Annotated in this window: 57 protein-coding genes and 1 riboswitch (1 of these 58 cut by a window edge); of the genes, 22 read left to right on the forward strand and 35 right to left on the reverse strand. The window is 69.8% G+C overall.

Annotated features, from left to right (window positions below; genetic code table 11):
* Positions 1-184 (forward strand): transposase (locus G537_RS38150; RefSeq protein ID WP_034851857.1); only part of this gene is annotated, 184 nt, incomplete at its 5' end.
* Positions 185-714: 530 nt separating this feature from the next.
* On the opposite strand, the gene G537_RS0115360 is transcribed toward G537_RS38150, so the two are convergent.
* Entirely contained in the window at positions 715-1,230 is a 516-nt protein-coding gene (locus G537_RS0115360) for a hypothetical protein (protein WP_155888624.1), read from the reverse strand.
* Between the two features lie 234 nt (positions 1,231-1,464).
* Positions 1,465-2,100, reverse strand: coding sequence for an exopolysaccharide biosynthesis protein (locus G537_RS0115365; RefSeq protein ID WP_081688830.1), 636 nt, complete (start codon positions 2,098-2,100; stop codon positions 1,465-1,467).
* Between the two features lie 371 nt (positions 2,101-2,471).
* Between G537_RS0115365 and G537_RS45415 the strand changes: the two genes are divergently transcribed.
* Positions 2,472-2,597, forward strand: a complete 126-nt coding sequence (locus G537_RS45415; RefSeq protein ID WP_281171486.1) for a hypothetical protein — start codon at positions 2,472-2,474, stop codon at positions 2,595-2,597.
* Positions 2,598-2,673: 76 nt separating this feature from the next.
* Here the strand turns inward: G537_RS45415 and G537_RS0115375 are convergent, their stop codons facing one another.
* Entirely contained in the window at positions 2,674-2,982 is a 309-nt protein-coding gene (locus G537_RS0115375) for a hypothetical protein (RefSeq protein ID WP_026870881.1), read from the reverse strand.
* A gap of 59 nt (positions 2,983-3,041) precedes the next feature.
* Here G537_RS0115375 and G537_RS43660 point away from each other — a divergent pair, with 59 nt between their 5' ends.
* A complete protein-coding gene (locus G537_RS43660; RefSeq protein WP_155888625.1) occupies positions 3,042-3,242 on the forward strand; it encodes a hypothetical protein in 201 nt (66 codons plus the stop codon).
* Positions 3,243-3,342: 100 nt separating this feature from the next.
* On the opposite strand, the gene G537_RS44480 is transcribed toward G537_RS43660, so the two are convergent.
* Both G537_RS44480 and G537_RS0115385 read right to left on the reverse strand, forming a co-directional pair.
* A complete protein-coding gene (locus G537_RS44480) occupies positions 3,343-3,483 on the reverse strand; it encodes a hypothetical protein (RefSeq protein ID WP_169516728.1) in 141 nt (46 codons plus the stop codon).
* A gap of 68 nt (positions 3,484-3,551) precedes the next feature.
* Positions 3,552-3,764 (reverse strand): cold-shock protein, encoded by a 213-nt coding sequence (locus tag G537_RS0115385; protein ID WP_026870882.1) that lies wholly within the window; start codon positions 3,762-3,764, stop codon positions 3,552-3,554.
* Between the two features lie 144 nt (positions 3,765-3,908).
* Here G537_RS0115385 and G537_RS43665 point away from each other — a divergent pair, with 144 nt between their 5' ends.
* The 3 genes from G537_RS43665 to G537_RS44675 all read left to right on the forward strand — a co-directional run bounded on the left by G537_RS43665 (position 3,909) and on the right by G537_RS44675 (position 5,307).
* On the forward strand, positions 3,909-4,118 hold the full coding sequence (locus G537_RS43665; RefSeq protein WP_155888626.1) for a hypothetical protein: 210 nt from the start codon (positions 3,909-3,911) through the stop codon (positions 4,116-4,118).
* A 162-nt stretch (positions 4,119-4,280) separates the two neighbouring features.
* Positions 4,281-4,709, forward strand: coding sequence for a tetratricopeptide repeat protein (locus G537_RS0115390; protein WP_026870883.1), 429 nt, complete (start codon positions 4,281-4,283; stop codon positions 4,707-4,709).
* A gap of 118 nt (positions 4,710-4,827) precedes the next feature.
* Positions 4,828-5,307: a hypothetical protein gene (locus G537_RS44675; RefSeq protein WP_064742146.1), complete on the forward strand. Its 480-nt coding sequence runs from the start codon at positions 4,828-4,830 to the stop codon at positions 5,305-5,307.
* A gap of 99 nt (positions 5,308-5,406) precedes the next feature.
* On the opposite strand, the gene G537_RS0115405 is transcribed toward G537_RS44675, so the two are convergent.
* Positions 5,407-6,111: a TOPRIM nucleotidyl transferase/hydrolase domain-containing protein gene (locus tag G537_RS0115405; protein WP_211230393.1), complete on the reverse strand. Its 705-nt coding sequence runs from the start codon at positions 6,109-6,111 to the stop codon at positions 5,407-5,409.
* Between the two features lie 356 nt (positions 6,112-6,467).
* On the opposite strand from G537_RS0115405, the gene G537_RS0115415 reads away from it, so the two are divergent.
* A complete protein-coding gene (locus G537_RS0115415; protein ID WP_034851859.1) occupies positions 6,468-7,106 on the forward strand; it encodes a class I SAM-dependent methyltransferase in 639 nt (212 codons plus the stop codon).
* A 132-nt stretch (positions 7,107-7,238) separates the two neighbouring features.
* On the opposite strand, the gene G537_RS0115420 is transcribed toward G537_RS0115415, so the two are convergent.
* Positions 7,239-7,751 carry a hypothetical protein gene (locus G537_RS0115420; RefSeq protein WP_155888627.1) on the reverse strand — a complete coding sequence of 171 codons (513 nt, stop codon included), beginning with the start codon at positions 7,749-7,751 and terminating at the stop codon, positions 7,239-7,241.
* A 237-nt stretch (positions 7,752-7,988) separates the two neighbouring features.
* Here G537_RS0115420 and proC point away from each other — a divergent pair, with 237 nt between their 5' ends.
* From proC to G537_RS0115460, 8 genes are all read left to right on the forward strand, one after another.
* Positions 7,989-8,813, forward strand: a complete 825-nt coding sequence (gene proC, locus G537_RS0115425) for a pyrroline-5-carboxylate reductase (protein WP_026870887.1) — start codon at positions 7,989-7,991, stop codon at positions 8,811-8,813.
* Positions 8,813-9,307 (forward strand): YbaK/EbsC family protein, encoded by a 495-nt coding sequence (locus tag G537_RS0115430; RefSeq protein ID WP_026870888.1) that lies wholly within the window; start codon positions 8,813-8,815, stop codon positions 9,305-9,307. The genes proC and G537_RS0115430 overlap by 1 nt, the downstream gene beginning before the upstream one ends.
* A gap of 7 nt (positions 9,308-9,314) precedes the next feature.
* Positions 9,315-9,674 carry a VOC family protein gene (locus G537_RS0115435; RefSeq protein WP_026870889.1) on the forward strand — a complete coding sequence of 120 codons (360 nt, stop codon included), beginning with the start codon at positions 9,315-9,317 and terminating at the stop codon, positions 9,672-9,674.
* A 230-nt stretch (positions 9,675-9,904) separates the two neighbouring features.
* Entirely contained in the window at positions 9,905-10,963 is a 1,059-nt protein-coding gene (locus G537_RS0115440) for an aspartate-semialdehyde dehydrogenase (RefSeq protein ID WP_051248448.1), read from the forward strand.
* Between the two features lie 162 nt (positions 10,964-11,125).
* The gene (locus tag G537_RS38160; protein WP_051248449.1) at positions 11,126-11,767 is read left to right on the forward strand and encodes a TetR/AcrR family transcriptional regulator; all 642 of its coding nucleotides are present in this window, start codon (positions 11,126-11,128) and stop codon (positions 11,765-11,767) included.
* A gap of 90 nt (positions 11,768-11,857) precedes the next feature.
* Positions 11,858-12,289: a phasin family protein gene (locus tag G537_RS0115450; protein ID WP_026870891.1), complete on the forward strand. Its 432-nt coding sequence runs from the start codon at positions 11,858-11,860 to the stop codon at positions 12,287-12,289.
* A gap of 95 nt (positions 12,290-12,384) precedes the next feature.
* Positions 12,385-12,720: a tRNA-binding protein gene (locus G537_RS0115455; RefSeq protein WP_026870892.1), complete on the forward strand. Its 336-nt coding sequence runs from the start codon at positions 12,385-12,387 to the stop codon at positions 12,718-12,720.
* 62 nt (positions 12,721-12,782) lie between these two features.
* Positions 12,783-12,866, forward strand: a riboswitch (ZMP/ZTP riboswitch).
* Positions 12,867-12,918: 52 nt separating this feature from the next.
* Entirely contained in the window at positions 12,919-14,196 is a 1,278-nt protein-coding gene (locus G537_RS0115460; protein WP_051248450.1) for a serine hydroxymethyltransferase, read from the forward strand.
* A gap of 15 nt (positions 14,197-14,211) precedes the next feature.
* Here G537_RS0115460 and G537_RS0115465 read toward each other — a convergent pair whose 3' ends face one another.
* From G537_RS0115465 to G537_RS0115485, 5 genes are all read right to left on the reverse strand, one after another.
* A complete protein-coding gene (locus tag G537_RS0115465) occupies positions 14,212-15,225 on the reverse strand; it encodes a carbohydrate kinase family protein (protein ID WP_026870894.1) in 1,014 nt (337 codons plus the stop codon).
* 1 nt (position 15,226) lies between these two features.
* Positions 15,227-16,249, reverse strand: coding sequence for a beta/alpha barrel domain-containing protein (locus G537_RS0115470; RefSeq protein WP_026870895.1), 1,023 nt, complete (start codon positions 16,247-16,249; stop codon positions 15,227-15,229).
* 46 nt (positions 16,250-16,295) lie between these two features.
* Entirely contained in the window at positions 16,296-17,084 is a 789-nt protein-coding gene (locus tag G537_RS38165) for an ATP-binding cassette domain-containing protein (protein ID WP_081688831.1), read from the reverse strand.
* Positions 17,081-18,070, reverse strand: a complete 990-nt coding sequence (locus G537_RS0115480; protein WP_051248451.1) for an ABC transporter permease — start codon at positions 18,068-18,070, stop codon at positions 17,081-17,083. Before G537_RS0115480 ends, G537_RS38165 begins: the two co-directional genes overlap by 4 nt.
* 209 nt (positions 18,071-18,279) lie before the next feature.
* Positions 18,280-19,287 carry a substrate-binding domain-containing protein gene (locus G537_RS0115485; RefSeq protein WP_026870897.1) on the reverse strand — a complete coding sequence of 336 codons (1,008 nt, stop codon included), beginning with the start codon at positions 19,285-19,287 and terminating at the stop codon, positions 18,280-18,282.
* Between the two features lie 156 nt (positions 19,288-19,443).
* Here G537_RS0115485 and G537_RS0115490 point away from each other — a divergent pair, with 156 nt between their 5' ends.
* Positions 19,444-20,652: an ROK family transcriptional regulator gene (locus tag G537_RS0115490; RefSeq protein ID WP_051248452.1), complete on the forward strand. Its 1,209-nt coding sequence runs from the start codon at positions 19,444-19,446 to the stop codon at positions 20,650-20,652.
* Positions 20,653-20,657: 5 nt separating this feature from the next.
* Here the strand turns inward: G537_RS0115490 and G537_RS38170 are convergent, their stop codons facing one another.
* From G537_RS38170 to G537_RS0115535, 9 genes are all read right to left on the reverse strand, one after another.
* Positions 20,658-22,145 carry a S8 family serine peptidase gene (locus G537_RS38170; RefSeq protein WP_051248453.1) on the reverse strand — a complete coding sequence of 496 codons (1,488 nt, stop codon included), beginning with the start codon at positions 22,143-22,145 and terminating at the stop codon, positions 20,658-20,660.
* Positions 22,146-22,408: 263 nt separating this feature from the next.
* On the reverse strand, positions 22,409-22,633 hold the full coding sequence (locus G537_RS43670; protein ID WP_051248454.1) for a hypothetical protein: 225 nt from the start codon (positions 22,631-22,633) through the stop codon (positions 22,409-22,411).
* Positions 22,634-22,869: 236 nt separating this feature from the next.
* Positions 22,870-23,583 carry a DUF6065 family protein gene (locus G537_RS0115505; protein ID WP_026870899.1) on the reverse strand — a complete coding sequence of 238 codons (714 nt, stop codon included), beginning with the start codon at positions 23,581-23,583 and terminating at the stop codon, positions 22,870-22,872.
* Positions 23,584-23,666: 83 nt separating this feature from the next.
* Complete coding sequence (locus G537_RS0115510; RefSeq protein ID WP_026870900.1) at positions 23,667-24,452, reverse strand: anti-sigma factor family protein; 786 nt, start codon at positions 24,450-24,452, stop codon at positions 23,667-23,669.
* The gene (locus G537_RS0115515; RefSeq protein ID WP_026870901.1) at positions 24,433-24,987 is read right to left on the reverse strand and encodes an RNA polymerase sigma factor; all 555 of its coding nucleotides are present in this window, start codon (positions 24,985-24,987) and stop codon (positions 24,433-24,435) included. The genes G537_RS0115510 and G537_RS0115515 overlap by 20 nt, the downstream gene beginning before the upstream one ends.
* 90 nt (positions 24,988-25,077) lie before the next feature.
* Entirely contained in the window at positions 25,078-25,464 is a 387-nt protein-coding gene (locus G537_RS0115520) for a VOC family protein (RefSeq protein ID WP_026870902.1), read from the reverse strand.
* Between the two features lie 17 nt (positions 25,465-25,481).
* Positions 25,482-26,843, reverse strand: coding sequence for an ATP-binding protein (locus G537_RS0115525; protein ID WP_081688833.1), 1,362 nt, complete (start codon positions 26,841-26,843; stop codon positions 25,482-25,484).
* Positions 26,840-27,538 carry a response regulator gene (locus tag G537_RS0115530; RefSeq protein ID WP_034851865.1) on the reverse strand — a complete coding sequence of 233 codons (699 nt, stop codon included), beginning with the start codon at positions 27,536-27,538 and terminating at the stop codon, positions 26,840-26,842. Before G537_RS0115530 ends, G537_RS0115525 begins: the two co-directional genes overlap by 4 nt.
* 6 nt (positions 27,539-27,544) lie before the next feature.
* Complete coding sequence (locus G537_RS0115535) at positions 27,545-28,066, reverse strand: MarR family winged helix-turn-helix transcriptional regulator (RefSeq protein ID WP_026870905.1); 522 nt, start codon at positions 28,064-28,066, stop codon at positions 27,545-27,547.
* Positions 28,067-28,143: 77 nt separating this feature from the next.
* On the opposite strand from G537_RS0115535, the gene G537_RS0115540 reads away from it, so the two are divergent.
* On the forward strand, positions 28,144-29,037 hold the full coding sequence (locus tag G537_RS0115540) for a branched-chain amino acid aminotransferase (protein WP_026870906.1): 894 nt from the start codon (positions 28,144-28,146) through the stop codon (positions 29,035-29,037).
* A gap of 48 nt (positions 29,038-29,085) precedes the next feature.
* Here the strand turns inward: G537_RS0115540 and G537_RS0115545 are convergent, their stop codons facing one another.
* Positions 29,086-31,251, reverse strand: a complete 2,166-nt coding sequence (locus tag G537_RS0115545) for a TonB-dependent siderophore receptor (RefSeq protein ID WP_026870907.1) — start codon at positions 31,249-31,251, stop codon at positions 29,086-29,088.
* A gap of 126 nt (positions 31,252-31,377) precedes the next feature.
* On the opposite strand from G537_RS0115545, the gene G537_RS38180 reads away from it, so the two are divergent.
* Positions 31,378-32,523 carry an ABC transporter substrate-binding protein gene (locus tag G537_RS38180; RefSeq protein ID WP_034851868.1) on the forward strand — a complete coding sequence of 382 codons (1,146 nt, stop codon included), beginning with the start codon at positions 31,378-31,380 and terminating at the stop codon, positions 32,521-32,523.
* Here G537_RS38180 and G537_RS0115555 read toward each other — a convergent pair.
* The 9 genes from G537_RS0115555 to uvrB all read right to left on the reverse strand — a co-directional run bounded on the left by G537_RS0115555 (position 32,520) and on the right by uvrB (position 42,821).
* Positions 32,520-33,926, reverse strand: coding sequence for an MFS transporter (locus G537_RS0115555; protein WP_051248456.1), 1,407 nt, complete (start codon positions 33,924-33,926; stop codon positions 32,520-32,522). The two genes, G537_RS38180 and G537_RS0115555, sit on opposite strands and share 4 nt — an antisense overlap.
* Positions 33,927-34,028: 102 nt before the next feature.
* Positions 34,029-34,478, reverse strand: coding sequence for a molybdopterin synthase catalytic subunit MoaE (gene moaE, locus G537_RS0115560; protein ID WP_026870909.1), 450 nt, complete (start codon positions 34,476-34,478; stop codon positions 34,029-34,031).
* Between the two features lies 1 nt (position 34,479).
* Positions 34,480-34,731, reverse strand: coding sequence for a molybdopterin converting factor subunit 1 (gene moaD, locus G537_RS0115565; RefSeq protein WP_026870910.1), 252 nt, complete (start codon positions 34,729-34,731; stop codon positions 34,480-34,482).
* A gap of 169 nt (positions 34,732-34,900) precedes the next feature.
* Complete coding sequence (locus G537_RS0115570; RefSeq protein WP_026870911.1) at positions 34,901-36,157, reverse strand: molybdopterin molybdotransferase MoeA; 1,257 nt, start codon at positions 36,155-36,157, stop codon at positions 34,901-34,903.
* 3 nt (positions 36,158-36,160) lie between these two features.
* The gene (mobB, locus tag G537_RS38185) at positions 36,161-36,673 is read right to left on the reverse strand and encodes a molybdopterin-guanine dinucleotide biosynthesis protein B (RefSeq protein ID WP_034851870.1); all 513 of its coding nucleotides are present in this window, start codon (positions 36,671-36,673) and stop codon (positions 36,161-36,163) included.
* 6 nt (positions 36,674-36,679) lie between these two features.
* Positions 36,680-37,288, reverse strand: coding sequence for a CDP-diacylglycerol--glycerol-3-phosphate 3-phosphatidyltransferase (gene pgsA / locus G537_RS0115580; RefSeq protein WP_026870912.1), 609 nt, complete (start codon positions 37,286-37,288; stop codon positions 36,680-36,682).
* Positions 37,289-37,364: 76 nt separating this feature from the next.
* Positions 37,365-39,296, reverse strand: coding sequence for an excinuclease ABC subunit UvrC (gene uvrC / locus G537_RS0115585; protein ID WP_081688834.1), 1,932 nt, complete (start codon positions 39,294-39,296; stop codon positions 37,365-37,367).
* 497 nt (positions 39,297-39,793) lie between these two features.
* Positions 39,794-40,594, reverse strand: coding sequence for an SDR family oxidoreductase (locus tag G537_RS0115590; protein WP_034851872.1), 801 nt, complete (start codon positions 40,592-40,594; stop codon positions 39,794-39,796).
* Between the two features lie 4 nt (positions 40,595-40,598).
* On the reverse strand, positions 40,599-42,821 hold the full coding sequence (gene uvrB, locus G537_RS0115595) for an excinuclease ABC subunit UvrB (protein WP_026870915.1): 2,223 nt from the start codon (positions 42,819-42,821) through the stop codon (positions 40,599-40,601).
* A 201-nt stretch (positions 42,822-43,022) separates the two neighbouring features.
* On the opposite strand from uvrB, the gene G537_RS38190 reads away from it, so the two are divergent.
* A complete protein-coding gene (locus G537_RS38190) occupies positions 43,023-44,579 on the forward strand; it encodes an MFS transporter (protein WP_051248457.1) in 1,557 nt (518 codons plus the stop codon).
* Here the strand turns inward: G537_RS38190 and dusB are convergent.
* Positions 44,576-45,592, reverse strand: coding sequence for a tRNA dihydrouridine synthase DusB (gene dusB, locus G537_RS0115605; RefSeq protein ID WP_026870916.1), 1,017 nt, complete (start codon positions 45,590-45,592; stop codon positions 44,576-44,578). The two genes, G537_RS38190 and dusB, sit on opposite strands and share 4 nt — an antisense overlap.
* Positions 45,593-45,721: 129 nt before the next feature.
* On the opposite strand from dusB, the gene G537_RS0115610 reads away from it, so the two are divergent.
* Positions 45,722-46,081: a YciI family protein gene (locus G537_RS0115610; RefSeq protein ID WP_026870917.1), complete on the forward strand. Its 360-nt coding sequence runs from the start codon at positions 45,722-45,724 to the stop codon at positions 46,079-46,081.
* Positions 46,078-47,322: an RNA polymerase sigma factor gene (locus tag G537_RS0115615; protein ID WP_026870918.1), complete on the forward strand. Its 1,245-nt coding sequence runs from the start codon at positions 46,078-46,080 to the stop codon at positions 47,320-47,322. Before G537_RS0115610 ends, G537_RS0115615 begins: the two co-directional genes overlap by 4 nt.
* A 133-nt stretch (positions 47,323-47,455) precedes the next feature.
* Here the strand turns inward: G537_RS0115615 and G537_RS38195 are convergent, their stop codons facing one another.
* The 3 genes from G537_RS38195 to G537_RS0115630 form a co-directional block, all read right to left on the reverse strand.
* A complete protein-coding gene (locus G537_RS38195) occupies positions 47,456-50,296 on the reverse strand; it encodes an endonuclease/exonuclease/phosphatase family protein (RefSeq protein WP_051248458.1) in 2,841 nt (946 codons plus the stop codon).
* A 352-nt stretch (positions 50,297-50,648) separates the two neighbouring features.
* Positions 50,649-51,671: a BMP family lipoprotein gene (locus G537_RS0115625; protein ID WP_026870919.1), complete on the reverse strand. Its 1,023-nt coding sequence runs from the start codon at positions 51,669-51,671 to the stop codon at positions 50,649-50,651.
* Positions 51,672-51,847: 176 nt separating this feature from the next.
* Positions 51,848-52,621 carry a LamB/YcsF family protein gene (locus G537_RS0115630; RefSeq protein WP_026870920.1) on the reverse strand — a complete coding sequence of 258 codons (774 nt, stop codon included), beginning with the start codon at positions 52,619-52,621 and terminating at the stop codon, positions 51,848-51,850.
* Between the two features lie 327 nt (positions 52,622-52,948).
* Between G537_RS0115630 and G537_RS0115635 the strand changes: the two genes are divergently transcribed.
* Positions 52,949-54,574 carry the beginning of a hypothetical protein gene (locus G537_RS0115635; protein WP_155888628.1) on the forward strand. It continues 1,707 nt past the right edge of the window, so the window shows 1,626 of its 3,333 coding nt (coding positions 1-1,626); its start codon is at positions 52,949-52,951; the stop codon falls past the right edge of the window.

Consider the following 54,574-nt stretch of genomic DNA (forward strand, 5'->3'; position numbering starts at 1 on the left):
CCGCCGACAGACGGCCGAGCACCCGTTCGGCACCCTCAAAGCCTGGATGGGCGCCACCCATTTCCTGACCCGAGGATTACAGCGGGTCAGCACCGAGATGAGCCTCCAGGTCCTCGCCTACAACTTCAAGCGCGTGATCTCGATCCTCGGCGTCGGCGGCCTGCTCCAGGCGATCCGGGCCTGATATCCGATCTGCCCAATCTGCTTTGCCGGTAGCACGCCGACACCCCCACCTGCCCTCACCAAACACGCGTTTCCACACAGCCTCGGTCGGGATCGGACGGCCGGGCCTCGCCCGCCTCGCCATCGCTCTGCGCCACATCCATGGAACATATCATGAACATGCGTTCCGAGTTAAGTAAGAGGCGGAATGGGCCTGGTCGGCAAGAAGGCGATGGAATTGCCTCGTCGCATCGGTCGGCCGTTGCCGGGTCTCTCGTGATCGGGAGCGCCTCTGCGAGACGGAGCAGGTGATCTAGTGGACGCTCGACAGCTGGCGACGACCAATTCCGGCATTCGTTGGCTGCAGGCGACGGCCAGCTCCACAACCGGACACCTCGTCGAGCGGAACCGACCCGCTGGTGACATCCGCTTGGCGAGCTTATGCCCATGAGCTCAGCCTTCGATCGCCACACCGCTTGCCGAGACGCTCCGCCACCTCTTCGACCGGCAGCGATGCTTCCGGCCGGGACGGCGCAGCCAGGCAGCCCAGTGTCACAAGAAGCCAGCCACCCTCAGAATCAGGATAACTGCCACTGCGGCAAGCACCAGCACGGCCAGAGCCCCCTCGTTCCATCGGCCGGAGGAAGGTCGCGTCTCCGGTCGCGCAGCACCCGATGGCATTGGCCCCGTGCTCGGCAAGAGTGAAGCCAGACGCGTTGCGATGGCCATGATCTCGGCACCCGACCGCTCGGCCCGTGTCGTGCCGGTAATGATCTCCGCCAGCTCCAGCACAGCAACATCTCGTGGCTGTTTGGCCAGCCGGCTCGCCATCGTCCAGGGATCGCCGCCGAGGCGCCCGAGCATCGAGACCACGCTCAAAGGCATGCCGTTGGATTCCGTCCCGACGTCGGCGAACAGAAACGCATTCAGATTGGATTTTTGCAGGCGAAAGACGTCCGTATCAGGCATTTCCCAGCCACACGTCATGTTAATCATATGTGATAGCGGTAATCCAAAAATCAAGGTCCAGAAAAATACAAACGGGATCAAAACAGTAAATTCATTCAATCATATCAAGGAGAAGTGCAAATCCACCGGCTATCGACAACGTGAGGAGGTAAACGAAGTGGCATTGGAATTGCACGTTTGGATATCCTGAGCAAAATCAATCCCGGACAGTCGATTGGATATAGCCACCGAATCGTTTGTCGGCCATATGTCGGTCCAAAAAGAATGTCTTGCCCGGATTTCCAGATTTGCGCCGAAACTCGACCCGAGATGCTGTGGCTGCCGGATCCGCCATTATAGAAAGCCCTGCACCCAGCCGAGCTCGCCCATCGTCTGCCAGACCGCGCCGGCGGCGACGGCGAGCAGCAAGCCGGAAGCCGCGAGCGCGATGCAGAGCATGATCCCGTCCTCCTCCAGATAGGCGATGGCGAGCAGAGCGATCGTCAGGGCAGGCGGGATGTTGCTCAACGGGATCGGAGCCAGCAGCAGGACGCCCAGCAGCAGCACCACCAGGCCGACCCCGCGTTTCGTCGCCTCGAACGGCGTCGGCCAGCGCGGATGGATGAAGCCCTCGATCGTGCGCAGGATCGGCACGGCGCGGCCGAAGGTCCGCGCCAGCCCCTCGGTTTGCACGCTCCGTTCGGCGACACGCCGGGGGAAGACGGGGCCGGCATGGCCCAGCATCATCTGCACTGCCAGGATGGCGAGCAGCGGAGCGACGACGGCGGATGCACCCGGCATCGCCCCGAGCAGCGCCAGCAACAACATGACCAGGCCGAAGGAGCGGTCGCCCAGCCTGTCCACCAGCCAGCCTAAGGTCACGCGCTTGGGATCCGCGTCTCGCAGCAGACTGTCGAGAAGAGCAGAGGTCGGAACCCGGGCCGTCATCTCGCCGGCAGGATAGCCGACAGGCTCCACGCCGGGCGACATTCCCGGTTCGACACCGCCAGTGACCGGCCGGTGCGGCGGCTTCGCGGTTCCGAGCCTAATCATAAGCGGCTACTACAGCCAGAGCATCATGCCGGATCAACGATCATCCGATCGGAGGACGCCGGCGGCTCATGGCCTGCCCGGCGTGACAGCTCGCTCTCCGGCACTATCCGCTCCTCGCTCCCGAGCACGCTGCGAATCCGGTAGAGCGGACCGGCAGAGCCGCTGGGATAGCATGCGAGCACCTTGAACGCCCCGCGTCCGGGTTGCCCGGACAGAGACCGGCGTGAGACGTGCACGGTGCTGTCGACCGCGAATTTGTAGTCTTTCATGAGCGATGTTCCTGATCTTCCAAGGGGCGCCGGCGGTGAATGAGCGTCGACAATGCGGAGGCGATCGGGCGCAAGCCGGCCCGTCTGACAATCACGACCGAGCCGGTGGTGATCGCCCGGCCGAACAGCGTCCCGCCCGGGCCTGTAAAATCCGCGCTTTTCTGATGGCGCAAACCAGCAGACACCCTGTCCTCCAGGGTGGCGGCACGGACCGATCCCTTACGGCAGTATCGAGCCGGCCTCAGGGCAAGACCCCGATGAACACCCGGCGATAACTGCCGATCAGATCCCCGGCGGAGGTCGCCGCGGCCCGGCTGAGCTGCTCCGCTCCGGCATCGCGTTCTCGCTCGACGAGCCGCACCAGTTCCTGAAACCGGCGATGCGCAATCGTCGCCGAGTCGATTCCGGCCCCATCCTGCGGCACAAAGCCGGGCTCCGGCAGCTCGCGGGCCAGAACCCGCAGCAGGTCGAGCAGCTTGGCCCCTGTGTCGACGCGGTGCCAACGGCCTTCGTCCCAGACCGATATCGTCGGCCTGATCTCCATCTGCATCATGCGTCTCCGTGTCGATCGGTGCGGGCGGTCACGGCCGGGCCGAAGATGCCGAGCTCATGCTGGAACGAAACGACGTCGAACCGGCCGGCATTGAGGGCATCGGCCGCCCGGGCGTGGTCCTCGATCCGATCGTCGGCGATCTCGATGCGGGCGGCAGCCGGGTCGTGACGGGCATGGGCATGGCTGGTGATCGCCGATGCGAGCGTCCGCCACGCCTCCGACGCTCCGACCGCGGCGCGGGAGCGAATTGCCGATGAAGGCCACGCGGCACGGCAGCACCTCCATCGGGACGGCCGCCCGCCGTCGCCGTGCGGCGACAGACGGCCGGTGCAGGAAAGAATGGTCGACGCGCCGGGCTCAGTTCTTCTTCTTGCTATGGCCGGCGCCCGGGGCCGCCAGCCGGCTCAGCAGGCTCATGGTCGCACCGTGAACCACCGGCTTCGCCGGCTGCTTGGGCTTCCGGATTTCCCGATTGCTGCGTTTCTGCCCTTTGGCCATGAAATCTCCTCTGCATGCGGTCTGTGATGATTGGATGATTGAATGCACCTGCGATCGCGCCGGTGCGATCAGTCCACGACTTTGAGATTGTCCGCGGACGACTTCCCGCTCCTCCGATCGGCGACGAGGTCGAAGCCCAACCTCTGGCCCTGGCTCAGCTGGCCGAGGCCGGAGCGTTCGACGGCACTGATATGGACGAAGGCATCTCTGCTCCCGTCATCCTGCGTGATGAAGCCGAAGCCTCTCTGGGCGTCGAACCACTTGACGGTCCCCGTTGCCATGAATGCTCCTTTCGCAAGCATTGGATCGGGCGGCCCGCGACGCTCGCAGACCGCCGAATTCGTATGCAGATGAGAGAATCCAGACTTCCGCCGTGCCCGTTTAGCATAGAGCCGAAGCTGTATATCCGGATTGATCTGACAATCATGGACCGGATCCGTCGCGATAAAAAGGAAAAATACGATGACCATCTTCTAAAAAATAATGCACCGAGATCAATGCCGAATGCGCGAAATTTTTCAGATGCATACATGCAGATATTGGGAAAAGCGAAGGCTAATTTTCGCCTGATCCATGAGTTTTTTATCGCAATCCCTGCTGGGCGTCACCATATGAGCCACGCTGATGTGCAGTGAGCCCGCTCGGAGTGGAGCCGCCGGAGTGCGACGCACCGGGACCTGAATCATTCGTTCCACCAGGCTCCTCCGGCGTTCCCTTTGTTCCGGTGCCGTGACCGAGAGCTGCCGCGCGCGGTGTAGGACGCCAGCACAAGGAGATCATCATTGAAGATCGACAGTATGAGACGGCTGCAGCGGGATGCCGAGCTCGGCGATGCCGTGGCGCAGTTCAATCTCGGTATCGTCTACGGCAATCCGAGCGGTGAAGGCGGCTCTGCCATCGAGAGGCGGATGGAGGCCATCCGGTGGCTGTTGCGCTCGGCGAACCAAGGCCTGCCGCGGGCGCAGAGCCGGCTGGCCGAAATCTATATCGAAGGCCCGGACGCGTCGAAGAATGCGGTCAAGGCGTGCGCTTGGTTTCTCCTGGCGGCGACGGGGGAGTCCGGCGCCCGGGGTCAGGCCGCCCGATCGGGCTACGAGCGTGCCGCCGCGCATCTGACCGCCACGCAGATCGCGCAGGCGCATCGCCGGGCATCGCGCTGGAAGCCGAAGATCGAGGCGGAGGAGGCCAAGCCGGAGGTGCCGGATCTCGCGGCGGTGCCGCAATGAAGGCCTGGTTCGTCCCGCCCGTCGTGATTCCGATCGGCCTCGTGGTGCTGATCGTCGTCTACGCCGCAGTCCGGGCCTTCGCCTAGCCGTCGGTCCGGGCGAGGAGAAGGAGCCGCGAATGACCACGCGGACCAGCAGCAGAACCGTGACCTTCGTTCGTCCGTTCACCCTGAGCGGCATCGACGAGCCACAGCCGCCTGGAACCTATACGGTGGAGACGGACGAGGAGCAGCTCGATGGTTCGTCGCCGCCCGTCTACCGGAGGGTCGCGACGATGATCCGCCTGCCCGGCCGTCCCGGAAGCGGCGAGCTGGTCCAGGTCGTCACCGTGGATCCAGAGGAGCTTTCCGCAGCTTTGCTGCAGGATGGCGCGCCGGCGCAAGACCCTTCGCGCGACGCGCCCACGGATCCCGACTCCGGAGGGAAAGCCCTCTCCGGGATCCGGCCAGAAGAATCCCCCGGACGGCCTGCGTCGCACCCGCTCGATCGGCTGCTCGAAGGTTGGCGATACTGGACGGCGACCAATCCCCGGGCGCCGGCCTGGATCGTCGCGATCGTCGCCGGCGTCCTGTTCGCCACCTTTGTCGTGGCCTGGTGATCAGGCGGGTGCAGGGGGCGATCGGACGCGAGCCGCCGCTGGCAGCTCTCGATCGCCCATGCAACTGCACCTGTTGTGGACCTTCGCTGCGATCCCCGACTAGGCCCGGCTCAGGACGGCCCGGAGCGGTCGCGGCTGGCGGTCGAGGTCCAGCGCGAGAACGAAGCGGTTCGCGTAGCGCAGCTTCCGGCGTGCGCCTGCGCCCAGGAACCTGCGGACCTGATCGACGAAGCCGGCGTCCCGCCATGCGGCCTGCTTCTGAAGCGTGCGGAACGAAGCGAGGTCTCCTTCTTCCGCCAGTATCGCTTCGATGGCGTCGGGGCCGACCGCACGAATGAGCTCGTCTTCCAGGTCGCGGTCGCAGACGAAGAATCCTTCGTCTTCGAGCGCACCGCGCGTATCGGGGCGCGCGTAGCCGGCCCGCGCCAATTCACGGCAGAAGTGCCGCTCTTCGGCAGCATCACACAATCCGCTGACGCGCAGCCCGGCGCCAGCCGGCCCGAAACGGGCAAGGAACCTCGACACCGACCGGGCGCCGCCGATCGGCACCACGACCACGCCCTCCTTCGCCAGGTCTCGTGCCTGAAGGCTTGCCAGGGTCTCGACCGCGATCTGATCGCTGATGCCCTCGACCAGCACGACGGAGCGAGCGTGCCGGGCGCGTTCCAGCGCGGCTGCGGTCGCCCGAAGCGGAGCGTCAGCCCCGCTCGCATATCCCGGGACGGAAAGCTCCCGGCGTCGGAATTCGGCGAGGCGGCCCCGCGTCGGCGCCATATCTGCGACCCTGTTGGCCAACCCCACCATCCATGCCTTCTGACAGGCCCGGCGATCGTATACATCTCGAGGACACCCTGGCTATGGACGAGGGAGGCGACGTGGTCCTCTGGTGGCCAGTCCGGCCGGGCTTGCAGCAGCCTGCGCAGCTGGCTTTCGTGAACGCGTCTTGATGCTCATGCCGGCGTGCTCGTGATCAGACTCTTTCCTCCGAAAGAACCGTCATTGCGAGGAGGCGAAGCCGACGAAGCAATCCAGGAGCCACGCCAAACCGCCCTGGATTGCTTCGCTGCGCTCGCAATGACGATCCTTTGATAGGCTCGCTGGTATCAGACATCTGAAACTTCGGATGTCTGGGCGTATACCGGGACACGGGGGGGACCGCCATGTTGCGCATCGCGAACGACGCGCGCTTCTGGGATCGGGGCGCGAGCAGATACGCCGCCGGTCCGATCGCAGACAGGGATGGCTACGAGCGCACGCTGGAGCGCACACGGCACTATCTCAAAGCCGGCGATACGGTCTTCGAATTCGGGTGTGGCACGGGGACGACGGCGCTCAGGCTCGCGTCTTCCGTCGGGCGGATCGTGGCGACCGACATCTCGGGCGAGATGATCGCGATCGCCCGCAAGAGGGCCGAAGCCGAAGGCTGCGCCAATGCCGGCTTCGAGGTCGCGACGCCCGATGCGATGTCGTGCCCGGACGGGATGTTCGACGCCGCTCTCGGCTTCAACGTCCTGCATCTGGTGGCGGCGCGGGAGGCGGCTCTGAGGGGCGTCCACCGGCTGCTGAAGCCGGGTGGGATCTTCGTGTCCAAGACGCCATGTCTCGGCGAGGCCAACCCGCTGATGCGCGTCGCCCTGCCTTTGATGCAGCTCGTCGGCAAGGCGCCCTATGTGAGCTTTTTCGATGCAGAGGATTTGGAGCGCGAGATCGCGGCGGTGGGGTTCGAGATCATCGAGCGCGGGCGCCACGCCTCGCGCGGCAAGGATGTGCGGCCGTTCCTCGTGGCAAGGAAGCGGTGACGCCGGACGCGGCGATGGAGGCGCTGGGGAGAGAGCCGCCGTGCCGTGACAAGGCAGCGGAACCGGCCCGTCCCGCTTATCGGACATGCGATCAGAGCGGGTCATACCAAGGGATAGGTCGGGCGCAGGCGGTCACCTGCCAGCGGTGACGCTCTGGGCCAGCAGCTGGTTCCGGATCTCGACATGCGGGTATCCGACCACGGTGACGCGGCGGCCGCTGGCGACGCTGCCGGGCTGGTCGGGCGGCACCACCACGGTCCAGGCCTCGGTCGGGGTCTGCAGGCGGAACGAGGTCACGCCGCTGCGGCGGGAGACGCCGTCGATCCGGCCGGTCACGGTGATCGGCGTGTTCGTCGCATAGTTGCGCGGATCGGTCGGGGCCGTGCCGCCGGCCGTGGCCGAGATGGCGGGATGACGCGGAGCGGGCGCGACCGGCGACCGGCGCGGCTGGTCGACCCGGGTGCCCGGCGGCACCGGATAGGGCATCGCCTTCTCCGGCACGGTGGCGGGGGGCGGCGCGGCAGGGGCGACAGGGGCGGCAGGGGCGGCAGGGGTCTGGATCACGGTGGTCTGGGCCCAGGCCGGCGATGCGGCCACCAGGCCGGCGAGGAGTGCGGCGGCGGCCGCACGGGTGGTGGTGACCATGGCTTCGCTCTCCATCTTCGGCGCCGGGGCGGCGACGCTTCCGGCCGCATGCGCCCGGCAGAGGAACTGTGAGCTTCAATCTTGGTCAAAACCAGGGTGTCCGCACCTTAAGAAACGGAGAGCATCCGTCCAGGATTCGCGGTGTCCGGTGCGCGCGCCGGGAGGCATGCGCAGGCCCGGTCCGCGAAGGACCTTGCGCCCGCCCAGGACGGCGCCATGATGGCGCGTCTCGACGGAATGGGGAGCGACAGGGTGTCCGATCTCTTGCTGGTCGGCTGCGGCCGGATGGGAAGCGCGCTGGTCAAGGGCTGGCTGGCGGGCAAGGCCGCCGACCGGATCTGGGCGGTCGAGCCGGCGGATCTCGGCCTCGCCGATCCGCGGCTGCACCATGTGCGCGACGCCGCCGGGCTGCCGGCCGACCTGGCGCCGGAGGTGGTGGTGCTGGCGGTGAAGCCGCAGATGATGCCCGAGGCACTGCCTGTCTATCGACGCTTCGCAAGCCGTCGACCAACGGGGCCCGGCACGCTGTTCCTGTCGATCGCCGCCGGCCGCACCCTGGCCTGGCTGGAGCAAGGGCTGGGGGCGGAGGCCGCGATCGTCCGCGCCATGCCGAACACGCCGGCCGCGATCGGCCAGGGCATCTCCGTCCTGGTGGCGAACGCCGCGGTCACGCCGGACCAGCGCCGGCGCGCCGAGACGCTGATGCAGGCCGCGGGACAGACCGCCTGGATCGAGGACGACGAGTTGATGAACGCGGTCACCGCCGTCTCCGGCAGCGGCCCGGCCTATGTCTTCCACCTGATCGAGACCCTCGCCGAGGCCGGACGCGCCGCCGGGTTGCCGGCCGAGCTCGCCATGACGCTGGCGCGGCAGACCGTGGTCGGCGCCGGGGCCCTGGCCGGGGCCGCGAGAGAGAGCGCGGCCGAGCTGCGCATCGCCGTGACCAGCCCGAAGGGCACCACCGAGGCGGCGCTCAACGTGCTGATGGCGCCGGACGGGCTGCAGCCGCTGATGACCCGGGCGGTCGCCGCTGCAACGCAGCGCGGCCGGGAACTGGCCTGATGGCGAGCAGCGGTGAACGGGTGGCCGCGGCGCTGGCGGCGGCGGGGCATGCGCCCGAGATCCGGGTGTTCGACGCATCGACCCGAACCTCGGCCGACGCCGCGGCGGCGATCGGCTGCGAGGTGGCGCAGATCGCCAAGTCGCTGGTGTTCCGCGCTCGCGGCAGCAACCGCCCCGTATTGGTGATCGCCAGCGGCGTCAACCGGGTCGACGAGGCGGCGGTGGCCGCGGCCCTGGCCGACCGCATCGACGGCGCCCGGATCGAGCGGGCGGATGCCGGCTTCGTGCGCGACGCCACCGGCTTCGCCATCGGCGGGGTCGCCCCGGTCGGCCACGCCACGCCGCCGCATGTGGTGATCGACCGCGACCTGTTGGCCCTGCCGAAGATCTGGGCCGCGGCCGGGACGCCGAACTCGGTCTTCGCGCTGACCCCGGGCCAGCTGGTGGCGCTGACCGGCGGGGTGGTCGCGGACATCGCCAGGCGCGCACCATGATCGGCCATTGTCCTTCGGCGTGTTCGACCTCGACCGCGCCATCCGCTTCTACGACGCGGTGCTGGCCCCGGTCGGCATGGTGAGGGTGTGGGCCCAGGACACCGCCGCCGGCTACGGGCCGCCCGGCGGCAACGACAAGCTGGCGCTGATGCGGCAGCCGCAGCCGGTGGTGCCGCCGGGGCCCGGCTTCCACCTGGCCTTCAATGCCCCGACGCGCGAGGCCGTCGACCGGTTCCACGCCGCCGCTCTGGCTCAGGGCGGGCGTGACGCCGGCGCGCCCGGGCTGCGGCCGCATTACGGGCCCGGCTACTACGCCGCCTTCGTCTACGACCCGGACGGCCACAAGCTCGAGGCCGTCTGCCAGTAGGCGGGGCGAAGCGCGACGGCGGCCGTTGACTCGCTCCGCCGCGGAACGCTACGACAGGCGCATGGCGACGACGATCACCCTGAAGCGCACCACCAAGACGACCGCTGCGGCGGGCGTTCTCTGGCGCGCGCGGTGACTGCCGCGACATAGCAACCAGAGGCCCCGCCGAGGACGGACGGGGCCTGCAGGTTCAGCCATCGTCCCTCCCGGCCAGCAGGAAGGACGACACCATGCTCTCATCCCCCGATCCGCAAGAGGCACCGCACGGCCGGCGCGCGCCCGATCCCGTGATCGCGATCGTCGGCGCCACCGGCGCCGTCGGCATCGAGCTGCTGCGCTGCCTGGAGGCGCGGCGCTTCCCGGCGGCGGAGGTGAGGCTGCTGGCCTCGGCTCGCTCGGCCGGCGGCCGGATCCCGTTCCGCGGCCGGGATCTCGCTGTGGAGGAGCTCACGGAAGCCAGCTTCACCGGCGTCGACATCGCGCTGTTCTCGGCCGGCGCCGGCATCTCCCGGCGCTATGCCGAGGCCGCGGTGGCGGCCGGGGCCGTGGTCGTCGACAACTCCTCGGCCTTCCGCATGCAGCCCGAGGTGCCGCTGGTGGTGCCGGAGGTGAACGCCGCGGCGCTGGCGGGCCATTCCGGAATCATCGCCAACCCGAACTGTGTCGCCGCCATCATGACGGTGGCGCTGGCGCCGCTCCATCGGGCGCATCCCCTGCGGCGGGTCACGGCGGCGACCTACCAGGCCGCCTCGGGCGCCGGCGCCGCGGCGATGGAGGAGCTGCGGTCGGCGACGGCCGCCCATCTGCAGGGCCGGCCCTTCGAGCCCAAGGTGCTGCCGCACCCCTACGCCTTCAACCTGTTCAGCCACAACGCCGATGTCGACCCGGCCAGCGGCTACAATGGCGAGGAGCTGAAGGCGATCGCCGAGACGCGGCGCATCCTCGACGCGCCGGATCTCCCGATCGGCATCACCTGCATCCGGGTGCCGGTGCTGCGGGCCCATTCGATCGCGCTGTCGGTCGAGCTCGACGCCGTCGTGACGCCGGAGGAGGCGCGGGACCTGCTGGCGTTCGCGCCCGGCCTGCGCCTGGTCGACGACCGCGCCGCCAACCATTTCCCGATGCCGTCCGAGGCCAGCGGCCGCGACGAGGTGCTGGTGGGCCGCATCCGGACGGATCTCGGCGACCCCACCGGCCGCTCGCTGGCCCTGTTCGTCTCGGGCGACCAGCTGCTCAAGGGCGCGGCGCTCAACGCCGTCCAGATCCTGGAGCATCTGCGGCGGGCGTGACGGCCGCCGGGGCGGACGGCGGTGCCCCGGGGGCGCGATCCGGGCACGCCGTCGCCCCGGGCTCGCATTGCGCCGGAATTGGGCTAGATTGGAACCGACTGCATCTGCTCCGTGCGGGGCTGGACATCCGGGGCCGAGGGCCGATCGCGGAGGGCGGGGACCATGCCGAAGAAGACCGATATCGCGAACCACATCGTCACCACCGCGATCGACCTGGCGGCGGAGAGGGGCTGGCGCACGCTGAGCCTGGCGGACATCGCCCAGGCGGCGCGGGTGCCGATGTCGGCGCTGTACCGCCACTGCCCGACCAAGGCGGAGCTCCTGGCCGGGTTCAGCCGGATGATCGACCAGGCGGTGCTGTCCGAAGGCCTGCCCGGCGAGGAGGAGAGCCCGCGCGACCGGCTGTTCGACCTGCTGATGCGCCGCTTCGACGTGCTGACGGCCCATCGCGCCGGGGTCAAGGCGATCCTGCGCGACCTGCGGCGCGACCCGCTGGCGAGCCTGCTGCAGGCGCGGCAGCTGGAGCTGTCGATGCGCTGGACGCTGCAATCCGCCGGCATCTCGACCTCGGGGCTGCTCGGCCGGGCGCGGGTGCAGGCCCTGTGCCTGCTGTACGGGCTGGTGCTGCGGGTGTGGGAGCAGGACGATTCGCCGGATCTCGACCGCACCATGAAGGCGCTGGACCAGCGGCTGCGCCAGGCCGAGCAGTGGGAGAACACCTTCGGCCGCGGCCGCGCGACCCGCCGGGCGGAGCCGCCGGCGGCGCCGGAGACGATGGAAGGGCCCGAGCCGACCCTGCACTGACGACGCTTTTGTTGCAGTGCACAAATATGTTTTGCGACGCGGTGCGGGCCGTGTAAGGTGCTGCTTTCTTGTGCACATTGGGAGTAGGCCATGAGCAAGGTGCCGCCGGTCTGGGACGTCGACTTCACCAAGGTGCTGAGCGAGTTCAAGCTGCCGGGCGTCGACCTCGACGCAGTGCTGCAGGCCCAGCGCAAGAACATCGAAGCGCTGACCGCCGCCAACCGGACCGCGGTCGAGGGGCTGCAGGCCTTCGCCCGCCGCCAGGGCGAGATCCTGCGCCAGAACATGGCCGAGCTGCAGAGCCAGTTCTCCAACGCCGTCGCCGCGGGCGCGCCGGAGGAGAAGCTGGCGAAGCAGACCGAGCTGGCCAAGGCGGCCTTCGAGAAGGCGATCGCCGACATGAAGGAGCTGGCCGAGCTGCTCGCCAAGTCGAACACGGAGGCGGCCGAGATCGTCAGCAAGCGCGTCAGCGCCAGCTTCGACGAGCTCAAGACCGTCCTGAAGACCCCCGCGAAGCGCTGATCCCGGCGTAGACGCGAAGGCGCTTCCGGCGGCCTTCGACGGCTTGCCTTCCGGCAGCCGGCGCGGCAGTGTGCGCCGGCTTCGCGGAGGGCAGAATGACGATCAGCTACGACGATTTCGCCAAGGTCGACATCCGGGTCGGCACCATCGTGGCGGTCGAGCCCTATCCCGAGGCGCGCAAGCCGGCCTACAAGCTGACCGTCGATCTGGGGCCGGAGATCGGCCAGAAGCGCAGCTCGGCCCAACTGGTGGCGCTGTACACGCCGGAGACGCTGCTGGGCCGCCAGGTCGCGGCGGTGGTGAACTTCCCGCCGAAGCAGATCGGCCGCTTCATCTCCGAGATCCTGGTGCTCGGTTTCCCCGACGCCGACGGCAACGTCGTGCTGGCCGCGATCGAGCGGCCGGTGCCGAACGGCGGAAGGCTGTACTAGGCCTCCGCGGTTGACGCGGCGGCGCGACCCGCCGATCATCATCGCGATCGCAAGATCGGCCATACCCTCCACGTGACTGGCGAGACGGGGAGCACCCCGAGGGAGCGTGGAGGACCGTTTCGATGCCGCTCGCCTGGGCAGCCTTCCTTGGAAGCTGGTCAGGCGATCTTTGTTCTGAGCATCGAAACGGAGACTTCTATGGACTATCAGCACCAGCCCGATCCGGCCCCGGCCGATCCCGATCCGCGCGCTCGCCTCGCCGCCGCCGATCCCGAGGCCGCCGCGATCCTGGAGTGCGAGGAGCGCCGGCAGCAGCAGGGCCTGACCCTGATCGCGTCGGAGAACCACGCCTTCCCCGAGCTGCGGCCGCTGCTCGGCTCGGTCTTCGCCGACAAATACGCCGAAGGCCAGCCGCGCCGCCGCTACTACGGCGGCAACCTCCATGCCGACGAGATCGAGGAGCTGGCCCAGGGCCGGGCCAAGGCGCTGTTCGGGGCGGAGCACGCCAATGTCCAGCCGCTGTCAGGGTCGCCGATGAACCAGGCGGTGTATTTCGGCCTGCTGCAGCCGGGCGACACCATCCTGGCGATGGACCTGTCGCATGGCGGCCACCTGACCCATGGCGCGCCGGTCTCGGCCATGGGCCGGATCTTCCGCTTCGTCCGCTACGGCACGCTTCCGGGCGGCGGCTTCGATTTCGACGCGATCCGCGAGACCGCGCGGCGCGAGCGGCCGAAGCTGCTGATCACCGGCTTCTCCTCCTACCCGCGCGACATCGACTACGCCGCCTTCAAGGCGATCGCGGACGAGGTCGGGGCCATCACCATGGCCGATGTCTCGCATATCGGCGGGCTGATCGCCGGCCAGGCGCTGCCGAACCCGCTGGCGGCCGGCTTCGACGTCGTCACCACCACCACGCACAAGACGCTGCGCGGGCCGCGCGGCGGGCTGATCCTGTGCCGCGAGCCGTTCCGCAAGGCGATCGACCAGGCGGTGTTCCCCGGGCTGCAGGGTGGCCCGCATATGGACCAGGTGGCGGCCCTTGCCACGGCGCTGCACTTGGCGGCGCAGGAGGAGTTCCGGGCCTATGCAAGGCGGGTGCTCGACAACGCCAGGGCGTTGGCCGCGGCGCTGCAGGGCCGGGGGGCACAGCTGGTGACCGGCGGCACCGACAACCACCTGATGGTGGTCGACGTCGCCGCCAGCTTCGGCGTCGACGGCGCCGAGGCGCAGCAGCGGCTGGACCGGGTCGGGCTGGTCTCGAACAAGCAGGTGGTGCCGGACGACACCCGTCCGCCGCTGCGCCCGTCCGGCCTCAGGCTCGGCACGCCGGCCGTCACCACCCGCGGCATGCGCGAGGGGCAGATGACGGCGCTGGCCGACCTGATCGTCGACGCGGTCACCGGCGCACGGCCGGAGCCGGCGCTGGCGAACGCGGTGCGGGACTTCGCGAGGCGGTTCCCGATCCCGGGCTGAGCGGGGAGGGCGGGGTCAAGCCGTCGACCTGAACCCCGCCTTCTCGCCATAGGCGAAGCACTCCTCCGCCGAGGGGATGGCGCGCGAGGTGCTGTAGGAGCCGAGGCTGAGCGCCGCGACGCAGACGCCGAGGCGCAGCCCTTTCTCCACCGGCCAGCCCTCGTGCAGCCCCAGCATCACGCCGGAGGCGAGGGCGTCGCCGGCGCCGTTGGTGCTCTTGATCCTCTCCGGCGGCACCCAGGCGGCGCCCTGGCGCCACAGGCGGCCGTCGCGGTCGGCGGCGACCACGCCCTCCGGGAAGTGCACGACGGCCAGGCTGGACACGCCCATCCGGATCAGCGCCGCGGCCGCCGCCTCGACCAGCGCCCAGTCCGGCCGGCCGTCGCGGTGGGTCTCGACGCCGGTCAGCGCCGTCGCCTCCGACTCGTTGATGATGATGCTGTCGAGCAGCGGCAGGCAGGGCAGGGCGAGGTCGCGCAGCCGCTCCCCCGCCACCCCGACCAGCTCCAGATTGGTGCGGTGTCCGGTGGCCCTGGCGCGGGCCAGCACCTCGGAGAAGCCGTTGCCGTTGCCCTGCGGCGCGTCCATCCGGGCGTGCACCCCGGGCGAGCCGACATGGAAGATCTTCGCGGTCGACCCGGCCAGGTCGAAATGCCCGGTCGAGAGCTGGGCGTTGACCCCCTCCTGGTGGAAGAAGGTCCGCCGCCCGCCTTCGGCCACGATCATCACGTCGGTGTAGGAGGTGCGGCCGCCCGGCACCACCGCGATCCGCCCGGCGCCGATGCCGAGCTCGCGGCAGGTGTCGAGCGCGATCCGCCCGTAGGCATCGTCGCCGACGATCCCGATCACCTCGATCGGGAAGGGGGCGCCGAGGCGGGCCAGGTCGATCGCCATGTTCAAGCCGGGGCCGCCGCAATCCGGCATCTCCTCCAGGATCCGGGCGACGTGCTCCTGCGGCGGGAAGCGGTCGATGACCTTGTTGACGTCGATGCAGATGGTGCCGCCGCAGATGATGCCGGAGCGCTCCATCTCAGCCCTGCTTCAGCACGGCTTCGGTGGTCTGCACGTCGTCGGCCAGCGGGCGCAGCGGGGTGATGCCCTGCTTCTGCAGCTCGCCGTGATAGGCCTTCACCGCCTCCTCCGGCGCGATCGTGCCGTCCGCCACCTGGCGCATGAAGCTCACCATCGCCAGCGGCGATTCCGCCAGGTTGATCTTGCGGCCGAACAGGGCGACGCGGGCGCCGTACTTCTCGGCCTGGTGCAGCAGCTCGAAGCAGTCGCGGGTGGTGCCGGCGCCGCCGCCGAGCACGCCGACGATCAGGCTGGGGTCGAAGCTCGCCAGCTCCTCCAGCGCCTTCGGGCCGTTGTAGGGGATCTTCAGGAACTGCGGCCGGTCGGCCTTCATCACCCCGGCCAGGCAGCGCAGGATGCAGTCGTTGACGTAATGCGGCTGCACCGCCGGGTCGATGCCGGTGGCGACGTTCGGGTTGAACACCTCGAGGAAGTACTTGAAGCCGTTCGCGGCCGCGTCGGCGCGGAATTCGGCGAAGGCCTCCAGCGACCGGATGTCGGCCTCGAGGTCGTTGTTGAAGGTGACGGAATAGAGGCCGAGATCGGTGCCGGTCACCGGCGCCTTCGGGTCCGGCGCCGTGCCGCCATGCATCACCCGCGGCAGCGAGGCCGAGCGGAAGGGCCGCGACGGCTTCTGCGTATAGCCGCCGCCGCGCACGGCCCAGACGTCGCTGGTGTCGTTGGCGCGGATCGCCGGCTTGACCCGCCTGCCCTTGAAGGTGCCGCTCTCGACCAGCCGCTCCAGGTTCGAGGCCGAGACCAGCATGATGTCGACGATGTCCTGCTCCACCACCTGGCGGATGGTGTCGAGGAATTCGTCGCGGCTGCGATAGCGGGTCCAGCTGCCGTCCGGCGCGCGCTTCGGGCCGGTCGAGGTCAGGCTCGGCCCCATGTCGCCGTCCTTGGCGTCGGCGATGATGAAGTCGCTGCGCTTGTACTGTCCGGCGCGGATGCGGGCCAGCTTCTCGTCCAGGCGGGTCATGCTCGATCTCTCGTCTTTCGGTCGGTTGGGTTCAGGAAGGAAAGGGTCATGCGGCCGTCTCGCCGTTCGGGGCCGGCTGGTCGCCCGGCATCGCCCCGGTCATGATCGCCACCACCTCGGCCATGGTGTGGCGCTGCGGCGTGGTCAGGGCCACGCGGCGGCCGAGGCGCATGACATGGATGCGGTCGGCCACCTCGAACACGTTCGGCATGTTGTGGCTGATCAGCACCACCGGCAAGCCGCGGTCGCGGATGCCGCGGATCAGGTCCAGCACCTGGCCGGTCTCGCGCACGCCCAGCGCCGCCGTCGGCTCGTCCATGATCACCAGCTTGCGGGCGAAGACCGCGGCCCGGGCCACGGCGACGCCCTGGCGCTGGCCCCCGGACAGGCTCTCGACCGCATGGGTGATCGAGGGCAGGCGGAAGCGCAGCTCGTCCATGTGGCGCTGCGCCTCGCGGCGCATCCGCGGCTTGTCGAGCAGCCGCAGCCAGCGGCCGAGCGGCCCGGGCCGCCGCAGCTCGCGCCCGAGGAACAGGTTGGTGGCGATGTCCAGCGCCGGCGCCACCGCCAGATCCTGGTACACCGTCTCGATGCCCCGGCGACGGGCGTCGAGCGGTCCGTGGAACCGCACCGGCTGCCCGTCCAGCAGCACCTCGCCCTCGTCGGGGGTGATGGCGCCGGACAGCACCTTGATCAGCGTCGACTTGCCGGCGCCGTTGTCGCCGACCACCGCCAGCACTTCGCCGTCGCGCAGCTCGAAATCGACGCCGCCCAGCGCGGTGACATGGCCGTAGCGCTTGACCACGCCGCGGGCCTCCAGGACGGGCGCGGTCATACCCGCCTCCATCGCGACAGCTGGTCCAACGCGACGGCGGTGATCACCAGGACGCCGGTGACCAGGTCCTGCCACAGCGGGTCGATGCCGATCAGGGTCAGGCCGTTGCGCAGCACGCCGACGATCAGGACGCCGATCAGCGTGCCGATCAGGCTGCCGCGGCCGCCGAACAGGCTGGTGCCGCCGATCACGACGGCGGTGATGCTGTCGAGATTGGCGGTCTGCATCGCATTCGGGTCGGCGTTCGGGATCCGCCCCAGCGCCAGCCAGGCGCCGATGCCGTAGAGGAAGGCCGCGAACAGATAGACCGACAGCAGCCGCCGCTGCACCGGGATGCCGACCAGCCGCGCCGCCTCCGGGTTGTTGCCGATGGCATAGATGTGCTTGCCCCAGGCGGTCTGGTTCAGCAGGTACCAGACCAGCGCGTAGAGCCCGAGCATGATGATCATGCCGTAGGTGATCACGGCGCCGCACAGGCGCAGCGTGTTGCCGGACCAGCCCAGGAGATCGTCCAGCACCGGGAAGGCGCCGCCGCCGGAGAACAGCCGGGTGGCGGCGGTGACGATGCCGAGCATGCCGAGGGTGACGATGAAGGGCGGCAGCTTCAGCCGGCTGACCAGGGTGCCGGTGATCAGCCCGATCAGGCTGCACAGCCCGATCGCCAGCAGCAGCGCGGGCAGGGCGGCATAGCCCTCGTCGACCAGCTTGCCGGCGACGATGGTGCCCAGCACGGCGATCGCGCCGGTCGCGAGGTCGATGCCGGCGGTCAGGATCACCAGGGTCTGGCCGATCGCCAGCGTGCCGATGATCACCGATTGCTGCACGATCAGCGACAGGTTGCCGGGGGTCAGGAAACGCTCGCTCATCGCCGTGAACACGGCGCCGAAGACCACGAGCACGATCAGCGGGCCGAGCGGCGGGGTGGTCAGCACCCGCGCCGCCCGAGCAATCCAGGACGAGGGGGGCCAGGACGAGGAAGGGGCCATCGCTCTCTCGTTCGGGAGGTTCAGCCCGGATCGGAGAGACCGCTCCCCCTCACCCGAAATCGCTCGCGCGATTTCGACCTCTCCCCGCGGGAGAGGTGAATTTCCCCTCTCCTCGGGGAGAGGGAGGGGCCCGACGCCGAAGGCGGCGGGAGGGTGAGGGGGGAGCGGCGCCACCGATCAGAGCATCCGTTCAGTCTCTGCCGCGGCGGTCAGCCCCAGCAGTTCTTCTCTCCGAATTCGAGATCTTTCGAGTCCAGCCCCGGCAGCGGCTTGCCGGTGATCAGGAAGGAGCCGGTGTTGACGAAGCCGCTCGGCTTCTTGCCGGTCTTCGCGTATTCCGCCACGGCGTCGACGCCCATCTGCGCCATCTTGTAGGGGAACTGCATCACGGTCGCGGCGACGCGCCCGTCCTTGACGTATTTGACGCCCAGACAGCCGCCGTCGATCGAGGTCAGGACGATGTCGTCCTCCTTGCCGGCCGCGCGGATCGCGGCATAGGCGCCCTGGGCCGCCGGCTCGTTGATCGTGTAGACGACGTTGATGTCGGGATGGGCGGAGAGCAGGTTCTCCATCGCCGTCTGGCCCTTGTCCTGGGCGCCGTTGGTGTTCTGCTTGCCGACGATGGCGGCGTCGCCCTCGGCGATGCCGAAGCCCTTGAGGAAGCCGTCATGGCGGAAGGTATCGACCGTGCCGCCCGGCGTGCCGTCCAGCATCGCCAGCTTCGGCGCCTTGTCGCCCAGCGCCTTGCGGGCGTACTGGCCCTGCTGCACCCCGGCCTCGAAATTGTCGGTGGCGAAGGTGGCGTCGACCGCGTCCGGTGGATCGGTCGCGGTGTCCAGCGCGATCACCAGGATGCCGGCGTCGCGGGCCTTCTTGACCGCGCCGAGCACGCCGGTCGAGTTGTTCGGGGTGATCAGGATGCCCTTGGCGCCGGCGCTGATCAGATCCTCGATCGCCGCCACCTGGCCCTCATTGTCGCCGTCGAACTTGCCGGCCCGGGCGATCAGCTTCAGCCCCTTGGCCTGGGCTTCCGCCTCGGCCGCCTGGCGCATCTTGACGAAGAAGGGATTGACCTCGGTCTTGGTGACCAGGCCGACGATGGCCTCCTGCGCCATCGCCGCCGTGCCGGTGAGGGCGAGCGCGACCGCGCCGGCGGCGAGCAGGCCGGCGAGGCGGCGGGGGGTCGGAGCAAGCGCAGACCTCTGCGATCGGATCATCGCGGTTTCCTCCTGTTTGCGGGCGGGCGCTTCTGCGGCGCCGGCCCTGCGCATTGGCCGGACGATCGACCGGCGCCGGCCACGATAGATCGGGCTTTTGATCGGAGTCAATCCGATCACCTGGATCTTTTGCCTAAAAAAGAGCAATACTGGGCAATGGCAGTTCCAGACCCAGAAATCCACGCCCTCGGCACCGCCGGCGCCGGCCACGTGCTGTCGCTGATCCTGTCCGGCCAGGCGCGGTCGCGGGCCGACCTCGCCCGCATCTCCGACCTGTCCCGCGCCACCATCGCCCAGCGCCTCGGCGTGCTGTTCGAGGCCGGGCTGCTGCAGGAGACGGAGGAGACCCAGGCCAGCGGCGGCCGCCCGGCCCGCGTGCTGAAGCTGAACGAGCGCTTCGGCGTGGTGCTGGCGGCGGATGTGGGCGAGAGCCGCATCCGGGTCGCGGCGACCGATCTCGGGCCCACCGTGCTCGCCGAACGGCTCGGGGAGATCGATGTCGGCAGCGGGCCGGTGCCGATCCTGTCCTGGATCGCGCAGCAGTTCCGTGACCTCCTGGCCGAGCTCGGCCGGCCTGCCTCGGAGGTGCTGGGCATCGGGCTGTGCCTGCCGGCCCCGGTCGATCACGCCGCCGGGCGGGTGGTCGGGCCTTCGGTGATGACCGGTTGGGACGATTTCGACATTCCCGGCTGGTTCGCCGGCGACTACACGGCGCCGGTCCTGGCCGAGAACGACGTCCGGCTGCGCACCCTGACCGAGCATCGCCGGTACTGGCCGGAGGAGCGGCAGCTGGTCTTCATCAAGGCCGGCACCGGCATCGGCAGCGGCATCATCACCGAGGGCCGGATGCATCGCGGCGCCCGCGGGGCCGCAGGCGATATCGGCCACATCCAGCTGCGCGACGCCGAGGCGCCGCTGTGCCGCTGCGGCAAGCTGGGCTGCGTCGAGGCCTATGCCGCCGGCTGGGCGATCGCCCGCGACCTGCGGGCCCAGGGCTTCGAGGCGCGGGACGCGCGCGACGTGATGGATCTGGTCGCCCGCAACCGGCCGGAGGCGATCAGCCTGGTGCGTCAGGCCGGCCGGGTGCTGGGCGAGGTGGCGGCCGACGTGGTCAGCGTGCTGAACCCCAGCGTCATCGTGGTCGGCGGCACCCTGTCCCAGGCAGGCGAGCATCTGCTGGCCGGTGTCCGGGAGTTCGTCTATCAGCGCTGCCTGCCGCTGGCGACGCGCGACCTGACCATCGTCGCGGCCCGCGGAGGCGAGATGGCGGGGCTGCTGGGCGCGGCCCGGCTGGTGGTCGACACGAGGCTGCAGCCGCAGGCGGTCGACCGCCTGATCGCGGGGCTGCGGCCTCCGGCCGGCTGATCAGGTCAGGGGGATGTCGACAGGCTGATGCCACCGCCCTCGATCGGGACATCCAGAGATGCTGGAGATGCCGTGCCCGCCGCCGGGTCGAGCCGGTCGAGGCGGAGGAGGCCCCAGCCGAAGATCGAATCGCGGCCGGGGTCGCCGAGATCCTCCACCGCGGCGGCCAGCACCTGCTTGATTTCGGGGCGCGTCATCTCCGGCGACCGTGCCCTGAGATAGGCGATGGCGGCGGTGACGAAGGGGGCGGCGAAGGAGGTTCCGGTCCTGGCGCGCCCGCCGCTGACGGAGGCCGCCGTCCAGACGTCGACGCCGGGGGCGGCGAAATCGATATGGCCGCCGCGGCCGGCCCGCCGATACGGCCGATACCGGCGATCGACCGCAGTCGCGACGGTCACGTCGGGATAGGCGGCCGGGTAGGTGGGAGCGGCATTGGGCCCGTTGTTGCCGGCGGCGGCCACCATCATGACGTCCTTGCCGGCGACGGCGGCGACGGCGCGCCTGAGCACGCTGTTATCCGGGCCGGCCAGGCTGAGATTGATGACGTCGACATCTTTCGCCGCCACGATGTTCAGGGCGCGCACGAGATCGTAGGCGTTGCTGCGGTCGTCCTCGCCGGCGCGGTGGAACGCGTCGACGGCGATCAGCTCCGCATCGGGCAGCAGCCCGGGCGTCCGGCTGCCCCTCGCCCCGACCAGAAGCGCCGCGACGGCCGTGCCATGGATCTTGGAGGAGGGATCGCGGGGTTCGTCGGAAAGCTCGACGAGATCGATCTTCTGGCCCTTCAACGCCTCATGCGCGAGGTTGATGCCGGTATCGACCAAGCCGATGCGTGCGGTCGCGGCCGACGGCACGCCGTCCCTTGGCCAGCCGATGAGCGACCGTGCCAGGCAGGGCCGGTCGGCGCATGCGGACTCCTCGTTCGGGCGATAGTAGTGATTGAAATCGGCGGTGACCCCGGGTCTCGCCTCGATCAGCCGCCGGCGAGCCTCGGCCAGCGTCCAGCCACGCGGAACGCGCAGCCGCGCCAGCCGGCCGCCCAGGAGATCGGCCTGCGCATCGGCGATGATCACGAAGCCGAGACCCTCGGCCGCGGCCATATCCGCCGCGCTGCCAGCCGCAACCAGCTCGGCGGGCGCATAGGCAGGGACCCGCTGCGGGGCCACCCGCCTGGCCTGTCGGCGCACCGGCGGCGGGTCGTCGCGACCGAACAGGTCGTCGAAGATCGAAAACCCGTCGTCGTCGCCGGAACCGTCGCCGCCATCCCGTCCCCCGCCGCGGTCGCCGCCGGATCCGCCGCCGGATCCGCCGCCGGAGCGCCCGCCGCCATCGTCACCGCCGCCGCCATCGTCGTCGCCGCCGCCATCGTCGTCATCGGCGAGCGCCGTCGAGGCGAGGTGAAGTCCGCCGCCGGCGAACGGCAGGCCGGCAATCGCGCTCCCACCCAGGAGAAGCAGGACGCCCAGGACGAAACGGCGAAGACATGAAGCCACGGCGCTGTGTCTCCTGATCGGTCGGGCCGCGCAGCCGACGTCCGCAGAACGGGTCGCGCGCAATCCTATTCCAAACCGCGGATCGGGGCGCCGGGTTTCCTGATCGCGGAATATTCGGTTCGGCCGCCCGTTCCCCCTCCCGGACCGAAGCCCGGTCCGATCTGGAAAGGAGCGAAGATCATGACCCGATACGGGAAGCTGATGTCAGCCCTGGTCGCCGGCGTGGCGGCGCTTGCCGGCACCACGGCCGAGGCGAGGGAGCATCAGGCGGCGCCCCTGGATATCGAGCGTGCGTCGCCCGTCATGACGAGCCGGAGCGACGGTGCGATCATCGTCGCCGGCAACAGCTCGTCCAATTCGAGCTCCAACTCCTCGAACAATTCGAGCTCGAACTCGTCGTCGAACTCGAGCTCCAACTCGTCCAGCAATTCGAGCTCGAACTCATCGAATAACTCGAGCTCCAACTCGTCCTCGAACAGCTCGTCCAATTCGAGCGGCGGGGACCGGCGCTGGTCCTGGCGCTGAGCGCCGATAAAACTGCGGGGGCCCTCAGGGCCCCCGCATCGTTTGGTCGGGATGGAGTTCCTGCACCGTCGGCCAGAAATATAAACCCGTCATTGCGAGCCCGAAGGGGCGTGGCAATCCAGGAGGGCGGTGCCGCTGGATCGCCACGTCGCTTCGCGCCTCGCGATGACGATGGGGGCGACCTTCAGGGCCGTCGGCATTATCGGGCGGCACGCGCCCATTTGCGATACCAGCCTTCGCCGGCGATCGTGTTCCGGTGGACGGTTTCGCGCTCTCTCGTCTCGCCGGCCGTCTCGGCCCGAATCTCCGCCTTGACCGCCGCCTCGTCGCGGCGGAACGGGATGACCTGGACCAGCGGCGTGCCCTTCTCGACCACGTAGAGACCGTCGGGCGCGGTCGCGAAGAACGGGAAGTGGATGTGGGCCGTATAGGTGTCGGTGTCGACGAGGCCGGCGACGCATTCGAAGGGCTGCGGGGGCCGGTTGAGCGGCGGCAGGAACAGGCAGCTCCAGCCGGGCGGCGTGCGGATCGACCAGTAGTTGTGAAACTTGCACGGCGGGCGGGGCTCCTTCGGGTTGCCCGCGACCTGATGGGCGCCGTGATTGCTCACCATCACCCGGTCGAACTCCCATCCCGCCTCGACGGTGCGGCCGCCGTCCCGGATGTCGAGGCGCACGGTCGCCGCCAGCGGCAGGATCCAGCCCGTCGCCATGGCGTCGAAGAACGGCATGCAGCGCTTCACCGTCAGCCCGTTGTTGCCGACGGTGAGGTGCTCCCTGTCGACCGGCGGGAGCTTGCGGAACCAGTCGGGGAGGACGGATTTGGCCGGCCTCGGCTCGGCGATCACGCCGTGATCCTGCGGCTGGCAGACGAAGGTGATGGCCGGCGCGGGCCGGCGGATGAGCGACAGCATCGGGTCCCTCCGGATTCACGTCCCCGGTTAACGGGACCGGCCGAGCCTTATTCCGGACCTCCGTGATCCCCTGTCCGCACGGGCTATCGCCCCAGCGCCGCGGCCTCGTCCTCGCGGGACAGCGGCTCCTGCGCGCCGATGGCGGCGAGATAGGCGTCGAGGGCTTCCATCGACGACGCCGGCGCATAGCCGCCCTCGCCGGCCGGGGCGGCCACGGCGAAGCGCACCGACCAGGCGCCGTCGGACCGGCACGCCACGGAGATCACGGTGGCGCCGCCCGCGCCGTCCACCTCGAATTCCCGGCACAAGGCGCCATTTGCATCGCGGAACGAGGCGATGGCACGAAGCCTGTCGCCGGTGCCGGCCAGAACGGCATCCTCGCCGGACGCCACCCGCCCGAGCGCCTCGGAAATCGCGGGGCTGCCCAGACCCGCCACCTCCAGCCCCTGCGGCGTGCCGCGGCCGCCGGTCCCGACGAGATAGCCGCCGAGGCCGAACACGATCGCGGCGAGCGACGCGGCCAACGGCATGGCCCAGGGCCGGTGCCTGAGCGACGCCGCCCGGCGGCCGGTCGCCCTCGGGGGGACGGTGACGCGCATCACGTCGTCGCCATCCGGCGGCGTGCTCCTCGGCCTTGCCTCGTCGGCCATCCGCCGCACGGAGCGGCTGAGGGCTTCGGGCACCGGCTCCTCGAGCAGCGGCGCCAAGGCCTCCTTGGCCCGTCCCCTGGTTTCCAGGAACAGGGCGACCCGGCCGGCGAGCTCGTCGTCCGTTTCGATGGCCTTCTCGACGGCCGCGGCGGTCTCGTCGTCGAGCTCGCCATCGGCGAAGGCCATGAGGGTCTGGTCGTCAAACGCGCGTGCGGTCATTCGTTCTCGCCTTCGTGATCTCTGAACGTGACGAGCCCGGAGTCATTCCGGCCGCCTCGGCGAGATTCTTCCTGGCACGCGCCAGCCGGCTCATCACCGTTCCGATCGGTATGTCGAGAATGTCGGCTGCCTCCCTGTAGGACAGGTCCTCGACACAGACCAGCAGCAGCACTTCGCGCTGTTCGTCGGGCAGGTCCATGATCGCCTGGCCGACGCTGTTCAGCGTCAGGCGCGCCTCGGTCTCCCGTTCGCCCGAGACTCCGGCGATGTCCCGGCGCTGGTCGATGTCCTCCTGCGGCCCCGCCGTGTTCCGCTTCCGGATCTGGTCGATCCACAGGTTGCGCAGGATCCGGAACATCCATGCATGAAGGCTGGTGCCGGGCTCGAAGCGATCGGCATTGGCCAGCGCGCGCTCGCAGGCCGCCTGCACCAGATCGTCCGCGCCGTCGCGCGACCGGCAAAGGGAGATCGCGAAACGGCGAAGGTTCGGGAGGAGCGCGACGAGCTGGTCTCCAAACTGATCCGTTTCGGTCACGTGGGGCTTCCCGAGAGTGCGGAGAAGGCGATCGAAGCGTATCCGGCGCCGCACAGGATGCTATAGGCCCCGGCCGGATCGTCCAAGCCGTCAGGCTTCAGTCCGTCTCTCGACGACGCAGAACTGGTTGCCCTCCGGGTCCAGCATCACCGTGTACTCGTCCGCTTCGCGCTGGACCTTCGCGCCCAGGGCCAGCAGGCGGCGCACCTCGGCGGTGCGATCCGCTGCGGCGATGTCGAGATGGACGCGGTTGTTGGTGTAGTCGCGCCCCGGAACCTGCTGGAAGCACAGGCTCGGCCCCGGCCCGTCGACCAAGACGGTGGGGTCGGTCTCCGGCGTGTGGCCGAGCGCGGCGAGCCGCTCGATCTCCGCCTGGTCGTAGGCGCGCACGGCATAGCCGTCGAGCGCCGCGGCCCAGAACCGCGCCAGGGCCGGCGCCGACCGGCAGTCGAATACGATCTCCCGCAGCCGGCCCATCGGACATCCTCCAAGGTTCAGAGCGGCAGCCGCACCGTGCAGCGCAGCCCGCCCATCGGCGAGGTCGACAGCAGAAGGTCGCCGCCATGGCTGCGCGCCACGTCGCGGGCGATGGCGAGGCCGAGGCCGGTGCCGCCGGTCTCCTGGTTGCGCGATTCGTCCAGCCGGACAAAGGGTTTCATCGCCTCCTCGCGCTGGGCGGGCGGGATGCCGGGCCCGTCGTCGTCCACCACCAGCGAGATGGTCTTGTCGTCGCGGACGGCAGACAGCGAGACGTGCCGGGCATGGCGCCGGGCATTGGACAGCAGGTTCATCAGGCAGCGCCGCATCGCCTCGCGCCGCAGCGGCAGCACGTGGCTCTCCGGCGTGTCGAAGGCGATGTCGGCGCCCTCCCGCCGGGCGGCCACCACCACCTCCTCGAGGAAGGCGGCGAGATCGGTCGGCGTCGCCTCCTCGGTGCCTTCGCCGCGGGCGAAGGCGAGATAGGCGTCGATCATCTGCCGCATCTCGTCGACATCGGCGCGCAGCTCGTCGATGTCCGGGCCGTCGCCGAGCATGGCGAGCTGCAGCTTCATCCGGGTCAGCGGCGTGCGCAGGTCGTGGCTGACGCCGGCCAGCATCTCGGTGCGCTGCTGGATCTGCCGGCGGATGCGGTCGCGCATGTCGATGAAGGCCTCGGACGCCTGGCGGATCTCCTCCGCCCCGTGCGGGCGGAACCCCGGCATGTCGCGGCCCTTGCCGAAGCGCTCGGCGGCGATGGCGAGCCGCCGGATCGGGCGCAGCTGGTTGCGCATGAAGATGATGGCGACGATAGACAGGATCACCGTCGATCCCAGCATCGACAGGTAGAACAGGTTGGTGGTGAAGCTGGACAGCCGCTTGGACGGCACCTCCACCGTCAGCACGCCGTCCGACAGCTGCATCCGGACGATCTGCCGCTCATCGTCCGGGGCCGCCTGGATGGTGAAGTCGTAGGGCTGCGACGCGCGGATGGCCCGCGCCAGGGCGCGCTGCCCTTCGTCCAGGGCATCGCTGCTGGTCGAGCCCAATTCGACGCCGGCATCGAAGGTGTAGACCAGCCCGGTGTTCCGCTGGGCCCGCTGGAACACGGCGCCGCGGGCGACGGGCGACAGGCCGTCGGCGATCTCGTCGATGGTCAGGCCGATCTCGCCGGAGACGGTGCGGGCCATCGTCGTGGTGATCACGTCGATGTGGCGGCCGAAGAAGACGTAGGTGGAGATCGCCTGGGCCAGGATCATCGGGGTGACGATGATCACCAGCGTCCGCCCGAACAGGGTCCGCGGCAGGAACTTCTTGATCCGCGCCCGCAGCCGGAGGGGTGTGGACAGCCGGGGCAGGGCGGGGGCTCGGAGCATCATCCGTCGGGTCTCAGAACGTAACCTTCGCCGCGCACGGTGTGGAGATAGCGGGGCAGGCGCGGATCCGGCTCGATCTTACGCCGAAGCCGCGTCACCTGCACGTCGACCGCCCGGACGCCGCCGTCGATAGTGCCGGATTCGGTCAGCGCCTCGCGCGACACGGTCTCGCCGGCGTGCTGCGCCAGGATCCGCAGCAGGTTCTCCTCGCCGGTGGTCAGGCGGATCCGCTCGCCGTCCTGCAGCAGCTCGCCGCGCTCGATGTCGAAGGTGAAGGCGCCGAGCCGGATGGTGCCGGCGGCCCGCGGCGGCGGGGGCGCCAGGCGGCGCAGGATGCTGTTGATCCGCAGCACCAGCTCGCGCGGTTCGAACGGCTTCGGCAGATAGTCGTCGGCGCCGCTCTCCAGCCCGGCGATCCGGTCCTCCGGCTCGCCCCGGGCGGTCAGCAGCAGGATCGGCGTGCTCATGCGCTGGCGCAGATCGGCGGTGAGCTGCAGCCCGCTCTCGCCCGGCATCATCACATCCAGCACGATGAGGTCGAAGGCGATCGCCGCCAGCTTCTCCCGCGCATCCGCCGCATCGACCGCGGCGGTCACCAGGAAGCCGTTCTCCATGAGGTAGCGCCGCAGCAGCTCGCGCACCCTGCGGTCGTCCTCGACGACCAGGATATGGGCGGGCTCGTCGGAGATGGTCGTCATGGTCGGCTACCGGCTGGCGACGCGGGGGGCGGGCGCCGGGGCCTCCGGCTCCTCCGCCGCGGCCGCCGGTTCGCTCAGGGCGATCAGCCCTTCCAGCACCTTGCGGAAGCCGTCCACCGCCTCCGCCCCAGCGTTGCGGTAGGCCTGGCCGATCAGCCGACGCTGGCTCTCGAACAGCTGCCGCTCCAGCGCGGCGCCCTGCTCGGTCAGGGTCAGGAGGCGCTGGCGCCGGTCGCGCTGGCCCTGCCGCTGCTCGACATAGCCGCGCTCGACCAGGTCGTTCAGGACCCGGCCCAGGCTCTGCTTGGTGATGCGCAGGATCGCCAGCAGCGCACTGACCGTGATCTCCGGATGCCGTCCGATGAAATAAAGCGCACGGTGATGGGCCCGTCCGAGACCCAGGGTTGCGAGCAGCGCATCGGGCTCGGCAGTGAAGCCGCGATAGGCGTAGAATAGCAGTTCGATGCCTTGTCGGATCTCCTCCTCGCGGAGGAAGAGCGGGTTCACGGGTGATTTTATGTCAGCCATGTTGACTTGTTTTGGCCCCGAATGTTACCGCTCGCGGTCCGATGGCGACAGAAATGACAATCCGGGAAAGGCCCATCATGTCGACGACTCCCTTCCATGACCGCGACGGCTGGATATGGATGGACGGCAAGCTGGTCGAATGGCGTAGCGCCAACATCCACGTCCTGACTCACGGCCTACACTACGCCAGTTCTGTATTCGAAGGGGAGCGGGCTTACAACGGCCGCATCTTCAAGGGCACGGAGCATTCCAAGCGGCTGGAGTTCTCGGCCACCACGCTGGGCATGAAGCTGCCCTACAGCGTGGCCGAGCTCGACGCGGCGAAGAAGCTGACCCTCGAGAAGAACGGCCTGACCGACGCCTATATCCGCCCGGTCGCCTGGCGCGGGTCGGAGATGATGGGCGTCTCGGCCCAGGCCAACACCATCCATGTCGCCATCGCGGTGTGGGAGTGGCCGAGCTACTTCTCGCCCGAGGCCAAGATGAAGGGCATCCGCCTGACCCTGTCCGACTGGCGCCGCCCGGCGCCGGACACGGCGCCGGTGCATGCCAAGGCCGCCGGCCTCTACATGATCTGCACCCTGGCCAAGCACAAGGCCGAGGCGGCGGGCTATCAGGACGCGCTGATGTACGACTATCGCGGCTTCGTCGCGGAGGCGACCGGCGCCAACGTCTTCCTGGCCATCGACGGCAAGCTGCACACGCCGACCGCCGACTGCTTCCTGAACGGCATCACCCGGCAGACCGCCATCGAGCTGGCGCGCCGCAACGGCATCGAGGTGATCGAGCGGCACATCAAGCCGGAGGAGCTGGCGCAGGCGACCGAGGTGTTCCTGACCGGCACCGCGGCCGAGATCACGCCGGTCGGCGAGATCGGGGAGCACCGCTTCACCCCGGCGCAGATCTGCAAGACCATGATGGACGCCTACAGCGCCGAGGTGCGGAAGGCGCCGGCCGCGGCAGCAGCTTAAGGCTGACGGAATGCCGAAGGGCGCGGCCATCCGGCCGCGCCCTTTTTGCTACCACCGGTAGCGGATGCTGCCGATCACCGTCTGGCCCAGCCCCTCATAGCAGTAGCCCTGGGCGCAGGTGGTGTAGTCGCGGTCGAACAGGTTGGTGGCGTTGACCGCCAGTTGCACCCCGTCCAGCCGCGGCTCGACCGCGCCGAGATCGTAGCGGATCGCCGCGTCGAACAGGGTCACCGCATCGTTCTTGCCGGTGGTGTTGTCGTCGTCGCGGTAGCTCGACCCGATGTAGCGCACCCCGGCGCCCAGGCTGAGCCCCGGCACGATCCGGTCCGGCACCCGGTAGTCGGCCCAGGCGGAGACGATGTGGTTCGGGATGCCCGACGGGTTCTTGCCCTCGGTCGCCTCGGTGCCCTTGGTCACCTCCGGATCGAGATAGGTGTAGGCCAGCTGCAGGCTGAGCCCGTCGCCGAGATCGGCGAGGCCCTCCAGCTCGATGCCGCGCACCCGCACCTCGCCGCGGGCGGCCCGGAAGTTGATGTGGGCCGAGTCCGCGATCAGCCCGTTCTCCTGCGTCATCTGGAACACCGAGGCGGTGATCAGGCTGTTCAGCCCGTCGGGCTGGTACTTGACGCCGGCCTCGATCTGCTCCCCGGTCGTCGGCTTAAACAGGCGGCCCTGCCAGTCCGTCCCGGTGTTCGGGGTGAAGGAGGTGGCGTAGGAGACATAGGGCGCGAGGCCGAAATCGGTGAGGTAGCTCAGGCCGACGCGGCCGGTGAAGGCGCTGTCGGAGGCGTCCTGCTCGGTGCCGGCGATGCGCTCCTCGCTCGTGGTCTCGAGCCAGTCGTGCCGGCCGCTCAGCGTCAGCAGCCACCCGCCGAAGCGGATCTGGTCCTGCAGATAGACGCCGATCTGCTGCTGCTGCTGCAGGGTGCGGGCATAGACCGGCGGCTGGTCGATGTGCTGCTTGCCGTAGTTCCGGGTGATCAGGTCGAGATCCGGCGCCGGCCCGTCGCCGGCGATGTTGGTGGTGTCGAGGAAGGTGTAGTCGAGCCCGGCCAGCAGCGTGTGCTGCACCGGCCCGGTGTCGAAGCGCAGCTGCGCCTGGTTGTCGACCGCCACCGTGTCCAGGCTCTCGCGGTCCTGCCCCGCCCGGCGGAAGACGGTGTTGCCGTCGTCGGACAGGCCGGCGATGTAGACGTAGCGGGTGTTGGAATCGACATGGGCGTAGCGGAAGTTCTGCCGCAGCGTCAGCGCGTCGTCGACGCGATGCTCGATCTGGTAGCCGGCCCGCACACTCTCCATGTCGAGGTCGTTCCAGGCCGGATCCGCGGTGCGGATGTCGAGCAGGCCCGTGGCCGGCGAGTAGTAGTTGAACAGGCTGCCGCCGGTCTTGTCCTTCTGGTACGCGCCGAGGAAGGTGACCGTCGTGTCCTCGCTCGGCCGCCAGGTGAAGGCGGGCGCGATATAGGCGCGATCGTCCGGCACCGCCGGCATCTGGGTGTCGCTGTCGCGGAACAGCCCGGTCAGGCGCCAGGAAAAGCGGTTCTCCTCGTCCAGCGGCCCGCCCAGGTCGAACTGGCCCTGATAGCGGTCGTGGTTGCCGAACTGCAGCTCGACCTCGCGCAGCGGCTCGTCCGGCGGCCGCTTGGTGATCAGATCGACCAGGCCGGCCGGCGAGGACAGGCCGTAATTGGCCGAGGCGGGGCCGCGCAGCACGTTGATCCCGGCCAGGCCGTAGGGCTCGGTGCGGATGCCGGCGAAGACCTGGCCGGTCGGCTGCCGCAGCCCGTCGCGGAAGATGCCGAAATAGGCCGCGTCGAAGCCGCGGATCCAGAACTGGTCGAGCCGGGGCGAGAAGCCGTAGAGGCCGGTCAGGATGCCGGGGGTGTAGACCAGAGCCTCCTGCAGGTTCTGGACGTTGCGCGCGTCCATCTGCCCGCGGGTGACGACGGAGACCGACTGCGGCGTCTCGATCAGCGGCGTGTCGGTCTTGGTCGCACTGGCGCTGGTGGTGGCGGTGAAGCCCCGCACCTCGGTGGTCGGCGTCTCCGCGCCGCCCTGCACCACGATCGGGGCGAGGGTCACCCCCGCGTCATCGGCCGGAGTCGACCCCGTCTCCTGTGCCGCGGCCTGGGCCAGGATCGGTGTCAGCGCGAGCGCCGTGGTGGCGAGCAGCCCGAGCAGAAGGCAGGTGCGGGGGCTTGGTCGATGTCGCATCGGTCAGGTCGGCTCCGGTCGCGGGGAGAGGCCCGGCGCGGAACCGCCGGACTCGAACGGCCGGCTAATTGACATCAATTCTCATTCTCGTCTAGGTCGTTTTGGGAACGTGACCAGGACGATCTGATGACTCGATGCAAGGCGCTGGCCTGCGCCCTTCTTCTGCTGGCGGGACTGCTGACCGGGCTGCCGGCCCGGGCGGAATGGCCCGTGACCGTGACCGACGCCGCGGGTCGGCAGGTGACGGTGCCGCATCAGCCGCGGGCGGTGCTGCTGGGCGCCGGCGTCAACCTGGTCGCGCTGTCGCTGATCGAGCCCGATCCGGTCTCGCTCCTGGCCGGGTGGGCTGACGACATGCGGCAATACGACCCCGGCCTCTACGCCGCCTTCCTGGCGAAGTTCCCCCGCCTGGCCGAGGTGCCGACCGTGGGCGGCGGCACGGACGAGAGCTTCTCGCTGGAGAAGGCGCTGACGGTCGGGGCGGACCTCGCCATCTTCGGCGCTTGGCAGGCGGAGACGGAGCAGGGGCGGCAGATTCTGGACCGGCTGACCGCGGCCGGGGTGCCGGCGGTGGTGGTCGATTTCAACCACCGGCCGCTGGCGAACACGGCGCCGGGGATCCGGCTGCTCGGCCGCGTCCTCGGCCGCGAGGACCGCGCCAATGCCTTCGCCGATTTCTACGAGGCCCGGGTCGACCGCATCCGCCGGCGCATGGCGGAGCATCCGGAGCCGGGCCCGACCGTGCTGATGCACGCCTATCCGCAGCCGGAGGCCTGCTGCTGGGCGATCGGCGAGACCGGGCTGGGCGAGCTGATCTCGCTGGTCGGCGGCAGGAACATCGCCGCGGACCGGTTCCCCGATGCGGGGGGCGGGGTGCTGAGCCTGGAATACGTGATCGGCCAGGACCCGCAGGTCTATATCGCCACCGGCCTGCCGGAGGCGGAAAGCGGGCAGGGCTTCTCGGTCGGCCCCGGCGTCCCCGCCGAGACCGCCCGGCGGAGCCTCGCCAAGGTGCTGGCCGCGCCGGGTTTCTCCGGCCTCGCGGCGGCCCGCGACGGCCGGGTCCACGGGCTGTGGAACTTCTTCAACGCCGTGCCGCTGAACATCGTGGCGGTGGAGGCGGTGGCGCGCTGGGTGCGGCCGGAGATCTTCGGCGATCTCGACCCCGGCGCCACCCTGGCCGAGATCGACAGCCGCTTCGCCGCCATGCCGTTCGAAGGCGCCCTGTGGATCAGCCAGAACGCGGCCGATGACGGGACGGCGCCGCGCTAGCCGGACCGGCGAGCCTCGACCGTCAGCCGCCAGGCCGCCCAGGCGCCGAACAGAGCCAGCGGCAGGGCGGTGACGAACACCCACAGCGCCACCGACCGGGCGGTCTCGACCGTGAGGCCGGAGCCGAAGCCGACGAGGTTGGCGGTGGCGCCGGCGATGGCGGCGCCCACCGCCCCGCCGGTCTGGCGCACGGCGATCAGCGCCGAGCTGCCGATCGCCTTGTCGTCATCGGCCAGGACGCCGATCAGCCGCCGGTTCAAGAGGCTGGAGGAGAAGCCGAAGCCCGCGCCCATCAGCAGGGCCGCGGCGACGATCCAGGGCAGCGGGGCGTCGCGCATGACGAGGACCAGCAGCACCGCCCCGGCCAGGATGCAGCCGGCACCGCGGAGCAGCCAGCGCAGCTCTCCGACGCCGGTCGCGCTGGCGACGACGAAGGCGCCGAGGGTCCAAGCCAGGGCCATCCCCGCCACCACATAGCCGGCCCAGAGCGGCGACAGGCCGTGCAGCGTCTGCAGGATGGCGGGGCCGTAGACGTTCAGGCCCATCGAGGTGGCCATCAGGGCGAAGATCGCGGCGTAGGCGGTGCCGCAGACCGTGCCCAGGTCTCCCGCCCGGCGCGGCAGCAGCCGCACCCGGGCCCGGGCGTCGATCCGCAGCACCAGCACCAGGACACCCAGGCCGGCGGCCACCAGCGCCAGGGCGAGGACGGGGTTCGGGCTGACATCCGCCATGGCGATGGCGCCGACGCCGAGCGCCAGACCGCCGATCTGCGGCCAGGGCACGCCGGGCTGGCCGCCGCTGCGGACCGTGCCCTTCAGCAGCCAGGGCGAGGCCGCGGCGAACAGCAGCGACTGCGCCGTGAACAGCCAGAACACGGCGCGCCAGTCGCCCGCCTGAGCGAACAGCCCGCCGATCAGCGGCCCCAGGATCGTGGCGATGCCCCAGATGCCGGAGGCCACGGCGAACATCCGGGCCAGGTGCCGCTCGGGGAAGAGCAGGGCGATCGCGACCATGGAGAAGCCGGCGACCCAGCCGCTGCCGACGCCCTGCAGCACGCGGCCCACCAGGAACAGGCCGATGGTCGGGGCGGCGGCGCTGAGCACGCAGCCCAGGGCGAAGGCCAGGCCGGCGATGGCCGAGGCCCAGCGCAGCCCGAACCGTTCCGACAGCCGTCCGGCGCTGGCGCCGGCCAGGATGGCGCCGACCAGGAAGCCGGCCGTGGCCCAGCTGAAATAGGCGTAGCCGCCGAGATCGGCGCCGACGCTGGGCATGATGGTGGCGGTGACCAGGGCGTCGGCCGCGTTCAGCCAGATGCCGAGGCAGACCATCGCGAAGCACGGCAGCCGCCCTTCGGCGAGCAGATCCGCCCAGCCGGTCGCCGGTTCCGCCGGTGCCTGCATCATGCCGCGCTTCCCCCTTTGCTGCCGGGCTACACCGCCGGCGGCACGATGAGAAGCGTCGAATTGGCAGGACTGCAGTCAGGGACTGGCGGTCAGCGGCTGCCGTCAGCGCCAGCGCGCGGCGGCCTCATCGTCCTCGGCCCGGGCCTCGACCCAGCGTTCGCCCTCCGGCGTCTCCTCCTTCTTCCAGAAGGGGGCTTGGGTCTTCAGCCAGTCCATCAGGAAGGCGCAGGCCTCGAAGGCGGCGCCGCGATGGGCGGAAGCGACGCCGCAGAACATGATTCGGTCGCCCGGCTCCAGCCGGCCGATGCGGTGGACGATGCGCACCTCCAGGAGGGGCCAGCGGTCGCGGGCCTCGGCCTCGATCTCCGCCAGCTGCCGCTCGGTCATGCCGGGGTAGTGCTCCAGCGTCATCGCCCGGACGGCGGTGCCGCTCGCGATGTCCCGCACCAGCCCGACGAAGCAGGCGACGCCGCCGACATCGGTGCGGCCGTCCGACAGTGCGGCGATCTCGGCGCCGGGATCGAAATCGGCCTCCTGCACGCGGACCGTCATCTCAGCCCCCCGTGACGGGCGGGAAGATGCCGATCTCGTCTCCCGGCGCCACCGGGTCGGTCGGGCGGGCGAAGCGCTGGTTGACCGCGACCCGGATCACCGCCGGGTTGGCCAGGGCATCGGCATAGCCGGCGCCGCGGGCGCGCAGCCAGTCGAGCAGCCCGGCGACGTCGCGCACCGTCTCCGGCGGCGACACCGTCTCGGCGGCCGTGCCGATCTTGCTGCGGACCCAGGCGAAATACAGGAGCTTCATGCCGGTTCTCAGATCAGGGTTCGCTGAGTGCGGTCCAAGCCAACTTCGGGACCGTCATCGCGAGGAGGGAAGCGACGTGGCGATCCAGGGGCCGGTGCCGCTGGATGGCCACGCCCCTTCGGGGCTCGCCATGACGATAGTGGGTACAATCCCATCAGCAGACCAACACTCAGATCAGGGCGCTCAACGGGATATAGGCAACCGGATCGCCCGGCGCCACGCCGGTTGCATCCTCCGGCAGCTCGACCAGCCCTTCGGCGCCGGCGAGGGAGCTCAGCGTGCCGGCGCCGTCGCGGCCGTGGCGGCGGGCGACGAGGGCGCCGGACGGACCGGCCTCCAGCGTCGCCCGGAGGAACTCCCGGCGGCCCGGCTTCTTGCCGTGGCTGAAGCCGGCCGGAACCGAGAAGCGGCGCAGCGGCACCGGCTCGGCACCGGCCAGATGCAGCAGCAGCGGCCGGGCGACCAGCAGGAAGGTCACCATCGCCGCGACCGGATTGCCCGGCAGGCCCAGCAACGGCACGCCGCCGATCTGGCCCAGCGCCACCGGCTTGCCCGGCTTGATCGCCAGCCGCCACTGGTGCAGCCGGCCGCCGGCAGCCTCCAGCGCCGCCTTGACGTGATCCTCCTCGCCGACCGACACGCCGCCCGAGGTGACGACGGCGTCGACCTCCGCCGCGGCCATCGTCAGCGCCGACCGGACCGTCTCGGCCCGGTCGGATACGATGCCGCGATCCGTCACGCTGCAGCCCAGCCGGCGCAGCAGCGCCATCAGCAGGTAGCGGTTGGCGTCGTGGATCTGGCCCTCGGCCACCGGCGTGCCGGGCTCGCGCACCTCGTCGCCGGTCGACAGAACCGCGACCCGCAGGGGCCGGCGGACGGGCAGGGCGGCGCGGCCCAGCGAGGCGGCCAGGCCGATCTCCGCCGGGCCCAGCCGACGCCCGGCGGCCAGCACCGTGTCGCCCGCCCGGATGTCCTCGCCGGCCTGGCGCACATGGGCGCCGCGCCGCAGCCCGGGCGGGACGGTGACGCGGTCGCCCTCGGCCGAGCAGTCCTCCTGCATCACCACCGTGTCGGGCCCGGCGGGCAGCGGCGCGCCCGTGAAGATGCGGATCGCCTCGCCCCGCCGGCCCGGACGGCCGAGCGGATGGCCGGCGGCGGCGCGGCCGGTCACCGGCAGCGTCGTGGGGGCGTCGGGCGACAGGTCGTCGGCATGGACGGCATAGCCGTCGACCGCCGCATTGGTGTGGGGCGGCAGCGGCCGGTCCGCCGCCAGATCCTCGGCCAGGAACCGGCCCTCGGCCGCGGCCAGCGGAACGGTCTCGATTCCGGTGACCGTGTCCAGCCGGGACCGGAACTCGGCCACCGCTTCCTCGACCGACAGCAGACGGTCGCCGAGCACGAAGCAGTCGTCGGACAGCCGGGCCATGCTTCAGCCGGCCTTGCGGACGAAATCGACGACGAAATCGGCGATCGCCTCGACGTCGTCGACATCCAGGCGCAGGCGGCTCGATCCGACGACCCCATCGGCGACCAGACCGTCGCTGGCCACCGCGATGATATCGGGATCCTCGGGGTAAAGCGGCGGTTTGCCGGTCTCGGCCCGCCACACCTCCAGCTTCGGATACCGCTCGCGCTTGAAGCCCTCGACCAGGACCAGATCGACCGGCTCCAGCTTCGCCAGCAGCGCCTCCAGCGGCGGCTCCGCGGCGCCGCGATGCTCGTGCATCAGCGCCCAGCGCCGGCTGGACGACACCAGAACCTCGGTGGCGCCGGCCTCGCGGTGCCGCCAGCTGTCCTTGCCGGGCTGGTCGACGTCGAACTCGTGATGGGCGTGCTTGACGGTGGAGACGGTCAGGCCGCGGGCGATCAGCACGGGAATCAGCTTCGCCAGCAGCGTGGTCTTGCCGCTGCCGCTCCAGCCGGCGATGCCGAGGACGCGCATGGGGGCCTAGCCGAAGGTCCCGGCGGCCTTGGCCGGCGGGCTGTCCTCGGTGATCGCCTGGCGCACGCCCTCGCGCAGATAGCTCCAGCCGGTCACCAGGGTCAGCACCGCGGCGATCCAGATCCCGGCGACGCCGATCTCGGTCACCGGCACCTGGCCGCCGAAGGCGCGGGTGCCGGCGTCGCCGACGATCAGGAATCCGATCGCCAGCATCTGGATGGCGGTCTTCCATTTGGCCAGCGCCGTGACAGGCAGGCCGCGCGCGTTCATCCCGGCCAGGAACTCGCGCAGGCCGGAGATCAGGACCTCGCGCAGCAGGATGACGACCGCCGGGATCACCGACCAGCCCTGCAGCCGGTCGAAGGCGGCCAGCATGAACAGGACGGCGGTGACCAGCATCTTGTCGGCGATCGGGTCGAGCAAGCGGCCGATCAGCGAGGTCTCGTTCCAGGCGCGGGCCAGCTTGCCGTCGAAATAGTCGGTGATGGCGGCGGCGGCGTAGATCACCAGGCAGGTCCAGGCGGCCCAGGCGTCCGGCACGTAGAACAGCGCGATCAGCACCGGAATCGCGGCGATGCGCGAATAGGTCAGGATATTCGGAAGGCTGGTGACCATGGCGACGGCACTGTCTTCTGGGGTTCCCGAACGCTAGCACATGGCGCTGCAGAGCCTGACCCGGAAATTCGTCCTGTCAGGCGTCGGGGTGGAAATGCCGGTAGATCATTCCGGCCACCGCCTTGCTGATGCCGTCCACCGCCTCGAGGTCCTGCAGGCTGGCGCGGCTGACCTCGCGGGCCGAGCCGAAATGCAGCAGCAGCGCCTTCTTGCGCCGTGGGCCGATACCCGGGATCTCGTCGATCGGCGAACGGGCGATGTCGCCGGCGCGGCGGGTGCGCTGGCCGCCGATGACGAAGCGGTGCGCCTCGTCGCGCAGCCGCTGCAGGAAGTAGAGCACCGGGTCCTTCGGCTCCAGGCCAAAGGGCGGCCGGTGCGGCATGAAGAAGCGCTCCCGGCCGGCGTCGCGGTCCGGCCCCTTGGCGATCGAGACCAGGCCGATCTCCGTCAGGCCGAGCTCGGCGAACACCTCGCAGGCGACGTTCAGCTGGCCTTGGCCGCCGTCGATCAGCACCAGGTCGGGCCAGCCCTCCTGCTCGCGGTCCGGGTCCTCCTTCAGCGCCCGGGCGAAGCGGCGGGTCAGCACCTCGCGCATCATCGCGTAGTCGTCGCCGGGCGTGACCGCGCCCTTGATGTTGAACTTGCGGTAGGCGGATTTGATGAAGCCGTCCGGCCCGGCGACGATCATGGCGCCGAGCGCGTTGGTGCCGCCGAGATGGCTGTTGTCGTAGACCTCGATCCGGCGCGGCGGCGCGTCCAGGCCGAACACCCGGGCCACGCCCTCCAGCAGCACCGCCTGGGTCGCGCTCTCGGCCATGCGGCGGCCCAGCGCCTCGCGGGCGTTGTTCAGCGCATGCTCGATCAGCCGCCGCTTGTCGCCGCGCTTCGGCACCGCGATCTCGACCCTGCGGTCGGCCTTCAGGCTCAGCGCCTCGGCCAGCAGCTCGCCCTCGGCCACCTCATGGCTCAGCAGCACCAGCGGCGGCGGCGGGTTGGTGTCGTAGAACTGGCCCAGGAAGGCGGCCAGGATCTCGGGCGGCTCCGCCGACTTGTCGTGGCTCGGGAAATATGCCCGGGTGCCGTAGTTGCGGCCGCCGCGGAAGAAGTAGACCTGGACGCAGCTGTGGCCGCCGGCCTCGTGGATCGCCAGCGCGTCGGCGTCGCCGATGCCCTCGACATTGATGTCCTGATGCGACTGGACATTGGTCAGGGCCCGGATGCGGTCGCGCCAGCGCGCCGCCTGCTCGAAGTCCAGCCGCTCGCTGGCCGCCATCATCTGCTCGGCGAAGCGCGCCTGCACGCCCTGGCTGCGGCCGCTCAGGAAATCCACCGCGCTCGCCACCTGCTCGGCGTATTGCGCCTCGCCGACATAGCCGACACAGGGCGCGGTGCAGCGCTTGATCTGGTACTGCAGGCAGGGCCGGCTGCGGGTGGAGAACACGGAATCCGAGCAGTTGCGCAGCAGGAAGGCGCGCTGCAGGGCGGTGATGGTGCGGTTGACCGACCCGGCCGAGGCGAAGGGGCCGAAGAACTGGCCGCTGGACCCAGTGGCGCCGCGGTGCTTGGCGATGCGCGGGAAGGGGTGGTCGCCCGAGATCATGATGTGCGGGAAGGTCTTGTCGTCCCGCATCACCACGTTGTAGCGGGGCTTCAGCCGCTTGATCAGATTGGCTTCCAGCAGCAGCGCCTCGACCTCGGACCGGGTCACCACGAATTCCATGGCGGCCGTGTCGGCGATCATGCGCAGGAGGCGCGCCGGCTGCTTGCCGGTCTGGGTGTAGGCGAAGACCCGCTTCTTCAGGTTGCGGGCCTTGCCGACATAGAGCGCGTTCCCGGCCTCGTCGAGCATCCGGTAGACGCCGGGGGAGCTCGGCAGCGTGCGCAGATGCGCCTGGATCACGGCCACGCCGTCGGCGATGCTGTGCGCCCGCGCCTTCGCACGGCCCGTGGGCTTCGGGCGCTCGGGCGGCGGGCTGTCCGGCGGGTTATCGGTCAGGGTGTCGCTCATGCCGGCAATGTCGGCCGGTCCGGGCGCGGCTTCAAGACCGGATCGTGAACGCCCGAGCGAGTCGGCAAGGCGGGGCGATGACGCTTCGGTGATATCCACCGAATCTGTGGATAAGTTTGTGGGAAAGCGGCTGCGAACGATCCGCAACCGAGGCGCCGCCTAAGTGTCATCGTTGTTGCCCAAAAAATGGGCAAAAACGCCAACTCTTTGAAATGGCGTGGTAAATTCCAAGTCAAGCTGAAACAGAAGCATCACACACTATGTTGCAGCTCGAAAATTGCGGGCCTCTCCGATTCGGATTTCGCCTGTGCACAACTCCCGGTCGTGGCGGGCCGCCGAGGCCAGGAAATCCAAGGCCATAGCCGCTATCGCAGAGCGGCCGCCCTGCGTCCACCGGGCGCAAGGTGGCGCATCTGCGGGTTGTCGCTTCGAGGCGTCCGGGTCAAGAGGGGATTGGTCGAAAATTCGAGATAATTTCGGAGCGATGCCGCAATCGCCTATTCCATCGGTACGATGCCGCGGCTGGGCTGGGCCCAGCCGAGATGCTCGCCGCCGTCCAGCGCGATCATCTGGCCGGTCATTGCCGGCGCCGACAGGATGAAGCGGATGGCGTCGCAGATCTCCTGCGGGGTGGTCGGCCGGCGCAGTGGCACGGCGTCCCACTGCCGGGCGAAATGCTCCTCGCTTTGCCGGTCGCTCTTCAGCGTCGGGCCGGGGCCGATGCCGTTGACCCGGATCTGCGGCGCCAGCGCCTGGGCCAGGGTGCGGGTCAGGGTCCACAGCCCGATCTTGGCGACGGTGTAGGACAGGAAATAGGGGGTCGGGTTCCATACCCGCTGGTCGAGCATGTTGATGACGTTGCCCGGCCAGTCCGCCGGCAGCTGCCGCGCCAGCGCTTGGGTCAGCACCAGCGGGGCGCGCAGATTGGTCTCGACATGCTCGTCCCAGCTGGCGCGCGTCGCCGTCACCACCGTGTCCATTCGGAAAGCCGAGGCGTTGTTAACCAGCAGGGACACGGGCCCGAGGGCGGCCGCAGCCTGCGGGATCACCGTCTCGACCTGGGCCTCGTCCGCCAGGTCGGCCTGGATCGCCACCCCCTGCGCCCCGGCCGTCTCGATGTCCTTGACCGTCTGCGTCGCCTCTTCGGCCGAGCGGTTGTAGGTGATGGCGACGCGCCAGCCGTGGCCGGCGAGGTCGAGCGCGATCGCCCGGCCGATCCGCTTGGCGGCGCCGGTGACGACGGCGACACGCGGCATGGCCCGGCCGGTCGGGGGCAGGGGGCGTTCGGCAGGCGTCATCGGCTCATGGTCCCTTGCGGCGGCGGCCGCCCTTGCGCGGCTTCTCGGTCGGTTTGCCGATGGACAGCGGGACGCCCTCCAGCGCCGCCGCATGGCCGTGCGAGCCGACGCGGGCGTGCACGACGATTCCAGCGCCCCCACCTTCCGATCCGGCGTCCAGGCCCATCTCGGCGGCCTCCAGGCGGCGGATCTCGTCGCGCAGCCGGGCCGCCTCCTCGAACTCCAGATTGGCGGCGGCCTCACGCATCCGTTTCTCCAGATCGGCGATGTGCTCCTGCAGCGATTTGCCGGTCAGGTGCTTCACGCCGGCGTCGCCGGTCGAGACGGTGACCCGGTCGCCGCGCTCGTAGACGCTGTCGAGGATGTCGCCGATCTGCTTCTTCACGCTCTCCGGCGTGATGCCGTGGGCGGCGTTGTAGGCCTGCTGCTTCTCGCGCCGGCGGTTGGTCTCCTCCAGCGCCGCCTTCAGGCTGCCGGTCATGTTGTCGGCATAGAGGATGGCGCGGCCCTCGATGTTGCGGGCGGCGCGGCCGATGGTCTGGATCAGCGAGGTGCGGCTGCGCAGATAGCCTTCCTTGTCGGCGTCGAGGATGGCGACGAGGCCGACCTCGGGGATGTCCAGCCCCTCGCGCAGCAGGTTGATGCCGACCAGCACGTCGAACACGCCGAGCCGCAGGTCGCGGATGATCTCGATCCGCTCCAGCGTCTCCACGTCGGAATGGATGTAGCGGACCTTGATGCCCGACTCGGTCATGTACTCGGTCAGCGCCTCGGCCATCTTCTTGGTCAGGGTGGTGACCAGGACGCGCAGGCCGCGGGCGATGCAGTCGCGGCATTCGGCCATGACGTCGTCGACCTGGGTCGCGGTCGGGCGGATGATGACCTGCGGGTCGATCAGGCCGGTCGGGCGCACCACCTGCTCGGCGAAGACGCCGCCGGTCCGCTCCATCTCCCAGGGCCCGGGGGTGGCGGAGACGAAGATGCTCTGCGGCCGCATCGCGTCCCACTCCTCGAATTTCAGCGGCCGGTTGTCGCGACAGGAGGGCAGGCGGAAGCCGTATTCGGCCAGGATGTCCTTGCGCGCCCGGTCGCCGCGGAACATGGCGCCGACCTGCGGCACCATCACATGGCTCTCGTCGACGATCAGGAGGGCGTCCTCGGGCAGGTATTCGAACAACGTCGGCGGCGGCTCGCCCGGCGCCCGGCCGGTGAGGAAGCGGGAATAGTTCTCGATCCCGGCGCAGCTGCCGGTCGCCTCGATCATCTCCAGGTCGAACTGGGTGCGTTGCTCCAGCCGCTGCGCCTCCAGCAGCTTGCCGGCCGCGTTGAACTCGGCCAGCCGTTCCTTCAGCTCCTCGCGGATGCCCTTGATCGCCTGCAGCAGGGTCGGCTTCGGCGTGACGTAGTGGCTGTTGGCGTAGATGCGCACCTGCTTCAGCGCGGCATATTTCTCGCCGGTCAGCGGGTCGAATTCGTGGATCGCGTCGATCTCGTCGCCGAAGAACGAGATGCGCCAGGCCCGGTCCTCGAGGTGGGCGGGGAAGATCTCGACCGTGTCGCCGCGCACCCGGAAGGTGCCGCGGCCGAAGGCGGTGTCGTTGCGTCGGTACTGGATGTCGACCAGATGCTTCAGCAGCACCTGCCGGTTCAGCCGCTGACCGGCCTCCAGCGGGATCGTCATCTCGCTATAAGATTCGACGTCGCCGATGCCGTAGATGCAGGAGACCGAGGCGACGATGATGCAGTCGTGCCGCTCCAGCAGCGCCCGGGTGGCCGAATGGCGCATCCGGTCGATCTGCTCGTTGATCTGGCTTTCCTTCTCGATATAGGTGTCGGTGCGCGGGACGTAGGCTTCCGGCTGGTAGTAGTCGTAGTAGCTGACGAAATACTCGACCGCGTTCTCCGGAAAGAAGCTCCTGAACTCGCCGTAGAGCTGCGCGGCCAGGGTCTTGTTCGGGGCCAGGACCAGGGTCGGGCGCTGCAGCGTCTGGATCACATGCGCCATGGTGAAGGTCTTGCCCGAGCCGGTGACGCCGAGCAGCACCTGGTCGCGCTCGCCGCGCTGCAGCCCCTCCACCAGCTCGGCGATCGCCGTGGGCTGGTCGCCGGCCGGCTTGTAGTCCGAGACCAGCTTGAACGGGGTCGAACGGTCCGTCTCCGGCAGGGCCGGGCGGTGGACCACGACCGGGGAGGCCGGGGCGGGGGAGCGGAGGGGCGCTGAGGTCATGTCGACACTATCGGTCCGGCAAGGGCTGAGGGGAAGGGCCGCCGGCGAAGCGGAACACAGAAGGGTTGAGGTAGTGATAGGAACATAGAGGGAACAAGACGTCAAGCGGCAGCGCCAGCCTTGCGCGCCGTGCGCTTGACAGCCCCCGGCGGCGGCTCGTATCCAGGCAGTAATTTACTTAACCGAACGGTTTATTCAACCATGCCGGAGGAACTGCCCGATACCCTCGCCTCCGGGCCGAGGGCGACCCGCCGCGAGTGGATCGGGCTGGCGGTGATCGCGCTGCCCTGCCTGCTCTATTCCATGGACCTGACGGTGCTGAACCTGGCGGTGCCGACGCTGACCGCCGACCTCAGGCCCAGCGCGGCGCAGCTGCTGTGGATCGTCGACATCTACGGCTTCCTGGTGGCGGGGTCGCTGATCACCATGGGCACGCTGGGGGACCGGATCGGCCGCCGCAAGCTCCTGATGATCGGCGCCGCGGTGTTCGGCGCCGCCTCGCTGCTGGCCGCCTTCGCGAACACGGCCGAGACGCTGATTGCCGCCCGGGCTCTGCTCGGCGTCGCCGGGGCCACGGTGGCGCCGTCGACGCTGTCGCTGATCCGGAACATGTTCCACGACCCGCAGCAGCGCACCTTCGCCATCAGCGTCTGGATCACCAGCTATTCGGTCGGCGGCGCCGTCGGCCCGCTGCTCGGCGGCCTGATGCTGCAGCATTTCTGGTGGGGCTCGGTGTTCCTGCTGGCGGTGCCGGTGATGGTGCTGCTGCTGATCGTCGCCCCGATCCTGCTGCCGGAATACCGCGACCCGCAGGCCGGGCGGCTGGACCTGGCCAGCGCCGCGCTGTCGCTGGTGGCGGTGCTGGCCGCGATCTACGGCGTCAAGATGCTGGCCGAGCACGGGCCCGGCTGGCCGCCGCTGCTGTGGATCCTGGCCGGCCTCGCCGTCGGAACCGTGTTCATCCGCCGGCAGGCCCGTCTGGCCGATCCGCTGATCGACCTGCGCCTGTTCCGGTCCCCGGCCTTCGGCGCGGCGCTGGCGGTCAATGTGCTGGGCCTGTTCGCCGTGTTCGGCACCTTCCTGTTCGTGGCGCAGTATCTGCAGCTGGTGCTGGGGCTGTCGCCGCTGGAGGCCGGGCTGTGGACGCTGCCCTCGTCGCTGGCCTTCGTCGCCGGGTCGATGCTGACCCCGATGGCGCTGCGCCGGACCCGGCCGGTGGTGCTGATGGCCGGCGGGCTGGTGGTCGCGGCGCTCGGCTTCCTGGCGCTGACGCTGGTCGACCATGTCTCGGGCCCGGCGCTGCTGGCCGGCGCGGCGGTGGTCTTCGCCACCGGGCTGTCGCCGGTGTTCACGCTGACCACCGACCTGATCGTCGGCGCGGCGCCGCCGGAGCGGGCCGGGTCGGCCGCCGCGATCTCCGAGACCGGGGCCGAGTTCGGCGGCGCCCTGGGCATCGCCGTGCTCGGCTGCATCGCCACCGCGCTCTATCGCGGCGTGATGGTGGACAGCGTTCCGGCCGGCGTGCCGCCCGAAGCGGCGGAGGCGGCCCGGGCGACTCTGGGCGGCGCGCTGGCGGCGGCACAGGACCTGCCGGGCGACACCGGCCGGGCGTTGGCCGATACGGCGCGCGGCGCCTTCACCCACGCCTTCGGCCTGGCCGCCCTGGTCAGTGCGGTGATCGCGCTCGCCGCCGCCGCCTTGACTGCCACGGTGCTGCGGCGTCCGCCGCAGGGCGCCGAAGTCCCGGCGGCGGATTAGGCCGCCAGCCGATGCTCCGGGCCGGTCCACAGCGCCGTCAGGCCGGCTTCGACCTCGGCCGGGGAATCGGTCTGGCACAGCACCCGGCGGGCCTCGCGCCGGTCCTCGGCGGAGGCCGGCCATGGCGCCGCCTCGATATAGGCGGCCAGATGCTTGCGGAACACGCGCAGCCCGTGATGGTCGCCGTAGAAGGCCAGCGTCTCCCGGAAATGCTGCAGGGCGATGGCCAGCCGCTCCTCGGAGTCCGGCCCGGCAGCGCCTTCGGCCAACGGCCAGTCGAGCGCCGCCTCGATCGCGGCGGCGATCCAGGGCTTTCCGGTGACGCCGCGGCCGACCATCACCCCGTCGGCGCCGGACCGGGCCAGCGCCTCGCGCGCGGTGGCGCCGTCGACGATGTCGCCGTTGACGATGACCGGCACCGGCACCGCCTGCTTCACCGCCCGCACCGCGGCCCAGTCGGCCGTGCCCTTGTAGAACTGGCAGCGGGTGCGGCCATGCACCGTCACCGCCCGGGCGCCGGCGCCGACGCAGCGGCGGGCGAAGTCCGGCGCGTTGCGGCTGGCATCGTCCCAGCCCAGACGGATCTTGACCGTGACCGGCACGTCCACTGCTTCCGCCGCGGCCGCCACCAGACGCTCGGCCCGCTCCGGGTCGCGCATCAGGGCAGAGCCGGACTGCACCCCGGTCACCTCGCGCGCCGGGCAGCCGAAATTCAGGTCGATGATCTGCGCCCCGGCCGCCGCCGCCAGGCGGGCGCCCTCGGCCACCGCGCCGGGATCGTGCCCGATCAACTGCACCACCATCAGCGGCAGGCCGTCGCCCACTGCGGCGCGGCGCACCACGTCGGGCCGGCCGCGGGCGAATTCGGCGCAGGCCACCATCTCGGTCGAGACATAGGCCGCCCCCAGCCGCGATGCGGCGCGGCGGAACGGCAGGTCGGACACCCCGGTCATCGGGGCGATCCAGACCCGTCCGGGAACCGCGACGGAACCGATGGTCAGGGTTTCGGGCATGGTGTTCCTGTTTCGACTGCCGACCTATCTAGGCGCGCCGGGCCGCGGCGTAAACCGGCAGCCTGTCGATTCCGCGCTTCCCGGAACGACAAGCCTGCATCCACACTCGCAGCCGGGAGGACCCTCGCCATGAAGTATCTCTGCCTGGTCTATATGGAGCAGCGGACCCTGGACGCGATGTCGCCCGACGAGCTCGACGCGCTGGTCCGCGAATCCATGGCCAATGACGAGGAGATGCGCCGCCGCGGCCAGTTCGTCGCCGCCCAGGCGCTGCAGCCGACCAGCGCCGCCACCACGTTGCGGATCCGCGGCGGCCGGGTCATCACCAGCGACGGCCCCTTCGCCGAGACCAAGGAGTTTCTCTCCGGCTTCATCATGATCGAGGCGCGGGACCTCAACGAGGCGCTGCAGCTCGCCGCCAACATCCCGATGGCGCGGATGGGCAGCATCGAGGTCCGGCCGGTCTGGGAGCATTGCGGCGGCTCATGACCGCGGATCAGGTGACGCAGCGGACGATCGAGACCGTCTACCGGGCGGAATCGCGCCGCGTGCTGGCCACGCTGATCCGCCTGCTCGGCGACTTCACCCTGGCCGAGGAGGCGCTGCACGACGCCTTCCGGGCGGCGGCGGAGCAGTGGCCGCGCGACGGCGTGCCGGCCAATCCCCGCGCCTGGCTGGTCTCCTCCGGCCGGTTCAAGGCGATCGACGGGCTGCGCCGCCGCACCCGTCTCGACGCGGCGCGGGCCGAGCTGGCGAAGCATCTGGAGGAGGCGGAGGACCCGCATGAGCACGAGCGCGAGGAGATCGAGGACGACCGGCTGCGGCTGATCTTCACCTGCTGCCATCCGGCGCTGGCCCCCGAGGCCCGGATGGCGCTGACCCTGCGCGAGATGTGCGGCCTGACCACGGAGGAGATCGCCCATGCCTTCCTGGCCGCGCCGACCACGGTGGCGCAGCGCATCGTCCGGGCCAAGGCGAAGATCCGCGACGCCCGCATCCCCTATCAGGTGCCGCCGCGGGCCGAGCTGCCGGACCGGTTGGACAGCGTGCTGTCCGTCATCTACCTGGTGTTCAACGAGGGCTATCTGGCGTCCTCCGGCGCCGACCTGACCCGGCCGGACCTGTCGGGCGAGGCGATCCGCCTGGGCCGGCTGCTGGTCGATCTGCTGCCGGAGCCGGAGGCGATCGGCCTCCTGGCCCTGATGCTGCTGCAGGATTCGCGCCGCGCCGCCCGCAGCTCCCCGACCGGCGAGCTGGTGCTGCTCGCCGACCAGGACCGCAGCCTGTGGAACCGGGCGCAGATCGCGGAGGGGACGGCGCTGGTGCGGCGGGCGCTGTCGAGCCGGGAGGTGGGGGCCTATGCGCTGCAGGCGGCGATCGCGGCGGTGCATTCGGAGGCGCCGGACGCCGTTTCGACCGACTGGGCCGAGATCGTCGGCCTCTACGACCTGCTGCTGCGGGCCGACCCGTCGCCGGTGGTGGCGCTGAACCGGGCGGTGGCGGTGGCGATGCGCGACGGCCCGGCGTCGGGGCTGGTGCTGATCGACGCGATCCTGGCCAACGGCCATCTCGGCGGCTACCGCCTGGCCCACGCCGCCCGCGCCGACCTGCTGCGCCGCCTGGGCCGGGCGGCCGAGGCCCGCGCCGCCTATGAGCGGGCGCTCGGCCTGACGCAGCAGGAATCGGAGCGGACGTTCCTGCTGAAGAGGTTGGAGGAGCTGAAAGCGTAGGTTGGGTTCGCCTTGGCGAACCCAACACCGTTCGAAGTTGCCCGATGTTGGGTTCGCTTCCGCGAACCCAACCTACGAGGCTGATACGGGGATTTTCAGTCCCTTGCTCAACAATCGAGCCAACCGACTCGCCTCACACCATCCAATCCGCATGCTCGATCTGGTCCGGGCGGACGCCGAGCAGCGTGACCCGGGTGCCGTCGTCGAGCTCGACCACCGTGCTCAGCAGGCCGGCCCTGACCGTGAAATCGGCGCCGTCAGCGATCAGCAGTTTGTCGTGGCGGACGTCGAAATCGGCAATCACATCGCGGCCGTCGCCATGGCCGAAGGCGAAGACGTCGGTGCCGCGACCCCCGATCAGCAGGTCGTTCCCCGCGCCGCCGGCGATGCGATCGTTGCCGGCGCCGCCATAGATCGTGTTGTCGCCGGTGTTGCCGGCGATCTGGGTGTCGGTGTTGCCGGCCCAGGCGATCAGGTCGCGGTCGCCCTGCAGCACGATGCGCTCGACCGCGTCGTTCGCCTTGACGTTGACCGAGGCGCGGACCTCGTCGAACTCCCCGGTGCCCTTGACGATGGCGAAGTTGAACAGGAAGGTCGGCTTGTCGGCGACGATGATGTTCGGGTTCTCCGGCGTGCCCGGCGCCGGGATGTGCAGCCGCGCCACCGACGGGTCGTGGTCGCTGACCTGGTCGGCGAAGCCGGCATTGGTGTGGACGATGTCGAATTCCAGCCCGGACTTGTACACGCCATCGGTCGCCAGCATGTGGTCGAGCTCCTGGCTGCCGCCCTCGAACACGTAGCTCCAGCGCTCATTGGCCGGCAGCAGTTCGTCGGCCAGGTCCTTCAGCACATGGCTGCCGTCGTCCTCGCCGCGCAGCACCTTCAGCGGGTCGTTCCAGGAGAACTCGTTGAGGTCGCCGACCACCATCACCTTGGCGTCGGGATCGGCCGCCAACCGGCCGTCGACATAGGCGTTGACGATCGCCGCCTGGGCCTCGCGCTGGTCCTCGCCGCGGTTGATCGGCGGGAAGTCCTCACCATAGGTGGGCGAGCTGCCGCTCTTTGAGGTGAAGTGGTTGTTCACCAGCGTCACCGTCTCGCCGTTGAAGACGAAGTCGGCGGCCAGCGGCAGGCGGCTGGCGGCGAAGGCGTCGCCGTCCGACAGGTCGGGGTCGGTCAGCGCCTTGACCGAGCCCTCGACCAGGTCGACGCGCTCCGGATTGTACAGATAGCCGACCCGGATGTTGCCGCCGGGCTGGCCGCCAGAGGTGCCGTCCGCCGGCGCCACGTCGACATATTCGTAGCGCGGCCCGCCATGGGCGACGATGGCCTCGATCAGCACCCGCGCGGTCTCGGCCGCCGAGGTGACGCCGGTGATCTCGGCGCCGTCGCTGTCCTGCACCTCCTGCAGCGCAACGATATCGGGCGAGCCCATGTTGCCGACGATCTGCTCGGCCAGCCGGTCGAACTTGCCGCTGCCGACATCGTCGTCGACATTGTCCGGGTCCTGGTCCTCGACCAGGTTCACGTCCTCGACCTTCGGGTCGAGGTTCTCGAGGTTGATCGAGCCGACGGTCAGATGGTCGCGGTCGCCGGTCAGCGTCGTCGTCTCCGGCGCCAGCGTGCCGGGGGATTCGACCGTGACCGCCTGGGTCGCCTGGACCTCGTACCAGCCGAAATTGTAGCTGACCACGCCCTGCACCGTGCCCAGCTCGGCACCGACATTGAAGTCGGGCATGAAGCTGCCCAGCAGGTCGTCGTCGATCTGGATCCGCTCCGGCTGCTGGTCGGTCTCGGAGATCAGGAGGCCGCCGGCGCCGCTGCGGGTGCCGGTGGCGTGGTCGCCGTTGTCGGCCAGGACATAGGCCTCGCCGAAATTGTTGGTCGCACCGATCACCACCGGGGCGGGGATATCGACCAGCATGCCCTCCAGGCTCTCCCAGTAGTCGACGCCGTCATGCCCGGGGTCGTAGACGGTGCGGCCGTCGTCATCGATCGCCTCGGTCGGCGGGGCGTAGCCGCCGGCGCCGACGCTGACCGCGACCGGCACGGTCTGCTGCACGGCCGAGATCTCGATCTCGGCGCCGGTGATCTGGGTGATCGTCAGGTTGTGGGTCGAGGCGCCGCCGGGCTTGAACTCGGTGACCGTGCCGGTGACGTCGAGGGTGACGCCCAACTGCACCTCGGCCGGCACGTTGCCGCTGCCGGTGAAGACGAAGACGGCGTCCGAGGTAGCGGTGTTGCCGTCGCCCTGGGCGTCCTGGATGTAGAAGCCATTAGAGGCGATGGCGGTGACCACGCCGCGGGTCGCCACCCGGTCGCCCTCGAACTCGGAGCGGTGGCCGGCGCCCTGGATCTCGTAGATCGCGCGGAAATCCGGCGTGTCGTCGGGCACCGGGGCGTTCTCGGCGCCGGGGGTGTTCAGCGCCTCGCCGGGGGCGGGGGTGCCGGTCTGGCCCGGCAGGCCGGCCAGATCGAAATCGTTGCGCGTCCAGTCGGCGGCGCTGTCGGTGTCGGTGCCGTCCGGCAGGCGCGAGGCGCCGCCGACGGTCAGGCCGGCGCCGTCGAAGCCGGGGGTCAGCACGGTGGTGCTGTAGAAGCGGTCGCCGCTGCCGCCGTCATCGATCGCGACGCCGTCGCCGATCCGGGTCCAGGGCGTCAGGTCCAGCACGCCGTCGTCATTGGTGTCGAGGTCCTGGCCGATCGTGCCGCTGTAGGTCTCGACCAGCAGCAGGGTGCCGCTGCCGTTCTGCAGCAGGTTCGACTGGAAGCCGCTGCTCCAATAGCCGTCCGCATCGGTGGTGCCGATCTCGGTGGCGGAGATGACGCGGCCGGTGCCGCCGGCGTCGCCCTCGATCTGCACCAGGGTCCAGCCGCTGTAGTCGGCCAGGGCGTCGCCCTTGATCTCGATGTATTCCGAGCTGTCGGTGCCGGTGTGGTTGGCGACGAATTCGTTGAGCAACGGATCGGCCATGACGAAGTCCCCCTCTTCATCGGGCAAGGGCCGAATCCCTTGCCGCTGCCGAAACACCTGTAGGGGGCTTCGGTTGCATCCGTGTGACTCGGAGAGACGCCGGAATGAAAGGGATCTGCAGATTGCAGGGATTCGCAGGAAATTTCGGAAGAGAGGTGCTGGGCCACTGCAGAAAATACATCCAAAAGGCGATTTTAGACAATCAATTCAATTTAGGGCTGTCATGCCCGGGCTTGACCCGGGCATCCAGAGAGCGTCGAGACCTTCTGGATTGCCGGGTCAAGCCCGGCAATGACACCGAGGAGAAACACCAAGGAAATAGACGAAGCCGGGCGGCACGGGAGATGGCGGCTCAGCGGGCCGCCGGGTCGGGCACGGTGATGCTGCCGTCGGCGATGGCGCGGCGGGCGGCCTCGACCGCCTCTTCCATGGCCGGGGTGACCAGCGGCCGGTTGTTCTGGTCGATCGCCCAGCCGACCGCATGCTCGCGCACGCCCAGCGTGACCACGCCGGCCTTCCAGGTGCCGGCCCGCATGTCGTCCAGCGAGCGCAGCACGGCGATGTCGACGCGCTTCAGCATCGAGGTCAGGACGGTGCCGGGGACCACGCCGTTCTGGTTGCTGTCGACGCCGATCGCCAGCTTCTCGGCGTCCCGCGCCGCCTGGAACACGCCGAGATTGGCCTCGCCGGCGACGGCGAAGATCACGTCGGCGCCGCGCCCGATCTGGCCGTGCGCGATCTCGCCCGCCCGGTCCCGGTCGCGGAAGGCGGCGGCATCGGCGCCGACATAGTCGACGAGGATGGCGATCCCGGGCCGCGTCGCCTTGGCACCGGTGGAGAAGCCGTCGGCGAATTTGCGCATCAGCGGGATGTCGGCGGCGCCGACGAAGCCGATGGTGCCGGTCTTCGAGGCCAGGGCCGCCAGAACGCCGACCAGATAGGCGCCTTCCTGCTCGCGGAAGACGATGGAGCGGATGTTCGGCCCTTCGGCGACGCCGTCGATCAGGACGAAGCGGGTCTCGGGATGAGCCTCCGCCGCCGCCTTCACTGCGTCGGCGTAGTAGAAGCCGACGGCGATGACCAGGTTGGCGCCCTGTTGCACCATGCTGTCGACCGCGCCGGCGAAATCGCCGACCTGCTTCAGCTCGGCCTCGAGATAGGCCTCGCCGGTCTCGTTGCGGAAGAACTCCAGCGCGTGCAGCGCGCCCTCGTTGAAGCCGCCGTCCCGCTTGTCGCCGAGGGCGTAGACGACGCCCGGCTTGACCGGCGCCTCGTCGCCGCCGCGCGTCGGCCCGTCCGGGACGTCGGCGGCCATCACGGACAGGCCGGCGACGGCCAGGGCCATGCTGGCGAGAACACTGCGGCGGTTGATCATTTCCGTCTCCGGACGGCAGGGCGGCGATGCGGGCATCGGACGGCCCGCGGCTCCGGAGATGGACGTGTTAAGGTTCGGTTACAAGAGCATGCTCTGCAACGGTCGTCTGCTGCGGAGGCGTGGAGTCCTCCGGTGCCTTTTCGGCGAATTCCGGACGATTCCAAGCCATCGCCGGGTCAGGCCGCCCGGTCCTTCAGCGCCACCAGGCGGATGCCGGCCTTCTCCAGCCGCTCGCGGATGCGGCGGGCGATGCCGACCGCCCCCGGCGTGTCGCCATGGACGCAGACCGTGTCGACCGGCACCGGGATGCGCCTGCCGCTGCGGCTGGTGACCGCCTGCTCCTCGACCATGCGCAGCACCCGCTCGGCCGCCAGGTCGGCGTCGTGGATCACCGACCCCGCGATCTTGCGCGAGGTCAGGGTGCCGTCGTCCTCATAGGTGCGGTCGGCGAAGACCTCGCGCACCACCGGCAAGCCCAGCTCCAGCGCCGCGCGCTCCAGCGCCGTGCCGGGCAGGACCATATAGGCCAGGGCCGGGTCGACCGATTTGATCGCCCGGCCGATCGCCAGCGCCAGGGCGTCGTCGACCATCGCCATGTTGCTCAGCGCGCCATGCGCCTTGACATGGGTGACGCGGTGGCCGACGGCCTTGGCCATGCCCTGGATGGCGCCGATCTGGTAGACGACATGGGCCTCGATGTCCTCGGGCGTCTCGCCCTGGATGACGCGGCGGCCGAAGCCCCAGAGGTCGAGGAAACCGGGATGGGCGCCGACGCCGATGCCGCGGTCGCGCGCCAGGGTCAGGGTCCGCCGCATCACGATCGGATCGCCGGCATGGAAGCCGCAGGCGACATTGGCCGAGGTGACGATCTCCAGCATCGCCGCGTCGTCGCCCATCTCCCAGGCGCCGAAGCCTTCGCCCATGTCGCAGTTCAGATCGACGCTCGCCATGGATCCAGTCCCGAAGTCGCTGTTCCTCGATATCGCATCTATGGACCTGGACGGCGTCGGCGGCAACCACCAGACCCGGTGCCGTCACCGGCCGGAGATACTCCGCAATGCGGAGGTGGCGGAGCCTGAATTCAGAGCGGTCGCGCCAGGTTTCGCGAAACTATGACATAATCATTACAATTTTCCTGTTGTGTGAACGAAGTCCTGATGTCATAGATGGTTCTCAAATCTGCAAGATTGAGCGCTCCAGAACTTCGGTGAACACCGTTCTGTCGCTGATCGAAGAGTCTGTCGATCGGCGACCGGATCTGTATTCGGGAGGGGCTGATGACGACTATTGCGGGATTGCAGGACCGTGGCCCTTCGCAGACGGAGCGGTTCAGGCACAACACCTCCGCCACGCTCTGGAACCAGACTCTGGACCGGAACAGACAAGGCCCGGGGACGGTCGTCCCGGCCTACAACGCGGCGCCGGGGAAGGAGCCGGTGGAGGCGCTCGACGGCAGCAACCCGGCGAACAAGAGTACCGACGGCCAGATCACATACCGGGCGCAGCAGGGCGACAACCTGACCGAGATCGCGCGAGGCCTGGGCTATGACGAAAATCTCGACCCCGCCGTGGCGCAGCGCCTCGGCTTCGACCCGGACCGGGACTATGCCGAGCAGTACGCCGAGCTTCTGACCCGGTTCAATCCCGAGCTGGAGGCCGATCCGGACGGCCTGCCCGAGACCCATGTCATCACCGTCCTCAGCGACGAGCGGGTGGAGCGGCTGCAGCAGATCTCGGAGATCGCCGGCGGCGCGGAGTCGATCGGCGACCTGCCCCAGGCCGAGCAGAACGAGCTGCAGGACCTCATCGACGCGGATCTGGTGCCGATCGCCGGGACGATGGACCAGGAGGATTTCGAGGCGACGCTCGACGAGCGGACCGCCCATCTGCGCGCGGTGCTGCCGCAGACGGAAGGCCTCTCGGAGCTGATCGACTCCCGGGCCGAGGATTTCCGGCTGAACATGAACGGGCTGTTCTCCGGCCTGCGCGACAGTGCCGCGCAGGCCGTGGAGAGCGGCGATTGGAGCGCGTTCCAGGGCGATGTGGAGGAGGCGCTGCGGCGCCGGATCTATCCGCCCCCGCCGGCCCAGACCTCCGACTTCGACATGGACCAGGAGGCGGCGGATTTCATTGCCGAGCTGTCCTTCTACGGCCCGATGGATCCCGACACTCTGGAGGTCGATCCGGACTATCTCGCCGCGCTTGAAGCGGCGCGCCACCAGGTGATGGTGGCCGATCCCGCCAGCCAGGTGACCGACGGCGCCTCCCTGGAGACGGCACTGACCGGCGTGCCGCCCGATCGCGCCGACCAGATCCTGGTCGAGCTGTCGGAGATGCCGGCGACGGGAGATTATGGGGACGAAGAGAATCCGCCGACCTCGCGGCTGGCCGAGATCGTCCATCCGCTGCGCGATGGAGACATCTCGGACGAGGACAAGGAGCTGATCGGCAACCTGAACGTCGTCGCGACGCAGGCCGGCGCCTCCGCTCCCGTCGACGATGACGGCCGCATGCAGATCAGCGACGGTGTCGCTCGCCTCGCGGCGCTGATGGCGGATGCGAACACCGGCGGTCTCGACCGGGATATGCCCAATGCATCCGGCGGTAACATGGCGCTGCGGACAGCGATCGTCGACAGCATCAGCCACGGCGACGGCGCGACCCTAGGGGTCGCCATGGCGGCGCATTATGCGGAGGAGGGCTGGGACGAGGCCGCCGACAACATGCTCCACACCGTGGCCTTCGGCGTGGAGAACCTGACGCCGGAGGCGCGGGAGGCGACCGAGGAATACGGGCGCCTGATCGGCGATCCCCAATGGGCCGGCAGCTATCTGGAGGGGCTGCGGGACGAGGAGGAGCTGGCCGACGCCATCCAGACCGTCCAGGACGGCAAGCTCGAGGAC

This window comes from Inquilinus limosus DSM 16000 (genome assembly GCF_000423185.1).
Taxonomy (GTDB): Bacteria; Pseudomonadota; Alphaproteobacteria; order DSM-16000; family Inquilinaceae; genus Inquilinus; species Inquilinus limosus.

Bases quoted from the DNA above. Each gene is read 5' to 3' on its own strand.
- G537_RS0115520 (WP_026870902.1), bottom strand. From the start codon at position 25,464: ATGGGCCGGCTGCGGGAGATCGTATTCGACTGCCGGTCGGCGCCGGCC.
- G537_RS0115455 (WP_026870892.1), top strand. From the start codon at position 12,385: ATGACGATCAGCTACGACGATTTCGCCAAGGTCGACATCCGGGTCGGC.
- G537_RS0115485 (WP_026870897.1), bottom strand. From the start codon at position 19,287: ATGATCCGATCGCAGAGGTCTGCGCTTGCTCCGACCCCCCGCCGCCTC.
- uvrC (WP_081688834.1), bottom strand. From the start codon at position 39,296: ATGAGCGACACCCTGACCGATAACCCGCCGGACAGCCCGCCGCCCGAG.
- mobB (WP_034851870.1), bottom strand. From the start codon at position 36,673: ATGCGCGTCCTCGGCATCGCCGGCTGGAGCGGCAGCGGCAAGACCACG.
- G537_RS0115540 (WP_026870906.1), top strand. From the start codon at position 28,144: ATGTCGACGACTCCCTTCCATGACCGCGACGGCTGGATATGGATGGAC.
- G537_RS43660 (WP_155888625.1), top strand. From the start codon at position 3,042: ATGCTGGAACGAAACGACGTCGAACCGGCCGGCATTGAGGGCATCGGC.
- G537_RS0115385 (WP_026870882.1), bottom strand. From the start codon at position 3,764: ATGGCAACGGGGACCGTCAAGTGGTTCGACGCCCAGAGAGGCTTCGGC.
- G537_RS0115610 (WP_026870917.1), top strand. From the start codon at position 45,722: ATGAAGTATCTCTGCCTGGTCTATATGGAGCAGCGGACCCTGGACGCG.
- moaE (WP_026870909.1), bottom strand. From the start codon at position 34,478: ATGACGGTCCGCGTGCAGGAGGCCGATTTCGATCCCGGCGCCGAGATC.
- G537_RS0115510 (WP_026870900.1), bottom strand. From the start codon at position 24,452: ATGACCGCACGCGCGTTTGACGACCAGACCCTCATGGCCTTCGCCGAT.
- G537_RS0115525 (WP_081688833.1), bottom strand. From the start codon at position 26,843: ATGATGCTCCGAGCCCCCGCCCTGCCCCGGCTGTCCACACCCCTCCGG.
- G537_RS0115460 (WP_051248450.1), top strand. From the start codon at position 12,919: ATGGACTATCAGCACCAGCCCGATCCGGCCCCGGCCGATCCCGATCCG.
- G537_RS0115430 (WP_026870888.1), top strand. From the start codon at position 8,813: ATGGCGAGCAGCGGTGAACGGGTGGCCGCGGCGCTGGCGGCGGCGGGG.
- pgsA (WP_026870912.1), bottom strand. From the start codon at position 37,288: ATGGTCACCAGCCTTCCGAATATCCTGACCTATTCGCGCATCGCCGCG.
- dusB (WP_026870916.1), bottom strand. From the start codon at position 45,592: ATGCCCGAAACCCTGACCATCGGTTCCGTCGCGGTTCCCGGACGGGTC.
- G537_RS38165 (WP_081688831.1), bottom strand. From the start codon at position 17,084: ATGACCGCGCCCGTCCTGGAGGCCCGCGGCGTGGTCAAGCGCTACGGC.
- G537_RS38160 (WP_051248449.1), top strand. From the start codon at position 11,126: ATGCCGAAGAAGACCGATATCGCGAACCACATCGTCACCACCGCGATC.
- G537_RS45415 (WP_281171486.1), top strand. From the start codon at position 2,472: ATGAGCGTCGACAATGCGGAGGCGATCGGGCGCAAGCCGGCCCGTCTG.
- G537_RS0115365 (WP_081688830.1), bottom strand. From the start codon at position 2,100: ATGTCGCCCGGCGTGGAGCCTGTCGGCTATCCTGCCGGCGAGATGACG.
- G537_RS38195 (WP_051248458.1), bottom strand. From the start codon at position 50,296: ATGGCCGATCCGTTGCTCAACGAATTCGTCGCCAACCACACCGGCACC.
- G537_RS0115465 (WP_026870894.1), bottom strand. From the start codon at position 15,225: ATGGAGCGCTCCGGCATCATCTGCGGCGGCACCATCTGCATCGACGTC.
- G537_RS0115555 (WP_051248456.1), bottom strand. From the start codon at position 33,926: ATGATGCAGGCACCGGCGGAACCGGCGACCGGCTGGGCGGATCTGCTC.
- G537_RS0115630 (WP_026870920.1), bottom strand. From the start codon at position 52,621: ATGGCGAGCGTCGATCTGAACTGCGACATGGGCGAAGGCTTCGGCGCC.
- G537_RS0115480 (WP_051248451.1), bottom strand. From the start codon at position 18,070: ATGGCCCCTTCCTCGTCCTGGCCCCCCTCGTCCTGGATTGCTCGGGCG.
- G537_RS38190 (WP_051248457.1), top strand. From the start codon at position 43,023: ATGCCGGAGGAACTGCCCGATACCCTCGCCTCCGGGCCGAGGGCGACC.
- G537_RS0115440 (WP_051248448.1), top strand. From the start codon at position 9,905: ATGCTCTCATCCCCCGATCCGCAAGAGGCACCGCACGGCCGGCGCGCG.
- G537_RS0115405 (WP_211230393.1), bottom strand. From the start codon at position 6,111: ATGGTGGGGTTGGCCAACAGGGTCGCAGATATGGCGCCGACGCGGGGC.
- G537_RS0115625 (WP_026870919.1), bottom strand. From the start codon at position 51,671: ATGATCAACCGCCGCAGTGTTCTCGCCAGCATGGCCCTGGCCGTCGCC.
- G537_RS38180 (WP_034851868.1), top strand. From the start codon at position 31,378: ATGACTCGATGCAAGGCGCTGGCCTGCGCCCTTCTTCTGCTGGCGGGA.
- G537_RS0115375 (WP_026870881.1), bottom strand. From the start codon at position 2,982: ATGCAGATGGAGATCAGGCCGACGATATCGGTCTGGGACGAAGGCCGT.
- G537_RS0115530 (WP_034851865.1), bottom strand. From the start codon at position 27,538: ATGACGACCATCTCCGACGAGCCCGCCCATATCCTGGTCGTCGAGGAC.
- G537_RS0115490 (WP_051248452.1), top strand. From the start codon at position 19,444: ATGGCAGTTCCAGACCCAGAAATCCACGCCCTCGGCACCGCCGGCGCC.
- G537_RS0115615 (WP_026870918.1), top strand. From the start codon at position 46,078: ATGACCGCGGATCAGGTGACGCAGCGGACGATCGAGACCGTCTACCGG.
- G537_RS0115390 (WP_026870883.1), top strand. From the start codon at position 4,281: ATGAGACGGCTGCAGCGGGATGCCGAGCTCGGCGATGCCGTGGCGCAG.
- proC (WP_026870887.1), top strand. From the start codon at position 7,989: ATGGGGAGCGACAGGGTGTCCGATCTCTTGCTGGTCGGCTGCGGCCGG.
- G537_RS0115505 (WP_026870899.1), bottom strand. From the start codon at position 23,583: ATGCTGTCGCTCATCCGCCGGCCCGCGCCGGCCATCACCTTCGTCTGC.
- G537_RS0115570 (WP_026870911.1), bottom strand. From the start codon at position 36,157: ATGGCCCGGCTGTCCGACGACTGCTTCGTGCTCGGCGACCGTCTGCTG.
- G537_RS0115450 (WP_026870891.1), top strand. From the start codon at position 11,858: ATGAGCAAGGTGCCGCCGGTCTGGGACGTCGACTTCACCAAGGTGCTG.
- G537_RS44480 (WP_169516728.1), bottom strand. From the start codon at position 3,483: ATGGCCAAAGGGCAGAAACGCAGCAATCGGGAAATCCGGAAGCCCAAG.
- G537_RS0115545 (WP_026870907.1), bottom strand. From the start codon at position 31,251: ATGCGACATCGACCAAGCCCCCGCACCTGCCTTCTGCTCGGGCTGCTC.
- G537_RS0115415 (WP_034851859.1), top strand. From the start codon at position 6,468: ATGTTGCGCATCGCGAACGACGCGCGCTTCTGGGATCGGGGCGCGAGC.
- G537_RS44675 (WP_064742146.1), top strand. From the start codon at position 4,828: ATGACCACGCGGACCAGCAGCAGAACCGTGACCTTCGTTCGTCCGTTC.
- G537_RS0115535 (WP_026870905.1), bottom strand. From the start codon at position 28,066: ATGGCTGACATAAAATCACCCGTGAACCCGCTCTTCCTCCGCGAGGAG.
- G537_RS0115470 (WP_026870895.1), bottom strand. From the start codon at position 16,249: ATGACCCGCCTGGACGAGAAGCTGGCCCGCATCCGCGCCGGACAGTAC.
- G537_RS0115420 (WP_155888627.1), bottom strand. From the start codon at position 7,751: ATGGTCACCACCACCCGTGCGGCCGCCGCCGCACTCCTCGCCGGCCTG.
- uvrB (WP_026870915.1), bottom strand. From the start codon at position 42,821: ATGACCTCAGCGCCCCTCCGCTCCCCCGCCCCGGCCTCCCCGGTCGTG.
- G537_RS0115590 (WP_034851872.1), bottom strand. From the start codon at position 40,594: ATGACGCCTGCCGAACGCCCCCTGCCCCCGACCGGCCGGGCCATGCCG.
- moaD (WP_026870910.1), bottom strand. From the start codon at position 34,731: ATGAAGCTCCTGTATTTCGCCTGGGTCCGCAGCAAGATCGGCACGGCC.
- G537_RS43665 (WP_155888626.1), top strand. From the start codon at position 3,909: ATGGACCGGATCCGTCGCGATAAAAAGGAAAAATACGATGACCATCTT.